Annotated in this window: 47 protein-coding genes and 1 tRNA gene (2 of these 48 running past the window's edge); 14 read left to right on the forward strand and 34 right to left on the reverse strand. The window is 39.5% G+C overall.

Features of this window, described 5'->3' with window-relative positions; translation table 11 throughout:
• The 8 genes from ZA06_RS04385 to ZA06_RS04420 all read right to left on the reverse strand — a co-directional run.
• On the reverse strand, nt 1-432 hold the 5' end (the start) of the coding sequence (locus ZA06_RS04385) for an alpha-amylase family glycosyl hydrolase (protein ID WP_053976171.1). It extends 1227 nt beyond the left edge of the window; the window shows 432 of its 1659 coding nt (coding positions 1-432); its start codon is at nt 430-432; its stop codon lies beyond the left edge, outside the window.
• Nucleotides 433-435: 3 nt separating this feature from the next.
• Nucleotides 436-2244, reverse strand: coding sequence for an alpha-amylase family protein (locus ZA06_RS04390; protein WP_240472200.1), 1809 nt, complete (start codon nt 2242-2244; stop codon nt 436-438).
• Nucleotides 2245-2336: 92 nt separating this feature from the next.
• Nucleotides 2337-4241, reverse strand: a complete 1905-nt coding sequence (locus tag ZA06_RS04395; protein WP_053976173.1) for a glycoside hydrolase family 13 protein — start codon at nt 4239-4241, stop codon at nt 2337-2339.
• A gap of 5 nt (nt 4242-4246) precedes the next feature.
• On the reverse strand, nt 4247-6361 hold the full coding sequence (locus ZA06_RS04400) for a glycoside hydrolase family 97 protein (RefSeq protein WP_053976174.1): 2115 nt from the start codon (nt 6359-6361) through the stop codon (nt 4247-4249).
• Nucleotides 6362-6409: 48 nt separating this feature from the next.
• Nucleotides 6410-8719, reverse strand: a complete 2310-nt coding sequence (locus tag ZA06_RS04405) for a glycoside hydrolase family 65 protein (protein ID WP_053976175.1) — start codon at nt 8717-8719, stop codon at nt 6410-6412.
• Nucleotides 8716-9372 (reverse strand): beta-phosphoglucomutase, encoded by a 657-nt coding sequence (gene pgmB, locus ZA06_RS04410; protein ID WP_053976176.1) that lies wholly within the window; start codon nt 9370-9372, stop codon nt 8716-8718. The genes ZA06_RS04405 and pgmB overlap by 4 nt, the downstream gene beginning before the upstream one ends.
• Complete coding sequence (locus tag ZA06_RS04415) at nt 9365-10714, reverse strand: MFS transporter (protein ID WP_053976177.1); 1350 nt, start codon at nt 10712-10714, stop codon at nt 9365-9367. The genes pgmB and ZA06_RS04415 overlap by 8 nt, the downstream gene beginning before the upstream one ends.
• A gap of 133 nt (nt 10715-10847) precedes the next feature.
• The gene (locus tag ZA06_RS04420) at nt 10848-11888 is read right to left on the reverse strand and encodes a LacI family DNA-binding transcriptional regulator (RefSeq protein ID WP_053977062.1); all 1041 of its coding nucleotides are present in this window, start codon (nt 11886-11888) and stop codon (nt 10848-10850) included.
• 229 nt (nt 11889-12117) lie between these two features.
• Here ZA06_RS04420 and ZA06_RS04425 point away from each other — a divergent pair, with 229 nt between their 5' ends.
• Genes ZA06_RS04425 through ZA06_RS04445 form a run of 5 tightly spaced genes read left to right on the forward strand, consistent with a single transcriptional unit; the run spans nt 12118 to nt 22494 of the window.
• Nucleotides 12118-15063, forward strand: a complete 2946-nt coding sequence (locus ZA06_RS04425) for a SusC/RagA family TonB-linked outer membrane protein (protein WP_053976178.1) — start codon at nt 12118-12120, stop codon at nt 15061-15063.
• An 11-nt stretch (nt 15064-15074) separates the two neighbouring features.
• Nucleotides 15075-16655 carry a RagB/SusD family nutrient uptake outer membrane protein gene (locus ZA06_RS04430; protein WP_053976179.1) on the forward strand — a complete coding sequence of 527 codons (1581 nt, stop codon included), beginning with the start codon at nt 15075-15077 and terminating at the stop codon, nt 16653-16655.
• A gap of 12 nt (nt 16656-16667) precedes the next feature.
• Nucleotides 16668-17723: a SusE domain-containing protein gene (locus ZA06_RS04435; RefSeq protein ID WP_053977063.1), complete on the forward strand. Its 1056-nt coding sequence runs from the start codon at nt 16668-16670 to the stop codon at nt 17721-17723.
• Between the two features lie 6 nt (nt 17724-17729).
• Nucleotides 17730-19541 (forward strand): SusE domain-containing protein, encoded by a 1812-nt coding sequence (locus ZA06_RS04440; RefSeq protein ID WP_053976180.1) that lies wholly within the window; start codon nt 17730-17732, stop codon nt 19539-19541.
• A 55-nt stretch (nt 19542-19596) separates the two neighbouring features.
• Nucleotides 19597-22494, forward strand: coding sequence for an alpha-amylase family glycosyl hydrolase (locus tag ZA06_RS04445; protein ID WP_053976181.1), 2898 nt, complete (start codon nt 19597-19599; stop codon nt 22492-22494).
• 61 nt (nt 22495-22555) lie between these two features.
• On the opposite strand, the gene ZA06_RS04450 is transcribed toward ZA06_RS04445, so the two are convergent.
• Genes ZA06_RS04450 through ZA06_RS04470 form a run of 5 tightly spaced genes read right to left on the reverse strand, consistent with a single transcriptional unit; the run spans nt 22556 to nt 29245 of the window.
• Entirely contained in the window at nt 22556-25147 is a 2592-nt protein-coding gene (locus ZA06_RS04450; protein WP_053976182.1) for a glycoside hydrolase 5 family protein, read from the reverse strand.
• Nucleotides 25148-25163: 16 nt separating this feature from the next.
• Nucleotides 25164-26192 (reverse strand): UDP-glucose--hexose-1-phosphate uridylyltransferase, encoded by a 1029-nt coding sequence (locus ZA06_RS04455; RefSeq protein ID WP_053976183.1) that lies wholly within the window; start codon nt 26190-26192, stop codon nt 25164-25166.
• A 12-nt stretch (nt 26193-26204) separates the two neighbouring features.
• Nucleotides 26205-27353 (reverse strand): galactokinase, encoded by a 1149-nt coding sequence (gene galK / locus ZA06_RS17065; RefSeq protein ID WP_053976184.1) that lies wholly within the window; start codon nt 27351-27353, stop codon nt 26205-26207.
• Nucleotides 27354-28235 (reverse strand): aldose 1-epimerase, encoded by an 882-nt coding sequence (locus ZA06_RS17070; RefSeq protein WP_053976185.1) that lies wholly within the window; start codon nt 28233-28235, stop codon nt 27354-27356.
• A gap of 11 nt (nt 28236-28246) precedes the next feature.
• A complete protein-coding gene (locus ZA06_RS04470) occupies nt 28247-29245 on the reverse strand; it encodes a GntR family transcriptional regulator (protein WP_053976186.1) in 999 nt (332 codons plus the stop codon).
• Between the two features lie 124 nt (nt 29246-29369).
• On the opposite strand from ZA06_RS04470, the gene ZA06_RS04475 reads away from it, so the two are divergent.
• Both ZA06_RS04475 and ZA06_RS04480 read left to right on the forward strand, forming a co-directional pair.
• A complete protein-coding gene (locus ZA06_RS04475; RefSeq protein ID WP_053976187.1) occupies nt 29370-30512 on the forward strand; it encodes a glycoside hydrolase family 53 protein in 1143 nt (380 codons plus the stop codon).
• Between the two features lie 12 nt (nt 30513-30524).
• Entirely contained in the window at nt 30525-32966 is a 2442-nt protein-coding gene (locus ZA06_RS04480) for a DUF4982 domain-containing protein (RefSeq protein WP_053976188.1), read from the forward strand.
• Here the strand turns inward: ZA06_RS04480 and ZA06_RS04485 are convergent.
• From ZA06_RS04485 to ZA06_RS04500, 4 genes are all read right to left on the reverse strand, one after another.
• Nucleotides 32963-33637 (reverse strand): ABC transporter ATP-binding protein, encoded by a 675-nt coding sequence (locus ZA06_RS04485; RefSeq protein ID WP_053976189.1) that lies wholly within the window; start codon nt 33635-33637, stop codon nt 32963-32965. The two genes, ZA06_RS04480 and ZA06_RS04485, sit on opposite strands and share 4 nt — an antisense overlap.
• Complete coding sequence (locus ZA06_RS04490; RefSeq protein WP_053976190.1) at nt 33637-34902, reverse strand: ABC transporter permease; 1266 nt, start codon at nt 34900-34902, stop codon at nt 33637-33639. The genes ZA06_RS04485 and ZA06_RS04490 overlap by 1 nt, the downstream gene beginning before the upstream one ends.
• On the reverse strand, nt 34892-35977 hold the full coding sequence (locus tag ZA06_RS04495) for an efflux RND transporter periplasmic adaptor subunit (RefSeq protein WP_053976191.1): 1086 nt from the start codon (nt 35975-35977) through the stop codon (nt 34892-34894). Before ZA06_RS04495 ends, ZA06_RS04490 begins: the two co-directional genes overlap by 11 nt.
• A 119-nt stretch (nt 35978-36096) precedes the next feature.
• Nucleotides 36097-36178, reverse strand: a tRNA-Leu gene (locus ZA06_RS04500).
• A gap of 114 nt (nt 36179-36292) precedes the next feature.
• On the opposite strand from ZA06_RS04500, the gene ZA06_RS04505 reads away from it, so the two are divergent.
• The gene (locus ZA06_RS04505; RefSeq protein WP_053976192.1) at nt 36293-37681 is read left to right on the forward strand and encodes a dipeptidase; all 1389 of its coding nucleotides are present in this window, start codon (nt 36293-36295) and stop codon (nt 37679-37681) included.
• Nucleotides 37682-37905: 224 nt separating this feature from the next.
• Nucleotides 37906-39009: a DUF4407 domain-containing protein gene (locus ZA06_RS04510; protein ID WP_053976193.1), complete on the forward strand. Its 1104-nt coding sequence runs from the start codon at nt 37906-37908 to the stop codon at nt 39007-39009.
• On the opposite strand, the gene ZA06_RS04515 is transcribed toward ZA06_RS04510, so the two are convergent.
• The 6 genes from ZA06_RS04515 to ZA06_RS04540 all read right to left on the reverse strand — a co-directional run bounded on the left by ZA06_RS04515 (nt 39010) and on the right by ZA06_RS04540 (nt 46007).
• Entirely contained in the window at nt 39010-39294 is a 285-nt protein-coding gene (locus ZA06_RS04515) for an STAS domain-containing protein (protein ID WP_053976194.1), read from the reverse strand. It lies immediately after the preceding gene.
• Between the two features lie 175 nt (nt 39295-39469).
• Nucleotides 39470-40717, reverse strand: coding sequence for an NAD(P)/FAD-dependent oxidoreductase (locus tag ZA06_RS04520; protein WP_053976195.1), 1248 nt, complete (start codon nt 40715-40717; stop codon nt 39470-39472).
• 10 nt (nt 40718-40727) lie between these two features.
• A complete protein-coding gene (locus tag ZA06_RS04525; protein ID WP_053976196.1) occupies nt 40728-41738 on the reverse strand; it encodes a 4-hydroxyproline epimerase in 1011 nt (336 codons plus the stop codon).
• Between the two features lie 13 nt (nt 41739-41751).
• Nucleotides 41752-43509, reverse strand: a complete 1758-nt coding sequence (locus ZA06_RS04530; RefSeq protein ID WP_053976197.1) for a DUF885 domain-containing protein — start codon at nt 43507-43509, stop codon at nt 41752-41754.
• A 1-nt stretch (nt 43510) separates the two neighbouring features.
• Nucleotides 43511-45094: an aldehyde dehydrogenase (NADP(+)) gene (locus tag ZA06_RS04535; RefSeq protein WP_053976198.1), complete on the reverse strand. Its 1584-nt coding sequence runs from the start codon at nt 45092-45094 to the stop codon at nt 43511-43513.
• A gap of 1 nt (nt 45095) precedes the next feature.
• A complete protein-coding gene (locus ZA06_RS04540; protein ID WP_053976199.1) occupies nt 45096-46007 on the reverse strand; it encodes a dihydrodipicolinate synthase family protein in 912 nt (303 codons plus the stop codon).
• 142 nt (nt 46008-46149) lie between these two features.
• Between ZA06_RS04540 and ZA06_RS04545 the strand changes: the two genes are divergently transcribed.
• Both ZA06_RS04545 and ZA06_RS16880 read left to right on the forward strand, forming a co-directional pair.
• On the forward strand, nt 46150-47001 hold the full coding sequence (locus ZA06_RS04545; protein ID WP_053976200.1) for an AraC family transcriptional regulator: 852 nt from the start codon (nt 46150-46152) through the stop codon (nt 46999-47001).
• Nucleotides 46998-47141 carry a hypothetical protein gene (locus tag ZA06_RS16880; protein ID WP_157503095.1) on the forward strand — a complete coding sequence of 48 codons (144 nt, stop codon included), beginning with the start codon at nt 46998-47000 and terminating at the stop codon, nt 47139-47141. The genes ZA06_RS04545 and ZA06_RS16880 overlap by 4 nt, the downstream gene beginning before the upstream one ends.
• On the opposite strand, the gene ZA06_RS04550 is transcribed toward ZA06_RS16880, so the two are convergent.
• The 9 genes from ZA06_RS04550 to ZA06_RS04590 form a co-directional block, all read right to left on the reverse strand.
• Nucleotides 47142-47720, reverse strand: coding sequence for a PhnA domain-containing protein (locus tag ZA06_RS04550; RefSeq protein WP_053976201.1), 579 nt, complete (start codon nt 47718-47720; stop codon nt 47142-47144).
• A gap of 92 nt (nt 47721-47812) precedes the next feature.
• Nucleotides 47813-48640 (reverse strand): hypothetical protein, encoded by an 828-nt coding sequence (locus tag ZA06_RS04555; protein WP_157503097.1) that lies wholly within the window; start codon nt 48638-48640, stop codon nt 47813-47815.
• Nucleotides 48641-48850: 210 nt separating this feature from the next.
• Nucleotides 48851-49210: an MmcQ/YjbR family DNA-binding protein gene (locus tag ZA06_RS04560; protein WP_053976203.1), complete on the reverse strand. Its 360-nt coding sequence runs from the start codon at nt 49208-49210 to the stop codon at nt 48851-48853.
• Nucleotides 49211-49212: 2 nt separating this feature from the next.
• On the reverse strand, nt 49213-49560 hold the full coding sequence (locus tag ZA06_RS04565; protein ID WP_053976204.1) for a DUF4260 domain-containing protein: 348 nt from the start codon (nt 49558-49560) through the stop codon (nt 49213-49215).
• Nucleotide 49561: 1 nt separating this feature from the next.
• A complete protein-coding gene (locus ZA06_RS04570; protein ID WP_053976205.1) occupies nt 49562-50308 on the reverse strand; it encodes a cyclase family protein in 747 nt (248 codons plus the stop codon).
• A gap of 108 nt (nt 50309-50416) precedes the next feature.
• Entirely contained in the window at nt 50417-51553 is a 1137-nt protein-coding gene (hemW, locus tag ZA06_RS04575) for a radical SAM family heme chaperone HemW (RefSeq protein ID WP_053976206.1), read from the reverse strand.
• A 41-nt stretch (nt 51554-51594) separates the two neighbouring features.
• Complete coding sequence (locus tag ZA06_RS04580) at nt 51595-51948, reverse strand: four helix bundle protein (protein ID WP_053976207.1); 354 nt, start codon at nt 51946-51948, stop codon at nt 51595-51597.
• A gap of 19 nt (nt 51949-51967) precedes the next feature.
• Nucleotides 51968-52525 carry a crossover junction endodeoxyribonuclease RuvC gene (gene ruvC, locus ZA06_RS04585; RefSeq protein ID WP_053976208.1) on the reverse strand — a complete coding sequence of 186 codons (558 nt, stop codon included), beginning with the start codon at nt 52523-52525 and terminating at the stop codon, nt 51968-51970.
• A 7-nt stretch (nt 52526-52532) separates the two neighbouring features.
• Complete coding sequence (locus ZA06_RS04590) at nt 52533-53171, reverse strand: outer membrane beta-barrel protein (protein ID WP_157503099.1); 639 nt, start codon at nt 53169-53171, stop codon at nt 52533-52535.
• A gap of 240 nt (nt 53172-53411) precedes the next feature.
• Between ZA06_RS04590 and ZA06_RS04595 the strand changes: the two genes are divergently transcribed.
• From ZA06_RS04595 to ZA06_RS04605, 3 genes are read left to right on the forward strand one after another with little or no spacing between them, the layout of a single operon-like run.
• On the forward strand, nt 53412-54170 hold the full coding sequence (locus tag ZA06_RS04595) for a hypothetical protein (protein ID WP_240472201.1): 759 nt from the start codon (nt 53412-53414) through the stop codon (nt 54168-54170).
• Entirely contained in the window at nt 54167-55291 is a 1125-nt protein-coding gene (locus tag ZA06_RS04600) for a glycosyltransferase family 2 protein (protein ID WP_053976211.1), read from the forward strand. The genes ZA06_RS04595 and ZA06_RS04600 overlap by 4 nt, the downstream gene beginning before the upstream one ends.
• A gap of 53 nt (nt 55292-55344) precedes the next feature.
• On the forward strand, nt 55345-56226 hold the full coding sequence (locus ZA06_RS04605; RefSeq protein WP_053976212.1) for a hypothetical protein: 882 nt from the start codon (nt 55345-55347) through the stop codon (nt 56224-56226).
• A gap of 7 nt (nt 56227-56233) precedes the next feature.
• Here ZA06_RS04605 and ZA06_RS04610 read toward each other — a convergent pair whose 3' ends face one another.
• On the reverse strand, nt 56234-56710 hold the full coding sequence (locus tag ZA06_RS04610; RefSeq protein ID WP_053976213.1) for a hypothetical protein: 477 nt from the start codon (nt 56708-56710) through the stop codon (nt 56234-56236).
• A gap of 142 nt (nt 56711-56852) precedes the next feature.
• Nucleotides 56853-57671, reverse strand: the 3' portion of a protein-coding gene (locus tag ZA06_RS04615; protein WP_053976214.1) for a tetratricopeptide repeat protein. 324 nt of this gene lie beyond the right edge of the window; 819 of the gene's 1143 nt are visible here — the last part of the coding sequence; the start codon falls outside the window, past its right edge — the gene reads right to left on this strand; the stop codon is at nt 56853-56855.

A 57671-nucleotide genomic window follows, 5' to 3' on the forward strand; every position in this document is an offset into this window, starting at 1 on the left:
TACCAATTCATGCAAATCTTCCTTGGTTCCAAAATTAGGATCCAAAGCCGACCAATCTTTGGTCCAATAACCATGAAAAGCATAGGTAGTTCCTGTGCCTTCATTATTACTTCCATGTATCTGCTCCACTATCGGAGTCATCCAAATGGCATTAATGCCCAAATCTGTAAAATAGCCTTCTTCTATTTTTTGGATGACACCTCTCAAATCACCTCCTTCGAAACCACGAAGAAAACCGGTAACATTGTTACGACCAAAATTGACATCGTTTGAAGGGTCACCATTATTGAAACGATCGGTCAATAGGAAATAGACATTGGCCGCTTCCCATACAAATGGAGCTTCGGGCTTTACAGTTAAAGTCTCAACTTTTTTCTCTTGACAATTCATCATTAAAATTGATAGACCTAAGATACATAGAAAGTGTTTCATAAACTACTGTAATTTAAGAATAAAAGACTGCAATGGTTTCAATGGAATTCTTGTCGTGGCACTGGAATCCGAGACATGCAATGTCGTTTCAAAATCATTATAAAGTTGATCTTTCAAATTGTAATCACCCGCTTGTAATTGCCATTTTTGCCTAACAGACTCTGGTAATTTCAAATCGAATTCCGTACCGAAATAAGGATCGAAATTAGAGACAATTATCAATTTTTCATTAGCATTCCAACGCGCAAAAGAAAATTGTTTCAAGCCATAGTGCTCGGTATGATGGGTATTGTATGTATGCAATTCTTCATACGCTCCCATTAAAGCGTCACTTGAAATTGTAAAATTCAGCAAACGCTTGTAAAAATCACGCAATTCCAGCTCTTCAGGTGTCGACTTGCCTCCATCAAATTGTTTGTCGTTTACCCAACGCCTCAGGGTAGGGACACTTCCATAATCAAAAATGGAAGTTCGGGAAGGATCCCCAAAACCTAAATCTTCAGCTCCCGGTTCTCCAAATTCCTGACCAAAATAAATCAAGGTTGGAGACGTACTGATGGTTGCGGATAGCACCATCGCCGGCTTTGCCTTTTGGGCATCTCCTGCAAATTCAGGGCTCGCAATACGCTGCTCGTCGTGGTTTTCCAAAAAGTGCAACATATGGTGTTCTATGTCGGACAAGTAGTCTTGAATTGGCGGAATATTATCGGTTTTGCCATGACCCTGCATGATATGCTTCAAAGTATCATACAACTGAACCTTGTCGTACAGATAGTCCATTTTCCCTTTATGGATATAGGCTCTATATAAATCTGGATTGTAAACCTCTGCCAATAAAAAGGCATCTGGATTTTTCATTTTTATGGCTGAATTCATATAGCTCCAGAATTCCACTGGAACCATTTCCGCCATATCATATCTAAAACCATCCACTCCCTTTTCCAACCAATACAAGGCAATATCCTTGAATTTCACCCAAGAATCCGGTAGTGTTTTATCTTTCCAAAATTGATAGTGCGCTTGGTAATCCTTATTTTCAAACCCTTCTGGCAACTCAGGAAAATCCTTATGTCCATCTGGACTTACCCCATAATTTATTTTTACAGTTTCGTACCAATCGTGAAAATTGGGCTGCGCCAAACGCGATCCATTTCCAGTCCACTTGGCCGGGTTTTCATCAAACTTACCATCTGACAAAGGATTCGGCTGCCCACCCAAAGGTTGGTAATTATTTTCGGGAACCGGCACTTTAAAAGCTTCTCCCGGGATGTAATAAAAATTGTTATTGACGCTATATGCTTTTGAGGTATCATCCTTAGCTCCGAAGCTTTCCACACCCTCAGGATTTGTGATGCTTTGATAGTTTCTTGCCACGTGATTAGGCACAATATCGATGATGAGTTTTAATCCATTTTTATGGGTACGCTCAATCAAGGCTTCAAATTCTTCCAAACGTTTGGAAACGTCTTCTGCCAAATCAGGATTCACATTATAATAATCCTTCACCGCATAAGGAGAGCCTGCCCGTCCTTTCACCACATCGGGATCGTCGTTGGATATTCCATAAGCGGTATAATCTGTGATGACATCATGGTGAGGCACGCCGGTATACCAAATATAGGTCACCCCTAAACCCTTAATTTCCTGAAGGGCTTTATCTGAAAAGTCATTAAATTTTCCAACACCATTTTCTTCAATGGTTCCCCAGGGCTTGTTGGTAGCGTTGGTATTCCCAAAGAGCCGTGTAAACACTTGATAAACGACTTCTTTTTTAGGGGCATCAACTGAAATTGGTTGTGTTTCATTTGTCATAGGAGTCTCTTTTTTTTCCTTGCATCCCAAAACGAGAAGAAGCGCTACTGCAAAATAACATAAACGACTGAAAATCATAACCACAAAGTATTTTAAAATGTATTTAATGTTGATAAAAGCAGCATTCCCTTTGCAGGTAATGTTACATTTCTTCCCCAAACTATTTTTTCTTTGGAAAGAATGTTTGTCATAGATTTCCCTTCAAGTCCTAGTTCTGCAAAACGGTCCAAGCCAATAGTTTGCACCGTGTCGTTTTTATTAATGATTAAAACCACCGTTTCATCCCCCAAGATTCTAGACAGTAAGTACACCCCATTTTCGGGAGCAAAATGCATAGTACTTCCCTCGTGAATGGCTTTACTTTGCTTGCGATAATTCATTAGGGATTTTACAAACTGCTGCATGTCTTTCTTCTCAGCAGACAAACTATTTCCTGTAAAGGCATTCACTGCATCAGTATCCCAACCCCCAGGAAAATCTGTTCTAATCAGTCCATGATCATGAGGTTTGGCTGTGTTCTGCATGAGTATTTCCGTACCGTAGTACATCTGCAGCGTGCGAGGCATCAAAGCCATATAACTTAGCGCCATTTTTGTATGGGGAATGTTTTCCTTTAACTGGGTAAACACACGATCCATATCATGATTATCTGGAAACACCATTATGGATTCTGGATTTGTGTAGACGAAATCGTTAGCCAATCCTTCATACATTTTCACCAAACCTGTTCCCCAAGTTTCTTCTTCATTCAAAGCTTTCACAATGGCTTCCTGCATAGGAAAATCCATCGTAGATTTTAAATGTGATTCGTAGCCTTGCTTATTAGGTGTTCCAGTTTGCCAATATCTTACCAAGAGAGGATTGACGCTCCATTCTTCCCCAACAATATTTAAATTAGGGTATTCGGTCATGATGGCTCCGGCCCATTTCCCCATAAATTCCTTATCGGGATACGGGTAGGTATCCTGTCTGATACCTCCCAACTGAAGGGTTTCTACCCACCAGATATTGTTTTGGATAATATAATTAGCCATGAAAGGGTTGCGCTGGTTCAAATCTGGCATTGCAGGTACAAACCAACCTTCGCTCATTTCCTTTTTATCAATTTTGGAGGCGTACAAATCCTGATTGGTCGTACGTCTGTGATTGGAGTTCTTCACCTTTCCAGTAGCCTCATAAGCTTCTTGTTGGTTTACCCAATCCTTAAAAGGTAAGTCCTTCATCCACCAATGGTAACTTCCGCAATGGTTTGCTACCATGTCCATGATGAGTTTCATCCCCTTTTGAGATACTTGTTGTGAAAGTGTTTTGTAATCCTCCAAAGTCCCAAACCTTGGGTCTACCTCATAAAAATCGGTAATGGCATAACCGTGATATGAAGATTCAGGCATATCGTTGGTCAACAAGGGCGTTGGCCAAATGGCGGTAAAGCCCACGCTTTCAATATAATCCAAATGCTGAATAATCCCTTCAATATCCCCTCCATGTCGACCATAATCATTTTTACGATCTATGATTTTTTCATTCATATTGGCACGTACATCATTAGATGTGTCGCCATTGGCAAAGCGATCAGGCGTAATCAAGTAAATGGCATCACTGCTGTTGAAACCTTCAAATTGCTCCGAAGACTTGTCACGTTGTTTCAGTTCATAAGTGATGCGTTCCTTTTCCTTTCTGCCATTTTTAAAGACGATATCAAAACTCCCTGCTTTCACAGAAGGCGCTATGTTCAAATCGATAAACAAATAATTGGGGCTATCGGCTTTATGGACTTTAACAATGGAAATTCCCGAAGCTTCTACACTCGGTGTAAGCTCACCAACATCTGGTCCCTTCACCAATAATTGCACGGATGGGTTTTTAAAACCTACCCACCAATTGGGTGGTTCCACCCTTTCAATTTGAGCATTTGTAAAAAGACTCAGCCCAAGAAAAGCACCACAAATAACTGTATGCTTTAGCCTTCCAAAAAATATCCCCAACACTTGTTTCATGATTCTTATTTAATCTCTGTTATACTAATGGCAAAACCTCCTCCTGGAGCAGAATACTGCGACAATTTAGATTTACTGGTCACTTTTTTAGTCTTTATTGTGTAAGCTTGTGGGTTGGCTTTGTAATGAGCATCTTTAGCATCGGCATAAATAGTGGCCAAATATTTTTTTCCATCTTCTAGAAAATCCAATTTGATGTCGGCTGTTCTGCCGTCCACACCGTTTACATTTCCAACAAACCAACTGCTATCCCCTTTTTCTTTTCTTGCAATGGTGATGTACTCTCCAGGCTCGGCCTCCAGATACACACTTTTCTCCCAATCTATGGCCACGTCCTTTATAAATTGAAAAGCATCCATAAACTGCTTGTAATGTTCTGGTAAATCGGCAGCCATTTGCAACGGACTGTACATGGTAACGTACAAGGCCAATTGGTTAGCAATAGTACTGTTGACATGTGATTGGTTGGCAGGATTAAGCTTACTGATGTCCATTTCGAAAATACCTGGGGTATAATCCATCGGTCCACCAATTAAACGTGTGAATGGCAAAATGGTCACGTGGTTAGGTTTTGAACCTCCAAAAGCTTGGTATTCGGTTCCTCTTGCCGATTCGTTCCCAATTAAATTAGGCCATGTTCTACACACTCCTGTAGGCCTCACAGCCTCATGAGCATTGATCATGATTTTGTGTTCTGCCGCCTGCTCCAAAGCATATTGATAATGGTTAACGATCCACTGGTTATAGTGGTTTTCACCTCTTGGCAAAATATCTCCCACATAGCCACTTTTAACGGCAGTATAGCCATGGTCATTCATAAATTGATATGCCTGTTCCATATGGCGCTCGTAGTTACGAACCGATCCTGAAGTTTCATGATGCATAATCATTTCAACACCTTTGGATTTGGCATATTGATGAATGCCTTCCACATCAAAATCTGGATATGGGGTTACAAAATCGAAGACATAATCCTTGGACTTTCCAAACCAATCTTCCCAACCTTCGTTCCAACCTTCCACCAAAACGGCATCAAAACCATGTTCGGCAGCAAAATCAATATAATCTTTAACATGCTTCGTGTTGGCGGCATGAGTTCCATTAGGCGTTGCTTTGGAAAAATCGGTTACGCCCAACTGTACTGCAGGGTAATCATTAGTGTAGGACCAAGAACTTTTACCTGTAATCATTTCCCACCAAACACCAATGTATTTCACGGGCTTAATCCATGAAGTATCCTCTATTTCACAAGGGTCGTTCAAATTCAAGGTAATTCTTGACGCCAAAATATCCCTAGCATCATCGCTTACCATCACCGTACGCCAAGGCGTATTACAAGGGGCCTGCATATAGCCCTTGTCCCCATTGGCATCAGGAGTTAGCCAAGATTCAAACACCAAGTTTTTATCATCCAAGTTCAAGTGCATACAGGAATAATTGATCAAGGCAGCCTCGTGAATATTGATATACAAACCGTCATCGGTTTTCATCATCAAAGCTGTTTGAACACCTGTTTTAGAAAATTGTTCCTGCGAAGCATTCCCTGTTACAGCTGCATCAAACTTTCCTCTAATTTCAGACAATCTCGATTTGGTATAATCGTATTCCTGGGTATCATAATCTCCAGGAATCCAAAGCGCGGTATGGTCTCCCGCCATTGCGAATTGGGTGCGTTCTTCCTTGATGACGAAATACACCAAATTTGGCTGCGACGGAAATTCATACCGAAAGCCCAAGCCCTCATCAAACAAACGAAAACGGATGCGCATGGTGCGATCCGTTTCGGTTTGTTTTAGGGTTACAGCCAATTCATTATAATGGTTTCTGATAGTTTGTTCTTCACCCCAAACAGGTGTCCAATTTTCATCAAAAGTTGCTGTTTCGGTATTTACAATTTCAAAGCCATTCAACAAGGAGGTTTTATCATCCTTGAGTTCCAAGCCCAAACTACTTGGTTTTACAACAGCCTTGTTTTTGTAGGACAATTGATAGGTTGGCGTGCCGTTCTGTTTCAACGAAAATTCCATTTCCAAGGCCCCATTTGGCGATTGGACCACCTGGGCCCAAATGCCCTGAAAGGCCAAAAACAACACTAAAAATAATATACTAACTCTCTTCATCTTTTTTCCTTTAATACCGATTCTTTACTTTTTATTCCAAACTTTGGCTTATCCCAAAGTTACTGTAGTTCCTTTTGTTACTGTAATTGCTTGATCATTCACCAAAATGTCCAAAGCTTCACCTGTTTCCAATTCAAAACTTGTTTGCTTTTGGGATACATTCACTTTCAAAATATGATGTCTGAAGTTGACTTTGAAAGAATAACTGGTCCATTCCTTAGGAATTTTTGGTTCGAAGAACAACTTGTCTTCCTTCACGCGCATCCCTCCGAAACCTTCTACAATACTCATCCAAGTCCCTGCCATGGACGTAATGTGAAGTCCTTCGTGAACTTCTTTATTATAATCGTCCAAATCCAGACGCGAGGTTCTCAAGTAAAAGGTATAAGCCATTTCCATTTGATCCAATTTTGCAGCCTGAATACTATGCACACATGGCGACAAGGAACTTTCGTGAACCGTAAAAGGCTCGTAGAAATTAAAATGACGTTCTAATTCTTCTGTAGAAAAATGGTCTTCAAAAAAGTAGAACCCTTGTAAGGTGTCCGCCTGTTTGATATAAGGTGAACGCAAGATGCGGTCCCAAGACCATTTTTGGTTGATTGGACGCTCGGATTTATCCAAATCGGCAACCGTTATCAATTCCTTATCCAAAAAGCCATCCTGTTGCAAATACACTTGGTGCTCTTCGGAATATGGGAAATACATATTGCCAGACACATCTTTCCAAGCTTTTAGTTCCTCAGCTCCCAATTGGACTTTGTCCATGATTCTGGAGTAATCTTCGGCATACTCGCTTTTTACCTTTTCAATGTTTTCCAAAGCATAATTGATACACCATTGGGCAATGTAATTGGTGTAGAAATTATTGTTGACATTGTTTTCGTATTCATTCGGACCTGTTACGCCCAAGATGACATATTTATTTTTTGCTGTTGAAAAGGTCGCACGTTGATGCCAAAAACGGGCAATTCCAATCAACACTTCCAATCCTTTTTCTGGAATGTAACTGTAATCGCCAGTATACCTGTAGTAGTTAAAAATGGCAAAGGCAATGGCCCCGTTACGGTGAATTTCCTCAAAAGTGATTTCCCACTCATTATGACATTCCTCTCCATTCATGGTTACCATAGGATATAAAGCCGCTCCATTTGAAAAGCCCAATTTTTCAGCATTTTCAATGGCTTTATCCAAATGATGGTAGCGGTATTCCAACAAGCTTCTCGCTACATTTTGATCTTTGGTAGCCATATAGAACGGGATACAATAAGCTTCGGTATCCCAATAGGTACTACCTCCATATTTTTCACCGGTAAATCCTTTAGGTCCAATATTCAATCGTGCATCCTTTCCTAAATAAGTATGGTTCAATTGCAAAATATTGAAACGGATTCCCTGCTGTGCTTTTACATCGCCTTCTATGGTGATGTCGGCCATGGCCCAAATATTGGCCCAAGCCTCTTTTTGTTTTGCCAACAAACCTTCAAAACCTAAATTATAGGCCTCTTGCAAAGCACTTTTGGCTGCGGCAACTAAATGGGTTTTATCGTGATTTCTATCTACCACATAACCTCCCATTTTGTTGATAGTAAAGGTGTCATTGGCCTTTACATCTGAAGCGTATTCAAAACTGATTCTGGTATCGTTTTGAGAAATGTTTGGGGTTAAAGCAAGTGCTTTACCATTTACCAAACATTGCGATTCCATAAACGTACAGGTATGGAATTGCGTTTTCATGGTGTGAGCCTCTATGAAGGCTTGTACGCCATTGTGGGTAATGTTGGTAATGTTCCAAAATTTGTCATCCCAGTTGGAATCTTCATTGGTGATTCCTGCATCCAAATAAGGTTCAAAAACTATAGTAACATCCTTATTGAGTGGTGTCACCGAATAATTGATGGCGCCCACTTCATCTAAATCAAGACTTAAAAACCTTTTGGAGGTCACCTGTACTTCCACTCCATTTGGAAGTGTTGCCGTAAAGGATCTAGACAACCAACCTTCTTTCATGTTCAGTTCCCTAACAAAATCCTTCACTTCTGTACAAAGGTGCAAATCCAAAGCCTCACCATCCACATACACATTAATCCCTATCCAATTGGGAGCATTCAATACTTTGGCAAAATACTCTGGATAGCCATTTTTCCACCAGCCCACACGGGTTTTATCAGGATAATAAACCCCAGCGATATAGCTTCCCTGGAATGTTGGACCGGAGTACTGCTCTTCAAAGTTGGCACGTTGGCCCATGGCTCCATTTCCAATACTAAATAAACTCTCTGAGGATTTAACGCGATCTGGCTCAAACCCTTCCTCAATAATGGACCAATTGTCTGGTTTTATATAATCTTGATTCATTTTTCAATTAGTTCTTTAATAAAATCTGTTGAGATTTCTGTAAAATCATTAAATACATAATCGGCATCTCCCAATACCGTTTTATCTCCTATGCCTATGGCAATCATTTGGGCTGCCTTGGCCGCCTCGATTCCTGCCGACGCATCTTCAAACACGATGCAGTGTTTAGGTTCTATTCCCAGAGCTTCCGCCCCTTTCAAAAACACTTCTGGATTTGGTTTTCCTTTTACCACATGGTTACCATCCACAATTTGATCGAACTTTGAAAGCAAATCGACCTTTTCCAAAATAACCGTAGCATTTTTACTGGCCGAGCCCAAGGCAATTCCCTGTTTGTTCTCTATAAGGTAATTGAGAACTTTAGGAACGTCCGGTAGAATTTCTGAAGCATTCATCTGCTCGATGTAGTTCAGGTAATCGGTATTTTTGGAATCCATAAGTTCCTTGAATTCTGCTTCGGAAACCGTTTTGTTGCCCCAAGCCAATATCTTTTCCAACGATTTTACACGACTCACACCCTTCAATTGTTCGTTTTGTGTTTCGGTAAAATCCACGCCAATACTATTGGCCAACTTTTTCCAAGCCAAAAAATGGTATTTTGCAGTGTCTACAATTACACCATCTAGGTCGAAAATAAATCCTTTCTTATTCATTTGCTGTTTCTATTATTTCATCCACATCCTTTACTCTTCTCACTAAAAGTGCCGCAATTAAAAAGCTCACTCCACTAGTTACCAAAGCCAACATGGCATTTTCGTTGTAAAAATATTTTACGATAGGTCCGCCTATAAAGGCATTAATAATTTGGGGGATTACGATAAAGAAGTTGAAAATCCCCATATAAACTCCCATTTTTCTAGCAGGGATAGACCCCGCCAAAATGGCGTAAGGCATTGCCAAGATACTGGCCCAAGCAACTCCTACGGCCACCATAGATAATATCAACCAATATTCATTTGGAGAGAAATACATGGATATTAAACCAATTCCTCCAATAATTAAAGAGATTACGTGAGTTCGCTTCCTACCAATTCTTGCCGCTATAACGGGTAAAAAGAAGGCAAAAATTGCAGAAACCAAATTGTACACTCCAAATAGCACCCCTACCCAGTCACCTGCATCTTGATACGCTGCACTATGCGTATCGCTAACCGGTAATCCGTAAATATGATGTGCTAAAGCTGGGGTAGAAAACACCCACATTCCAAAAAGACCGAACCAAGAGAAGAATTGCACCCAAGCCAATTGCCTCATGGTTTGAGGCATTTTAGCAAAATCTGTAAAAATATCCATCAAACTGGATTTTTCATTTTCAGGGATTTCTGCTTCATCTGACATTAGGGCTAATTCCTCAGGAGAGTATTCTTTGGTTCTAAACACCGTAATAAGGACACTTCCAACCAAAATTGCTGCCCCTATTCCAAAGGACAGTAATAAGTGAAGTGGCACACCACCATCATTTCTGGAATTGGAAACCCCAAAAAAGTTAGTAAGCGCATAAGGCAACCATGAACCAACCACAGCTCCTATACCTATTAAAACTGTTTGAATACTGAACCCTAAGGTTCTTTGATCTGTTCGAAGATTGTCTGCAACCAGAGCGCGAAACGGCTCCATGGCTACATTAAAAGAAGCATCCATGATCATCAACATTCCAGCACCTACCCAAATGGCAGGCATAAATGCGGTGAACATATCTGCATTAGGCATTAAAACCAACCCCAGTGCAGCCAACAAAGCCCCCACTAAAAAATAAGGTCGCCTTCGACCTAATCTAGTCCAGGTTTTGTCACTATAGTGCCCAATTATGGGTTGAACAATTAATCCGGTAAGAGGTGCTACAATCCAAAACCATGACAATTCGTGAACGTCTGCTCCGAAAATTTGTAAAATTCTACTGGCATTGGCATTTTGAAGGGCAAACCCCATTTGAATTCCGAGAAACCCAAAACTCATGTTCCAGATTTCCCAAAAGCCTAATACACGCTTTTTCATTTAAATAGTACATTTTAATTGATACTATTTTGATAAGCGTTAACTTATCAAAACTTATAGGTGAGAAGTGAAAATATAAGTTTTGATCGGGTGTAAAGATAATAAAAAGATCGTTACCTAGGTGTTAACTTTTTTATTTGGTGGATTCGCGCTCTATTAATTCAGTTTCCAAAACCACGGTTTGATAGCTCTCCTCCTCGGTTTCACCTTCCAATTTATCTATCAAAAGTTCAGCAGCCTTCTCTCCTATCTGCAAGGCATGTTGGCTTACCGTAGTCAAACCTGGTGTAGCGTGTTTGGACAGAACTCCATCGGTAAACCCTATCACCTGTAAGTCTTCTGGAATATTCTTATTCAAGCGTCTTGCCACTTTCATTGCTGTAAGTGCATAAAGCTCATTCACCGCAAAAATGCCATCCAATTCTGGATTATCCTTGAAGAGATATTCTATCTCCCTTTCCAATTCCTCCAAATGATCTTCGGCATCCAATTCTTCTACAATTTTCAATATCAAACCAGATTCCGGCTCAAACTTATGTTCTTCCAGTGCTTCCAAATACCCCTGTGTTCGTAAGCGCCCAACACTAACATAGTCTTTAGTGGTAATAATGGCTATATGCCTGCAACCATTAGCTATCAATTTTTTTACGGCATTTTTAGACCCTTGAAAATCATCCACAATCACCTTATCGCAATTCACTTCATTCACCACCCTATCAAACATGACAATAGGCATTCCTTGTGCAATGGTTTCCTTAAAATGGTGATAATCCTGCTGCAGCAAAGTTTCTTTGGAAATGGAAAGAATGAATCCATCAATACTCCCATTGGCCAACATTTCCATATTGATAACTTCCTTATCAAAGGACTCGTTAGACAACCCTACAATAACATTGTAACCTCGCTTGTTGGCCACCTTTTCAATCCCCATAATGACCTTGGAAAAAAAGTGGTGCACAATCTCCGGAATGATAATCCCAATGGTCTTGGTTTTCCTGTTTTTTAAACTTAGGGCAATATTGTTTGGCTTATAGTTATAGAGTTTCGCAAACGCCTGAATTTTTTCACGCGTATCTTCACTAATTTCCTTACTGTTTCTAAGGGCTTTAGATACGGTTCCAATCGAAACATCCAACTCTTTCGCAATCTGTTTTAGCGTAACCTTTCTCTTCATAAATTTTTCTTTTCCGGCAATAAATATACTTCTAAATTGATAATCTGTTAAATTCTTGGTCCGATATTCATTTATTTCATATTTTGAGCTAAAGTTTTCAACACGAAAACGTTTGCGCAACCCCTATAAAATGGATATCATAAAAAGTGACATAAAATTTACCTAGTTTTATCATTGAGAAGTGAAAATATAACTAAATAAAGTTAACAAACTAATTCAAAAGAATTGTATGAAAACAACGCTAAATTACTTATTATTCCTGTGTTGCATGCTGCCTTCATTCCTATTTGCGCAGACCCAACTATCGGGAGTAGTAACGGAAGAATCTTCATCCTTGCCACTACCTGGAGTTAATGTCCTAATTAAGGGCACTACATCGGGAACGGCAACCGATTTTGATGGAAATTATCAATTGAATGTCAACAATGGAGACGTCATTGTATTTTCCTATGTAGGGTACATCACTCAAGAAATCACCTACACCGGGCAAAGCACCTTAAATGTTAGTATGGTTGAGGATGCTGCCAAATTGGATGAAGTTGTTATTATTGGTTATGGTGCTGTGAAAAAGGACGACCTTACAGGAACAGCAGATATGGTAACTTCTGAGGATTTCAACAAAGGTCCTATTGTATCTGCCCAACAATTAATTACCGGTAAGGTAGCCGGGGTATCCATTACTTCTGGTAGTGGGGCTCCTGGAGAAGGGCAAGATATCCGTATTAGAGGTACGGGGTCTCTATCCTTAAGCAGTAATCCATTAATAGTAATAGACGGTATTCCAATCAACAACGATGCTGTTGGAGGGGCAAGAAACCCATTGAACCTTGTCAACCCGAACGACATTGAAAGCATGGTGGTTTTAAAAGATGCTTCGGCAACAGCCATCTATGGTTCTCGAGGAGGTAACGGGGTTATCTTGATTACTACTAAAAAAGGAAAGGACAACGATTTTAAATTCAACTTAAATTCTTCTACTACACACCACACCTCTAGTGCCACTGTAGACGTTCTTTCTGCAGATCAATTTAGAGAGGTTGTCACAAACCATCCTCGTGCCAATGAAGCTACAATAGCATTACTTGGAAATGCCAACACCGATTGGCAGGATGAAATTTACAACAACGCCTTTGGTCAAGACCACAACTTTAGTGCCTTGGGAAGTGCTTGGGGAGTGCCAATGAGAGCTTCTGTAGGTTATTCAGATCATGATGGTATCCTTCGAAGAGATAACTTCAAAAGAACTACTGGAGCTTTAAGTTTGACTCCAAAGTTATTGGATGATCATTTAAAAATTGAATTGAACGCCAAAGGACAATATACTGAAAATTTCTTCGGAAATAGAGGTGCTATTGGATCGGCAAACGTTTATGATCCAACTCAACCAGTATATGATGCCAATTCTCAATACGGAGGCTACTTTGATTGGACAGATGCCAACGGCACGCACATCAGTCTTTCTCCAATCAACCCTGTGGCACAGTTAAACTTGGTAGACGATACTTCTGAAGTTAGACGTTTCTTAGGAAATGCCAAAGTAGACTACAATTTCCATTTTTTAGAAGACCTTACTGCTACGGTTAACGTAGGTTTGGACAAATCCAACAGTAACGGAAGAACAGTTACCTCTGAAGACTATCCTTCTACAGACCCAGATTGGATTGGATCTAGAAATGAATATTCCCAAGAAAGAACAGACAAATTATTGGATGCTTATCTAACCTACAACACATCTTTTAACGAAGACACCCACAACTTAAATGCGGTTGCTGGTTACTCTTACCAGTCGTTTGAGTATGATGGTTATAGCTACAGCAGTATTGACGAGCAAAATGCTATCGAAAATCCAGATGCTGATATCCAATTTGAATATATAGACAGAAGTAAAAGTGTCTTATTATCTTACTTCGGAAGAGTGAACTATGACTATAAAGGACGTTATTTATTAACTGCAACCTTTAGAGCGGATGCCTCTTCAAAACTTAACTCCAATGACCGTTGGGGGTACTTCCCATCTGCAGCCTTAGCTTGGAACATCAAAAAAGAGGAGTTTATGGAAGACAGTGGGGTTACAGAATTAAAACTTAGAGTTGGTTACGGTACCGTAGGTAACGTAAACGGATTGGGAGATTACTTGTTCCTTACCCGGTATACAGGAAGTAACTCTTTTGCAACCTATCTTTTTGGAAGCACTTACTATCCAACCTACAGACCAGATGCCATTAATAAAGACCTTAAATGGGAGGTTAGTGAAACCTTCAACGTAGGTTTAGACTATGGTTTTGCTGAAAACAGAATTAAAGGGTCTGTAAACGCTTATATGAGAAAAAGTAATGATTTGATTGCAACTTCTACCGTAGACCCTTTTACCAACTTCTCTAACAGAATTGCCGCCAACATTGGTGATATGGAGAATAAAGGGGTAGAATTTGACGTAACCGTTATCCCAGTGAGAACTGAAGATTTTGAATGGTCAGTTAACTACAACGTTTCTTTCAACGACAATGAAGTAACTCGTATGCCAGACCAACAGTATGTAGGTGGTATCTCTGGAGGTGTTGGAAACAACATCCAAACACACGTAGAAGGTGAGGCACCTTACAGCTTCTTGGTATTCCAACAAATTTACGACGAAGACGGTAAGCCAATTGAAGGTGCTTTTGTAGACCGTAACGGAGATAATGTAATCAATGACGCCGATAAGTTTATCTACAAAGATCCTTATGCCGATGTTTTGATGGGATTGAACACCAATGTATACTACAAAAATTGGGATCTCTCTGTACAAACAAGAGCTAGCCTTGGTAACTATGCTTACAACAACGTAGCTTCAGGAAACGCTTACTTAAACAACGTGGTTCCTTCAAGTAACAATTATTTGAGCAATATTCACTCAGAATATCTGAGTTCAGGATTCAGCCAAATTACAGACAACACCTTGTTGAGCAACTACTTTATTCAGGACGCGTCATTCTTTAGAATAGACAATATCACTCTAGGACACACTTTAAACCATGCTATTAAAGACACTACTATCAGACTTTACGGTTCTGTTCAAAACGTAGCGGTGTTTACAAATTACGATGGTTTGGATCCTGAAATCAATGGTGGTATCGACAACAGTTTTTACCCTAGACCAAGATCCTTTGTGTTTGGTGTTAATATTGACTTTTAAAAATTGTAACTATGAAAAATATCTTTAATAAAATATCATACGCTTTTATAGCCTTGGCAATGGTAAGCTGTCATAGCGATTTGGACCAATCTCCAATCGACCCAGATAGTTTTACCGAAGAAGACGTATATGCCAATGCCGATGAAGCTAAAAGCGCCCTTGCAAAACTGTATGCCGGTTTTGCTGTTACTGGGCAGCAAGGTCCTGCTGGAAATCCAGATTTAGATCCTAACGACATCGACGAAGGGTTTTCGCAATTCACTAGAACATTGTTCTACCTAAACGAATTGACTACAGACCACGCCGTATTAGGTTGGGGTGATGCTGGTGTTGCAGACATGCACGGAATGTACTGGACAGGCAGTAATGACTTTACAAACGCTATGTACAACCGTTTGGGACAGGAAGTATCTTTCTGTAACTCATTTATTGAAAATGCAGGACAACTAACCGATGAGGAAGTACAAACCTTCATTGCTGAAGCGCGTTTCCTTAGAGCTTATGCATACTACAACTTAATGGATTTATACGGGAATGTACCAATTCAAGTTACCGTAGCAACCACCTTACCTTCACAAAACACTCGTGAAGAAGTCTTCAATTTTGTAGAAGCTGAACTTTTGGAAGTGAAAGACTTGTTACCTGCCAGTGGTGCCAATGAATACGGTCGAGTAGACCGCGTAGCTGCTTGGGCACTATTAAGTAGATTATACCTTAATGCAGAAGTATATGTAGGTCAGAACCGTTATAACGACTGTATCACTTATTGTAATGAAGTCATGAACTCTTCGTACTCTCTTAACATGAGTGACGGTAACGGCAACGGAACTGCTTATGATGAATTGTTCTTGGCAGATAACGATAGCAACGGAGCCCAAAACGAATTCATCTTCGCTTTGAATTTTGATGGCGTACAAACCCAAACTTATGGGGGAACTACTTTCTTGGTGCATGCACAAATTGGAGGTTCTATGGTGCCTGCCGATTATGGCGTAGACAGTGGTTGGGCCGGTTTAAGAACTACCAGTAGCTTGGTAAACCAGTTTGAAGATGGCGATATGAGAGCTATGTTCTATACCGATGGTCAATCTTTGGAAATTGAAGAAATTGCTCAGTTCAGTAATGGCTATGCCGTGACCAAATTCAAAAATATCGACACCAATGGTAACCCTGGAGTTGGTTCTGGTCAAGATTTAAGAACAGACAATGATTTGCCATTGATTCGTTTGGCAGAAATCTACCTTACCTATGCCGAAGCTACCTTAAGAGGTGGTAATGGTGATATGAGTACTGCGGTTCAAAAAATCAACGAAATAAGAAGCAGAGCCTTTGGTGGAAATACAGGAAACATTACTTCCAGCAACCTTACTTTGGACTTTGTTTTGAATGAAAGATCTAGAGAATTGTATTGGGAGTTGTTAAGACGTACCGATTTGATTCGTTACAACCAGTTTACTACAGGTAGTTATTTATGGCCTTGGAAAGGGGATCAACCTAACGGAATTTCTGTGGATTCTTACAGAAACCTATTCCCTATTCCTAACAATAACTTAGCTACTAATCCTAACCTTACTCAAAACCCAGGATACTAAAAACAGATGAAAATGAAACAGCTTATAAATTATTGTTTAATCGTGGCCACCATGTTTTTCGTTGCCTGTAGCAGTGATGACGGCCACGGTGATTTCCAAATTACCGAAGGATCGTTTGGAGACATTTTAACGCCCAACGACGGGCAATCCTATACCTTAAATCCTTTTGAAAATCAAACAAACACTGCCATTACGATTACTTGGGAAAGTGCCGATTACGGTGTACCAACCCAAATAAGCTATATCGTAGAAGCGGCTCAAAGTGGTACCGATTTTGAAGAACCCGTTGTCATAGGAACTACCAGTTCCAATGTATTGTCTTTGGACATTGCAACCTTCAACGGATATGCGGTGGGAGCAGGACTGCTTCCTTTTACCGAAGGGACTTTGGACATTAGAGTGAAATCAACCATTGGAAACCAAAGTGATATGCCACTTTATTCCAATGCCATTACGGTATCCGTGACGCCTTTTACTACGGCATTGCCTAAATTGGCTGTTCCTGGAAATCACCAAGGATGGGATCCCCCAACAGCACCGCTTTTGGCTTCGTCTGCGTTTGGAGAAACCGATTACGAAGGGTATGTTTGGTTAGATGGTGGTTACAAATTCTTGGCTCCTGATGCGGCTGGTGCCTTCCAATGGGGTAACACCGACTGGGGTGATGACGGTAGCTTTACAGGAATTCTAGTAGCAGATGACGAAACCGATTGTACAGCTACAGCTGGGTATTACTTTGTACAGGCCGATACTGGAGAGCTTACTTATGCAACCACCGCCGTAAGTTGGGGTATCATTGGTGAAGCCACACCTACAGGATGGGATTCAGATACTGATATGGTATATAATAGTTCTACCAGAACTTTGGAAATAGATATTGACCTTGAACCTGGTCCATTTAAGTTTAGAGCAAACAATGCATGGTCTATTGAATTAGGATCCTTTAACGATGATGGCTTCCTTCAAGCTGGAGGAGACCTAACCTTTGATGGTACTGCTGGAAACTACCACGTAGTTTTAGACCTGTCCAACCCAAGGGAATACACATATTCTCTAACTCAAAACTAATTTAAGATGAAACATTTATTAAAAATATTTTCTGCCTTTGCACTACTGCTTGTAGCTGTAAATTGCAACAATTCCGATGACTTTACATTCATCGATCCAGCCGAAAGTTTCAAGATTGTTTCTCCAAATGAAAATGCAGCCTTGTTATTGGATGGTGCCAACACCCAAAATGTGGCACTTACCCTAGTATGGCAGGACAACATTTCAGGAGCCGACAATTACACTGTTGAAATGGCTGCCGATGAAGAATTTACAGCACCTATTGTCTTAGGAACTTCTACCTCCACCTCATTCTCAATGACAGTGGGAGAACTTAACGCTGTGTTATTGAACAACAACATTCAAGCTTTTGAAGAGTCTGATGTGTTTTTCAGAATCTTAGGAGGAAGTGACATTTCAGAAGTGCTTAAAATAAAGGTAAGTTCTTACCCTGAAAACAATCCTGTAATTACGAGTCCTGACAGTTCTTTTGAAATCGTACTTACAGACATTTCCGAAGATGAGCTTGCAACGACCATTGAATGGAATGATCCTGATTTTTCAGAGAATCCTACGGCTACCATCAACTACTATGTTGAAGGCGCCATTTCAGGAACTGATTTTGCAACTGTTGAAAACTTAGGGACTACAGAGGACACTATGTTGGAAATGACCCATGGAGAATTGAACGACGTAGCCCTTAACTTGGGAATTGAACCTGAAACAACAGGATCAATCGATATTAGAATCCGTTCGGTAATTGAGACTGCTGCTGGCGATTTAGAACGTAATTCAAATGTTATTACTATTACCGTTACAACTTATGAAACTGCACTTCTACCTGTAATCTACGGTGTTGGTGCTGGGATTACAACCGCTGGTTGGGGATGGGATTCTCCTGCAGAATTTCTTCTTCAAGGAAGTGTATACTCTGGAAACGTCATGTTATCTCCTGATAATGGCGGTAATTTTAGATTCTTTGGACAACAAGATTGGGGCCCAATTAGCTTCAACTATCCTTGGTATGAGTCAAGAGGGTTTACCATTGACGAAAACTTGGTAAATGCCAATGACGGTGATAGCAATTTCCAATTTGTAGGAACTGAAGGAGAGTATTTCCTTGAGATTGACATGGAAAACAAGACCATTACTTTAGGCCCTCCAGTAGTTGGTCCTAACTGTGAGTTCGACCAATTGTGGTTGGTAGGTGCTGGTGTTCCAGACGCAGGTTGGGGATGGGATACACCAGTTGCATTACCATGTACTGGAAACGGCGTGTATTCTGGAAATGTAAACTTCAGCAATGATGCCTTTAGATTCTTTACTGTAGAAGGAGATTGGGGATCTGGATTGAACTATCCATATTACGAAGGTGCAGGTTACACCATCGACAGCAACTTTACGAATGCTAATGATGGCGACAGCAACTTCAGTTTTACAGGAACTCCTGGAGAGTATTACTTAAGTGTAGATACCATTAATAAAACCATTACTTTGGGTGATGCGCAAATTGAATGCGAATATGAAACCCTTTGGATTGTTGGTGCAGGAGTGCCTGACGCAGGTTGGGGATGGGATACACCGGTAGCCTTCCCTTGTACGGGAGCCGGAGTATATTCTGCCGAAGTAACGTTTACAAACGATGCCTTCAGATTCTTCACGGTAAATGCCGATTGGGGGTCTGGATTGAATTATCCATATTATGAAGGAGAAGGTTACACCATCGATGCCAACTTTGCAAATGCCAATGATGGCGATAGTAATTTCAGTTTTGTAGGAACCCCTGGGACGTATACGCTCACCATGGACACCGTCAACAAAACCATAACCCTTCAATAAGAAGTTTTACAAATGGGCTATGAGAAATCATAGCCCATTTTAATATAAAATAGCTATGAAACACACATTACTCTCATTACTGTTTTTTTCATTGTATGTCTTCTCATATGGGCAAACACAAAGCGACGTAAGCTTTGACATTAGTCCATCGCCATTTGAGGAAACCGATGAAATTACGATAACTGTCTCCAATTTGGATGCCGACATATGGGGCAGTACCGATGGAGCAGACTTATACCTTTGGACCTGGTATTTCGACACCAATGGCAATCAAGCAGGAGATTCCCCTACCAATGGCGATTGGGGCAACTCCAACGAAGCTCAAAAATTCACCAACAATGGTAATGGCACCTACTCCTTCACTATGACACCAACCGAACTGTATCAAGATACCGGCATTGGTCAAATAGGAATGTTGGTTAAAAGCGACGATGGTAGCCAACAATCTCAAGATGAATTATACTATGTAGGCGCTGTAACGGTAGTTTTTAACAGTCCAAATTACGATCCTGTGATTGTGGAATCTGGAGGCAACCTATCCATTAGTGCCTATATGCAATCAGCTGGAACTACCCAAGTAGGCGCATTTGAAGTCCTTTATAACAATGTCTCTGTAGCTACAGGGCAAGGATTTCCAACCTATAGCACGACTTTGACCAATGTAACAGAATCTGGAACGGTAACAGTTATTGGAACACCTTCAGGCTCCACAGAATCCGGAGAATCCTCCTTTGAAATCATTATCGCCAGCTCGGTAGTGGAAGCGCTTCCAGAAGGCATGGAAAACGGCATCAATTACGATTCCGAAGATGCCACCAAAGCAACTTTAGTTTTAGATGCTCCAAACAAAGATTTTGTATATGTTGCAGGAAGCTTTAACGATTGGAATCCCTATTCAAGCACCTATTTAATGAAGAAGGACGCATCCTCTTCCAAATTTTGGATAGAACTGAACGGTCTAACTTCTGGTGAGACTTATACCTATCAATACTGGACCTACACCAATTCGCCGGCAACCAATTCGCCAAGTGAAGTAAAAACAGCCGATCCATTTTCAACCTTGGTATTATCACCTTGGGATGATCCGTATATTCCAGAAGACACCTACCCTAACCTTCCTGACTACCCTGCTGGGCAAAGTTATGAAGTAACGGTATTGCAAACGGCCCAACCAGTATACGATTGGCAGGTGACCAACTTCACAAAACCTAAAAAAGAAGACTTGGTAATTTATGAAGTCTTGATTCGTGATTTTGACAGCGACAGGAACTTTCAAGACATTATTGACAAGATTGACTATTTCAAGGATTTAAATGTAAATGCTATCCAGCTGATGCCTGTGATGGAATTTGAAGGCAACGAAAGCTGGGGCTATAATACATCTTTCCATATGGCCTTGGATAAGTTTTATGGAACCGAAGCTAAATTGAAAGAACTTATCGATATCTGCCACCAAAATGGCATTGCTGTAATCTTGGACATCGCATTAAACCATGCCTTTGGAAGAAACCCAATGGTGCGTATGTGGTCAGACAATTCAGGAAATATCAACGCCGACAACCCTTATTTCAACCAAACACCTGCACATTCGTATAATGTGGGATCCGATTTTAACCATCAAGAGGAACGCACTCAGTATTACTCAGAACGTGTTGTAGAACATTGGATTGAAGAATTTAAAATTGACGGTATTAGATGGGACCTTACCAAAGGATTCACTCAAAATTGCGCCAACAACGAAGGCTGTACTAATGATTATAATGCCGATCGTGTTGCCATACTTAAAGAGTATGCCGACTTCAGTTGGGATTTGGACGCCAATCACTTTGTCATCTTTGAACATTTGGGAACCGATTGGGATGCCAACAATGATGGTCAGACCTCATTGGATGAAGAAATAGAATGGGCCAACTACCGCATCGGTGAAGGAAAGGGGATCATGTTGTGGGGGAACTTGAATCACCAATACAACGAATTGACCATGGGCTACACTGCCAACATTACCTCTATGGGACATACTTCCAGAGGCTTTGACCAACCTAGATTGGTAGGCTATGCCGAAAGCCACGATGAAGAGCGTTTGATGTTTAAAAACATTCAATATGGAAACTCCAATGGCAGTTATGATGTTACTGAACTTAACACAGCCCTAGAGCGTATGTCCGCACTTGGCGCCGTAAGTTTAACCATTCCTGGACCTAAAATGATTTGGCATTTTGGAGAATTGGGCATGGAAAACTCAATCTATACATGTAATGATGGTACTGTAAATTTACCGGATAATGACAGTGATGGCACCGGGGATTGCAAACTGGACACCAAACCTCAGCCACAATGGACCAACAATTGGCTTGGCGATGCTAACCGAAGCCAAATTTATGAGGACTGGGCACGTATCAATGCTTTGAAAATTCAAGAAGATGTTTTTGAAGGCAACTACACCATTGAGTCCGGAAACTTGACTCCTAAAATTTACATTTGGGATGATACACTTCCATCAACTGAACTGAAGAACGTGGTCATCTTAGCCAATTTTGATGTGGTGGCACAAAACATGGTGCCTAACTTCCCATATACAGGAACTTGGTATGATTTAATGGATAATACAGGTAGCACAACCATGGAAGTAAGCACTACAACAGCCACGATTAATATGGCGCCTGGAACCTTTAAAATCTATGGAAACTTGGCCGCAACCTTGAGTATTGAAGATCATGTTTTATCTCAAGGAATTAAGGTATACCCTAACCCAACCAACAACAGTTTCCAAATTAATAAAGCCACAACCCAAGTTGCGATTTATGATATCACAGGAAAATTGGTAAAATCATTTTCGGGCGACTTCCAAGAAGGCCATGGATTTGATATTTCAAACCTGATGCCAAGTATTTATATGGTAAAACTAAAAAATGAAGAAGGGCAAACAGCTACTTCTAAGTTGATAAAACTATAATTTTATTTGAGTTTTTTGTTTTTAAGTTTGAGTGAAAGCTTCTCCTTGCGGGAAGCTTTTTCTATTCTAAACGCACACTTACCATTCCAATACCATGGGGCTCCTGCAATTGGTTTTCTAGGATTCCAGGACCAATAGAAAACTGAAGGCTCTCTACGTTGTTGATATCGAATTCAGTAGTGATTTTATGCTCCAAATAGTACGGCAAAAAGCTAGGATACGACCTTGGAAGCGTAACCGTTTTTACTGGTTTTAACTCTGAAAGCGACAAAGTATAGTCTCCCATTTCGGGCTCCAAAGTCAACATACCTCCATAACTAGAGCCATCTTCCATTACAAAGGCAATTTGCAAAGGCAACGGTTTATCTGTCAACGATCGCCCTTTAAAAACCAAAGTGGCTTTATCCTTCAAACCGGATTGTCTCCCATCAATTTTATCGCTGATAAAGTGTTTAAAACTGTAATCGTAAATAGGTGTTGCATTCCTGTTTTCAGAATCTTCAACAAACAATTGCTCCAAGTTCATTTGGCATTCCGATTGCCCATATTCTTCTGCTGGCACCAATTTAAAACCCTCGCGCCAAGGGCGAACCAAATCATTGGTATCCTCTTCCGCATCAAACAAATAAATAGGATTGCTTTCAGGCACTACTTTAACCACATAATCTTCGGTATCATAAAAATCCCAATCCGAAAATTTGCCTTCCATGTCGGCGGGATAGGACCTAAAAGTATCATCACTTTTCACCACAATATTGTAATGGACAAAACCTGTCTGCAGATATTCTGAAGGTAAGGTGGCTGAATAAATATACCCTTGAGTGTTTTTAAAATCTACCTGAAAACGCCCTTTTGAAGAATATCCTTGCAGTTGAATGCTTTCTGGCTTGTTTGGTGCTACATACTGCACTTGCAATGGCAATGGGGTATTTTCAGTCACTTCTCCTAATGATTCATGTATCAACCAAGGTTTATCAACCGTGGTTTTTGGGGCGTAAAAATCGTTGAGTTTATTGGTTTTAAAAGCATCATTAGCTGACCAAGTTTTTTTGCCTCCTTTTTTACTGAGGATATAAGTTCCCGGTTGAATTGAAAATACTTTACCGCTTACCTGAGACTGAAAACCATTCCCTTCATTAATAGCTTCAATCGAAAATCCTTCTCCTAAATCCTTTAAATCAATAGACATTGTATGGGTTTCCCATTTGATAATTGCCACAGTCTTCTTCGGACTGTTTTTCCCAAAAGGATTATCGACCCAAATAGCATCCGATTGTACTTCCAAACGCCAAACACCTTTGGAAATCTTATCCAAAAAATAAGCCCCCTGCCCATCATAAGCCACTACAGGTGAACTGCCATAACCGGCAATCTCCTCTAGCTTTTTTAAATTCTTAGGGTTTGATGATGTTGTATTCGTGTAAAAAAACTTCCCTTCGGAATTATACTCGGCCAAATCTGTTTTGTAATCTAACTTGAAATTGCCAAACGAGGTATTTTCTGGGTACTTTCCAAATTCGGCGTACAAAGGAATTTCATGAAACACTTCCGAGCAAATCTTTAAGGCCAAAGCCTTGGAAGGTGTATAATTCAAATTCATATAATGCGTATTATATTCGGTATTGGCATAAGCCAAATACGTCGGGTCGTACGCAAAATGGGTCCCTATTTGCATTCCGGCACTTCTAAAACTTCGTGCCATAGCAGGATATACATAGGACTTCCCAACATCCGCCGCATCGAATTCATAGACCAATTTAGCGCCGTGATGTTTTTTAATTACCTCATCAAATGGCATGTCATAATCATTCACATTAGGCAGTACATTCCCAGAAAGTTCCTTACCATAACCAAGCCCCGTAGGATACCACTGAAAGGTACCCCCCTGTGCTCCTCCTTCAAAATAGGCATCCATAAAATGTACGGCATGGCTCATATTATAGAAAATAGGTTTTTGCGTTCCTGTTTTCCGCATCGCTTCTACCATGCCCTTCACAAAGGCTGTCACCTCTGCAGCCGTACCTTGATGGTGCGGTTCATTACTCACTTCAAAAGCAATGATATTAGGCTCATCCTTATAAGCTACTCCCGTATAAGGATTCACATGATTTAAAAACTGAAAGAGGTAATTTTGCTGTGCTTTTATGGCTTCTGGATTGGTCAAGCAATCTGCTTTTCCGTATCTATGCGAAAACCCAGGAGTATCTCCATCAGGTTCTGGCCAACCATCTCCCCAAAACGCTATAGGCGTAATGACATAGTTAATGTTGTGAGACTTTAGTTGGTTCAACAAATAATCAAAAGTCTCTAAATATTCATTCTCCAAAAGATTCCCTTCAACATCGCTTATTTGTGTGTCCCAAACATGAATTCGGTACAAATCGAAACCTAAGCGGGTAAAATGGTAAATGTCACTATCGATGGCCTTTTTGGGATCAATTCCCATACGTTTGGCCGAACGATAAGCATGAGCAAAAGGCACTGTATAATTAACACCAAAACCAAACACTTCTTCCTTGGTGGATTCCCATCGCATCACCCCATTGCCATCAATAACCACATTGCTTTTTTGGGAGGTTTCCTGTGCCAAAGACCACTGAAACATACCCAAACACAATGCCATTACCAATGGAATAATTCCATTTACTTTCATATTACCAGTTTTAAAATTAGAGTCCTTCTGACAGGCCTCTCAATGTTTTAGCAGCACTTTCAGCTGTAATATCACGCTGTGGACTTGCAAACATTTCATAACCCACCATGAATTTCTTCACGGTTGCACTGCGCAACAACGGCGGATAAAAACTCATGTGCCAATGCCAATGCTCATTAGCTTCGCCATTGGTAGGCGCTTGGTGGATACCACTAGAATATGGGAAAGAGCAGTTGAACAACTTATCATAAACTTTGGTCAATACCGAAATGGCTTCGGCAAACAACAAGGTTTCTTCCTGAGCCATGTCACCAATACTCTTTTGAGGTGTTTTAGGCACAATCATTGCTTCATAAGGCCACACTGCCCAAAACGGAATCAATACAACGAAAGCTTTGTTTTCAAAAATGATACGCTCTTTAATTTCCAATTCTTGCTTTAAGTAATCTGAAAGCAAGGTCCTGTTATGCGCTTTGAAATATTCCAATTGGCGAACGTCCTTTTTCACCACTTCATTTGGCAAAGAAGACTGGCTCCAAATCTGTCCATGTGGATGTGGATTGCTACAACCCATAATGGCTCCTTTGTTCTCAAAAATCTGCACGTAGTTGATATTCGGTTCACTTCCTAAAGAGGCATATTCTGCTTGCCAAGTATGCACTACCTTTTCAATTCCTTCAACACTCATTTGCGCCAAACTTTTGGAGTGATCTGGACTGAAACAAATCACCTTACAAATACCCTGCTCACTTTGCGCCTGTAACAAACCTTCATTCACAGTGAATTCCTTAGAATCACTTTGCAAAGCAGAAAAATCGTTAGTAAAGACAAAAACGTCATTGTAAGACGGATTCACTTCACCATTGGCTCTTACATTTCCGGCACACAAATAGCAACTTTCGTCATAGCTTGGACGCACATCTGGAGTCGTTTCTTCCTGTTGCCCCTGCCAAGGTCTTTTAGCACGATGCGGAGATACCAAAACCCATTCCCCTGTTAGGATATTTAATCGTTTATGTGAATAATCATGTATATCTGAGTTCATCTTATTTTGATTTTAGTTTATTAAATGTGTTCCTTGAGACAGTTTTACAAAGTGTACACTGCAGTCAATCCCAAAGGTATTTTTATAGTTTTCGGTAACCGTTTTGGCGTAGTCTTCCAAAGCATCCTTTTTTACAATATTGATGGTACAGCCTCCAAAACCGCCTCCCATCATTCTAGCACCGGCCACACTTGGATGCGCTTTTGCCTGTTCTACCAAAAAGTCCAATTCGTCACAACTAATTTTGAATTGGTGCTGCATACCTTGGTGGGCTTCCAAAAGAAAGGCTCCCAACTGCTCCACATCGTTTTCTTCGATGGCTTTGGCAAATTTCATCACCCTGTCATTCTCTTGAACCACATACAATGCCTTTTGATAATCGGCTTCGGAAAGTTGCGATTTCACTTTCAACAAATCTTCTTCGGTAGCATCACGTAAAAAAGGAACTTCAAGTAGTTGCGCTACATGTTCGCACACTTGGCGTCTATCGTTATACTCATTTTCCACCAAATTGTGGCTCACGTTGGAATTGATAAGCATCAATTCATAATCCTTAAAATCTATAGGATAGGATGTTGCGGTTTGTGTTCTACAATCCAACAACAAGGCTTGATTTTCTTCTCCAAACATACTGGCAAACTGATCCATAATTCCACAGCGTACGCCTACATAGTTATGCTCTGCCTTTTGGGATACCAAAATCATTTCGTGCTTTGTAAGCCCCAGACCAAACAATTCATTCAATCCAAAAGCGATGCTGTTTTCCAAGGCTGCGGAAGAGGACAAACCTGCCCCATTAGGAACATCTCCCCCAAAAACAACATTGAAAGGAGGTACTTCGATGCCTTTCTTTTGCAACTCGCCAACAACACCCAAAATGTAATTTCTCCAGTTCCCTTTTGGAATAGCCTCAACCTCATCCAATGTAAACTCAAACTGCTCCTTTAAATCATAAGCTACTGCCGAGCAAGTTTCCGAATCACTTTTTCCAATGGCCGTGATAATGCCCTTATCAATGGCTGCCGGAAAAACAAATCCTTCATTATAGTCGGTGTGTTCTCCAATTAAATTTATCCTTCCCGGAGAACTTACCATTAAATAATTGTCTCCAAACTTTTCTTTAAAAGTATCCTGTATTGCCGTAATCAATTCTGTATTCATCTATCCAATCTTTTGTATAGTCCAACTTAAATTATATCGTTTTTGAGGTTGCAAAGTCTGTAAGCCCATCCCACTGTTAAAGCTATTGGCAGGCCCTGTTTGCGGTTCTATGGCCATGGCTTTTCTTCCGGGAGGCGTATATACCTGCAAATAATTTTCTTTTGAAGTGGTTGCAATTGCAATATGATAATCCGGTGTTTTAAAGCCAACGGTGGTATCTCCTAAAAGAAAGCAATCGTCAAACTGCTGCTCACCTATTTGTAATTCTGAAGGGAATTGTAATGCTTCCTTTTCCACAGGAATCATCAACGCATCCACTTTTAGCTTTCCCTTGCAATCCATTAAAAGGTGACTTTCCCCAAGATTACTGGATTCAAAGTAAGGATGCCATCCTAGAGTGAACGGAAAGGCCTGAGCCCCTATATTTTCAACATCAACAATCAATGTCAATTCGGAATTGCTTACTGCATATGTAAGCTCCACAGCATACAAAAACGGAAATCCTTCTTGTGGTTCAGTTTGCTCATACCTTAAAGTTGCCATAGCTTTTTCACTAGTAACTTCCTGATTTACTATATCAAATTCTTTATCATAAATCAAGCCATGGATGGCATTATTAGGATCTACCGCTCCCTTTTTCAATTGGTACGTTTCTCCTTCAAAAGTGTATTGCCCTTTGGCAATTCTATTAGCGAAAGGAAACAAAACGGACGATGCAAACGGCAAAGCGCCTTCGTTGGAAATAATCTTTGCGCCTTCCAATTCCAGCACATCCAAAGTTCCTCCCGTCCTTAAATTTATCAATGCCAACAAGGCTTTATCAGTATTTCTGATTTCCAAAACGCTAGCCCCATTCTCCTTTATATGGTTTATTACAAACATCTTACTACCCTTTATAATGAATTTCTTATGATTAACCTTCTGGTGTTTTCTATGTTCTCTTTTTCGTTTTTAACAATCATTTCCGCCAAACGTTTACCCATTTCCTTAAAATCGGTAGAAATGGTGGTGATACCGCCTTCCACAATTTCCTTAAGCAAGGTTTCATTATAGGAAATCACTCCAACATCTTTACCCACTTTCATTTGGAGTTCCTTGAGACTTTTAATAAGTACAATTAAATGTTGATCATCCAACACCAAATACACTTCTCCCCGTTCTATGATTTTCTTCTCAAAAGTTTGAATGACTTCACAGTCTATTTCAGCAATTTCGGCAAACTTCTGAAAGCCTTTCAACATGCCTTTCGGCTGTTTGGTTTCAGAATAAAGCAACGCCAACTTGTGATACTTTTGAAGCTGCTCTTTGATTTCCATCAAACTATCAAAAATGTCCTTTTCAAAATTCTGATGAATAGAAGGATAGCCATGTAATTCCTTCGGCAATTGATCCAAAATATAAACTTTGTCCTTTGGCAAAATATCAATTACATCCTCCGTTCCTTTCAAATTTGCAGGCATGATGACATAATAATGATAGCTGCCCAAACTATCTTGAATCAATTTTGAAAAGACCTCATAACTGAAATGGTGAAAGAAAATTTCCACCTGAATGCCTTCGTCAAGATTGTTCACAAAGGCATTGTACAAATCTTCCTTAAAAGCATTAAGCTCGTCAAACAGCAAAAACACTTTTTGGGACACGTTGATATTCTCACTCTTGATGTAATAGCCCTTCCCAGACACCGACTCTACAATACCTCTTCGCTTCAATTCATTGAAAGCCATCATCACCGTATCTCGAGAAAGATCAAACTTGTTTCGCACACTATTTATAGAGGGCAAACGGTCGCCTTTCTTCAAAAGACCAGCTGCCAAAGCATCTTCTACCGAAGACACAATTTGCTTGTACTTAGGAATTCCTATATGATCTTTAACCGATATCAAACTCATAGACCACAAAGATACAAAAACTGGTAGGTACTGGTATGGTGTTTTAAGACAAATTTTGTAATTTAGCAGAAATTCAATCACTCAATTACCAATACTACAATCACTTATCTTTAAAATTACGACAATGATAAAAAATGCCCTACACATACTCTTGACATTATCTATTGTTTTGGCAAGCTGTTCCTCAAGTGATTCCAACGATGACAATACAGACGACGGCATTATCACACCTCCAGAAAACGAGACTTTTTACTACGGTGCCGATTTATCCTATGTGAATGAAATGGAAGATTGCGGTGCGGTTTATAAAAATAGTGACGGTCAAACCCAAGACCCTTTCACGATTTTCAAAAATGCAGGAACCAATTTGGTTAGGGTTCGACTTTGGCATAATCCAACTTGGACCAATTATTCCAATTTAGAGGATGTTACAACCACTATACAACGCGCAAAATCACAGGGCATGGACGTTCTATTGGATTTCCATTATTCAGACACTTGGGCAGATCCCGAGAAACAGGAAATCCCAGCCGCTTGGTTGGACGAAATAGACAACACCACTGCTCTTGGAGAATTAGCTTATATCTACACCTACAATACACTTGAAACCTTATCCAATTTAAATTTACTCCCAGAAATTGTACAGATAGGCAATGAAATCAACCCTATGATTCTACAACATGGTGATTTGGTTTGGCCCATAGATTGGAATAGAAATTCCTATTTATTAAACAAAGGGATTGCAGCGGTAAGGGCAATTTCCGAAGCCAAGGAAAAAGAGATTGGCGTGATGCTCCACATAGCCCAACCAGAAAACGCCTTGTGGTGGTTTGAACAGGCTACACAAAATGGCGTTACCGATTTCGACTGGATTGGATTGTCATATTACCCTATTTGGTCTGAGTACACACTTAACAATGTATCAACTCCATTGAACACCCTCATCAACACTTATAACAAACGCTTGATGATTGTTGAAACCGCTTATCCATTTACTTTAACCAACGCCGATAGCGCCAACAATATTTTAGGAGAAGATGCCTTAATTTCAGGATATCCTGCCACGCCACAAGGACAATTGGATTATCTCAATCAATTAACAAGCATCATAGAAAATGCTGGTGGTGAAGGTCTCATTTATTGGGAACCAGCTTGGGTATCCACTAACTGTTCTACATTATGGGGACAAGGCTCTCATTGGGACAACGCCACACTTTTTGACCATGACAACAAAGCCACATTGGGCATGCAGTTTTACAATCATTAACACACTTTCAAAATGAAATCCAGCATCAAATATATATCGCTCATCCTGATAGCAATTATGTTTCAAACCACTCTTAACGCACAAACGAGAGAGGTTATCACCTTAAGAGATGGATGGAAATTCAGTAAAGGACATCACCCTGAAGCCGTTTCTCCTAAATACAATGACAATTCTTGGGAAGAAGTAAGCGTGCCGCATGATTGGGCCATCTACGGTCCTTTTGATAAGGAAATCGACAAACAAGTAGTCGCTATTGAACAAAATGGCGAAACCGTAGCTACTGAAAAAACAGGGCGTACAGGCTCCCTCCCCTATATTGGAGAAGCTTGGTATCGAACCTCATTTACCCTTCCAAATGCTGACCAAAACAAAAAAGTATTGATTGCCTTTGAAGGAGCCATGAGCGAACCGGAAGTCTTTATCAACGGAACCAAAGTAGGCGAATGGAAATACGGTTACGCGTATTTTTATTTTGACATTACCGAACATATTTCCAATTCAAAAACTAACACACTAGCAGTTAAATTGAGTAACAGAGGTCTATCTTCTAGATGGTATCCAGGTGCCGGCTTATACCGAAAAGTTCAAATCATTGTAAAAGAAAAGGAAAGTATTAACCATTGGGGTACATACATTACAACTCCAATGATTACAGACCAAATGGCCAAAGTAAACATCAAAACAAAAGTTTCCGGAGAACAACTGCACTTGGTTACCGATATTTTAGACGCCAACGGAACCACCGTTGCCTCAAACACTTCCGAAACTTTATATGGCAATGAATTTGACCAAAATATTGCTTTGGAACACCCCAACTTATGGAGCCCCGAAACCCCTTATTTATATACTGCCGTATCCAAATTATACGCGGGAGATATTCTTAAAGATGAAATCACCACCCGATTTGGAGTGAGAAGAATCCAATACGATCGCAATACTGGATTTAGCCTAAATGGTGAAATCACCAAATTTAAAGGCGTTTGTTTACACCATGATTTAGGGCCATTGGGAGCCGCTGTGAACACTTCTGCCTTAAGACGACAATTGCGAATTTTAAAAGATATGGGATGCAACGCCATTAGGAGTTCCCACAACATGCCATCTATGGAACAATTGGAACTTTGTGACGAAATGGGCTTTATGTTTTTAGCGGAAAGTTTTGACGAATGGAAAAAACCAAAAGTTGAAACCGGGTACAATCTCTATTTTGATGATTACGCCGAAAAAGATGTGGTGAATTTAGTAAGAGCCACCAGGAACCATCCCTCAATCATCATGTGGAGTTCTGGAAACGAAGTGCCGGACCAATGGGGTTCGGAGGGTGTAAAACGCGCCAAGTGGTTACAGGATATTTTTCATAGAGAAGACCCAACACGCCCTGTCACGGTTGGGATGGACCAAGTAAAAGCTGTTATGGAAAATGGCTTTGGAGCCATCATGGACATTCCTGGATTAAACTATCGTGTACACCTTTATGAAGAAGCTTACGAAACCTTTCCTCAAGGGTTTATTTTAGGATCTGAAACCGCTTCCACAGTGAGTTCACGTGGTATTTACAAATTCCCAGTAGAAATTGCCAGCATGAAAACCTACTCAGATTTTCAATCTTCTTCGTACGATTTGGAATATTGCAGCTGGTCCAATTTGCCTGACGACGATTTTGTACTTCAGGATGACAAGCCTTGGGTGATTGGAGAATTTGTATGGACCGGTTTTGACTATTTAGGAGAACCCACGCCCTACGATGAAGCTTGGCCTTCCCGAAGTTCCTATTTCGGTATTAATGATTTAGCCGGTTTACCCAAAGACCGTTTCTATCTTTACCGAAGCAGATGGAACACCGAAGACGAAACGCTGCACATACTCCCTCACTGGAATTGGGAAGGGCGCGAAGGAGAAATTACACCGGTATTTGTGTATACGAGTTATGACAGTGCCGAATTATTCCTTAACGGGAAAAGCCTTGGTATTCAAAAAAAGGATTCTACAACACATCAAAACCGGTACCGTTTAATGTGGAAAGATGTCAAATACCAACCAGGAACCCTAAAAGTTGTAGCTTTTGATGAACACGGAAACGCTGCCGCCGAAAAAGAAATCAAAACGGCCGGCAAGCCTCATCAATTAATTTTAGAGCCTGATGTAAAAAACATCAAAGCCAATGGTGAGGACATCGCTTTTGTAACCGTATCTGTTGTAGACAAAAATGGCATTCCATGCCCTACTGCTACCAATCAATTAGATTTTAAAGTAAAAGGCAAAGGCACCTACCGTGCTGCCTGTAATGGCGATGCCACTTCCCTTGAGCTATTTCATTTACCAACTATGAAATTATTTAGTGGAAAATTGGTTGTCTTGGTACAATCCACAACCCAAGCTGGAGACATAGAACTAACCGTAAGCGGAAAAGGCCTAAAAACAGGAAAACTAACCTTGAAAAGCGAAACGCCTTAAGAGATAATCACCCCATCACTCATAGTGATAATTCGGTCTGTCTTTTTTGCAAAATCCTCATCATGGGTAACAATCAAAAGAGAAAGACCTTGTTCATCGCAAAGCTGCTTGAACACATTGAATACATTTTCGGAATTGTGACTATCCAAATTACCTGTCGGCTCATCTCCCAAAATAATAGACGGATTATTGATTAAAGCCCTAGCTATGGCCACACGCTGCTTTTCACCCCCTGAAATTCTAGAGGCTCTTTTATCAGCCAAATGCCCTATATTGAGGATTTCCAACTTGTTTCTAGCATCGTGTTCAATTTCCTCCAAAGACTTCTCACCAAGTTTTTTGGCCGGCAACATAACATTCTCCAAAACCGAAAACTCAGACAACAAATAATGAAACTGAAACACAAAGCCAATGTGCTTATTTCTTAAGTAGGACAACTTGTTATGATGTTGTCCAGTCACCAATTCATTGTTCAAATAAAGCTCTCCTTCATATTCCGTATCCATAGTTGACAAAATATACAGCAAGGTTGACTTTCCACAGCCAGATTTCCCGATAATAGAAGTGAATTCACCCTTCTTTATAGACATATTGATATCCTTCAGCACGTGAAATAACACGGGCTTCCTAAAGTACTTATTGATATTTTTTGTCTCAAGAACTGTACTCATTACTGACCTCTAATTATTTTAACCGGATCTATCTTTTTAGCCTTTCGGGATGGCAAATAACCCGCAAAAAAGGTAGAGACTAACGCGAAAGTGATTCCGATGACATAAAACCAAGGATCGAAATTCACGGGAAAGGTCTTAATGGTTGGGAGCGCTTCAGTTTCAAACGGCAGGGTATCGATCAAACTTGTAAGCGCAAATCCAACAAGCAACCCCAACAAACCACCAACCAAACCAATAATAAGCGCCTGACACATAAAAATATATTGCACATCCTTCCCTGAAAATCCAGTTGCCTTTAAAATGGCGATGTCATTCATCTTTTCATAAATAAACATATTTAGGATATTATAAATCCCAAAACCAGCCACAATCAATAGCGCAATGGAAACCGCATAGGTAATTAAATTCCGAATGGAGGTACCCGTCTCAAACTGGGCATTAGCCGTTTTGATATCCACCGCTTTTAAACCAAATTGATTTTCCATTTCTTGAGCCATACTATAAGCCTCCTCAATATTGTAAAGCTTCACATTGATATCGGTGATATAATTTTCGGCTTCGCCTAAAATACGCTGCACCGTTTTAATGGTCGCAAAACTTTGAATGTCGTCCACCTCAGCCAAACCACTTTGATAAATCCCAACAATTTTCAAAGGGAATACATCCCCTTTGATCGTACTGACCTGAATTTTGTCTCCCAGTTTTAGAGACATCTTTTTGGCAATTCCAGATCCCAATAAAATACCATTATCTACCTTGTGCAAATCTTCGTGACTTCCCTTAACCACATAATTTTGAAAGTCGAATAAACGTGCTTCTTCCAAAGGTTCTACCCCTCTCAAATTTCCACCGAGCTCAATAGAACCTGAAATATAAAATATATTGGATTTTATTTGTGGAATAGCACCTTTCACCCGCTTGTCCTTGTTGATATAGGCCATAATCGGCAACGCGTTATGAATCTTTTTTTGGCTTTGCTTCGGTTTTATGGAATGGACTACCTTAAAACTATTCTCCAAAGTTTCATAGCCTGCGATGGGCTGTTCTTTTGAGGGTTCAATTTCACTATAGATATGGATATGTGGGGTTTGATTCAAAATCAAGCCATCCAACATTTTATTCAAACCTGTCATAAAACAAACCAGAGTAATATAGGCACCAATGCCAAAAGTCACCCCAAGTGCTGCCACGGAAGTCTGTTTGATCTTGCTCAGCAGATGCGTTTTCGCAATGGCCAATATGACCTTCCAGTTAATTGCCATCTGGTTTGTATATCGCCGTATCGGCATCTATGCCTTCCAAAATTTCAACAGATTCAAGATTTTCCAGACCGGTTTTTACAGCAACAAGACCCTTATCCGTTTTAACTTCTCCCTTATCTGTCAAATAAGATTTTGGAATGGTAAGTACCGCTTCCTTTTCCCTAATGATAATATTAGCTTCACCAGACAATCCGGAGTACAACTTCTTAGGCAGACGATCAAATTCCGCTTCAACTGTGAATGTTTGGTTCCGCAAATCCTTTTTTGGCAAAATTTTGGACACGCTAGCCTCAAAAACCTCACCTTTATAGGCATCCAGACTCACAATGACCTTTTGCCCCAATTCTATTTTTACAATATCCACCTCATCCACCAACATTTCAATCACAAAATCATTGGCACTTCCAATAGAAGCCATGGGCTCCATAGTAGTTACAATCTCCCCCTTGTTTTTATAAAGTGCGTACACCATGCCGTTTATTTCACTTTTAATGGTGAAATCCGTGGTATTGATTAGGGAAGTTTTATAATTATTTTCGGCCTGCTTTTGCGCTGTTTGCAATTCATTTTTGGTACGATCATACCTACTTTGTAACAATTGCAAGTTATTTTTTGAAAGTTGGTAATTGAGCTCCTTGGTATCATACTCCAACTTTGAACCAATATTCTGTTCCCAAAGATTTTTTTGCCTGAAAAAATTAATGGAATCATTCTTATATTTCAATTGCGCAGCCGCAATTTCCTCTTTAATCCCCAGCAATACGGCAGCACTTCCATTATAGTTATCCCTTGCCAAATCGAGGGCCAATTTCGCATTTCGAGAATTTAACTCAGGTGCATTATTGGTTATTTGAATGATTTTATCCCCCTTAGAAACTTTCTGCCCTTCTTCCACCAAATTGTCTTCCAAAATACCAGAAACAATAGCATATGCCTCATACAGGCTGTCCGGTTGAATGACCACAGAAGAGTACACTGCCTCGGTAAGATCTTGCTTTTTGGGAAGCGTTTTTTCACCATCACTCCCGCAAGACACAAGAAAACAAACACTTAAAAAGAAACATATTGCTTTCATAGCTCATAATTTCCAATTCTAAAATATACTAATTATTGGTGGGATAAAATGATTTAAATCATTAGGGAAGCGTGCAAATAAAAAAAGCTTCTCATTTCTGAGAAGCTTTTCGCTTATTGTGCGGGCGGGGAGACTCGAACTCCCACACCTCGCGGCACTAGATCCTAAGTCTAGCGTGTCTACCAATTCCACCACGCCCGCAATAAGTCTTAGTTTCGGGATGCAAATATATAAATAACTTTGAATATACAAACCTTTCTTTCAAGAAAAAATCGATCCGCTTTTTGTATTTTTGAATCAAATTCAAATTTAATTATGGAAAACATTCAATCTTACGTGAATCAGCATAAAGACCGTTTTCTAAGTGAGCTCATAGAACTCCTTAAAATTCCGTCAATTAGCGCCGATTCAGCATACAAAAAAGACGTACTGAGCACTGCCGAGGCCGTTAAAACACAATTGGAAGCAGCCGGTTGCGATTTAGTAGAAATTTGTGAGACCAATGGCTATCCTATTGTTTACGGAGAAAAAATAATTGATAAAAACTTGCCAACCGTACTTGTTTACGGTCACTACGATGTGCAACCACCGGATCCATTAGAGTTATGGACCTCCCCTCCTTTTGAACCGGTTATCAAACCTACCGAGCTTCATCCAGAAGGGGCCATTTTTGCAAGAGGTGCCTGCGACGACAAAGGCCAAATGTACATGCATGTTAAGGCTATGGAATTCATGACCAATACCAATCAGTTGCCTTGTAATGTAAAATTCATGATTGAAGGTGAAGAGGAAGTTGGAAGTGAAAACCTAGGGGATTTTGTAAAGGCTAATCACGAAAAATTGAAAAACGACGTGATTTTAATTTCCGACACAGGAATGATTGCCAAAGATGTGCCGTCCATCACAACGGGACTTCGTGGTTTAAGCTATGTTGAAGTTGAAGTTACCGGTCCAAACAGAGATTTACACTCAGGTTTATATGGTGGTGCCGTGGCCAACCCCATCAACGTACTTACCAAAATGATTGCCTCACTTCATGACGACAACAACCATATTACCATTCCTGGGTTTTATGACAAGGTTGAAGAACTAAGCAAAGAGGAACGTGCCCAAATGGCTAAAGCACCGTTTTCTTTGGAAAACTATAAAAAAGCATTGGACATCGATGCTGTTTATGGAGAAGAAGGCTACACCACCAATGAACGTAATTCCATCAGACCTACCCTAGACGTGAACGGTATTTGGGGAGGTTATATTGGTGAAGGTGCTAAAACGGTTATTGCCAGCAAGGCCTACGCTAAAATCTCCATGCGATTGGTACCAAACCAAGACTGGAAAGAAATCACAGACCTATTCAAAAGTCATTTTGAAAGCATTGCTCCTGCTGGCGTAAAAGTAAAAGTGACGCCACATCACGGTGGTCAAGGTTATGTAACGCCTATTGACAGCATTGGCTATCAAGCCGCCAGTAAAGCCTATAGCGATACCTTTGGAAAAACACCAATTCCACAACGCAGCGGCGGAAGTATTCCTATTGTTGCTTTGTTTGAACAGGAGCTGAAAAGCAAGACCATTTTGATGGGCTTTGGTTTAGACAGTGATGCCATCCACTCTCCTAACGAACATTTTGGAGTTTGGAATTACCTAAAAGGCATTGAAACCATTCCGTTGTTCTACAAATATTTTACAGAACTTTCTAAATAACACTAAAAAAGGTCTAAACTTTAAATTCAGTTTAGACCTTTTTTTTATGCAATATTATATTTTAAAAATTGGGATTAAAAAACAACTTACATTTAGCTTCATAGCTGCGCCATCTGACCAATCAACTCAAAAACAGATATTCCCGCTAAAATTCAACCTTCACTTTTGTAACATTTCTTCACTTTTCACGTTCTAATAGTCTATCAATCAAAATCAAACACGTTATGTTAAAAAAGTTTTTCATCATCTGTTCAGGCGCCGATGGCGATATTTTGGAAACCTGCTCTTCGGGGGAACAAAACAAATATGCCGGTATTGGTGCTACGGTATTTTTCACGGCAATTATGGCTTTTATTGCTTCGGCTTATGCCCTCTTCACTGTATTCGACAATCTCTTTGCCTCCATTTTCTTTGGCCTCATCTGGGGTTTGCTCATTTTTAATCTGGACCGTTTTATTGTGTCGACCATCAAAAAAAGAAACAGTGCAGTTGACGAGTTCCTTCAGGCCACCCCAAGAATAATCTTGGCCATCATTATTGCGGTAGTAATTTCAAAACCACTGGAACTAAAAATCTTTGAAAAGGAAATCAATCAAGTATTATTGGAGCAGAAGAATACCTTGACTCTCAACAACCAAAACCAAATTGCAGAACAGTACACTCCAAAAATTACGGAGCTGGAAAGTTATATCAAGAACCTGCAAGACCAAATTACCACTAAAGAAACTGAGGTGAATGCTCTTTACGACACCTACATCTCCGAAGCGGAAGGAACGGCTGGCACCAAGCTTTTGGGCAAAGGTCCTGTGTATAAAGAAAAACGTAAAAAGCACGATGCCGCTTTGGCCGAATTACAAGAACTAAAAACCGAAAATGCGCTTAAAATTTCAAATTTAGAATCGGAAATTACACAACTAAAAATCAATTACAACAGCCAAGTCAGCACTTCACAACCCATCATCGATGGCTTTGATGGCCTTATGGCAAGAGTGAATGCCTTGGGAGAACTTCCATGGCTGCCTTCCTTTTTTATCTTCTTACTGTTTTTGGCCATAGAAACGGCTCCTATTTTTGCCAAACTAATTTCCCCTAAAGGCGAATATGATTTCAAACTGGAAGATGCCGAAACTGCCATTAAATCCTGGGTAACGAAAAAGGTGAACGAGCGCTCCATGTTATTGCAAACGGACAAAGCCATTAACAATAAAGTATACAGCGACATTGCCGAAGAAGAAGAACTCTACACCTACAAGCGTAAAAAAGCTAGGGAATTGATGCAATTACAGGCCGACGCCTTTTTCAAGCATCAAAAGAAAACCCTAAGCTAACTAGGCTACCGCAGATTGTTCTGATTTAAAGTGATTGTACAAACCCTCACAGCCCATTCCTATAATGGAAAGGTTTTTCCCTTTGTCCAATGCTTCATTATGCAATTTCACCAAGGCTTGAATGCCATATTTATCAATTTCCTCAACACCCTCGATACTCAAGGTCATGGTATTGATTCTTTCAAAAATATTGTGAAATTCTGAATGGAATAAGTGAACGGTTCTTTTGGTAAGTGCTCCTTTAACTTTAAAGAAGTTGTTGCAACTAGTAATTCTTAGACTCATAACAATTAGGTTTTAAAAGGTTAAAAAATAAACTGGGGCTATTAATCAGTTGACTCACAGGTAAATATCAAAAATTAAAACCTAACCATCTATTATTTTCGACCAAATGCAACAACTTTAGACAACAGGAAAATGGCAAACCAAGGCCATTATTTTTACATTAACATATTGTAAATCAATATTTTCTATCAGGAGAAAAAGAAGTCACGGACATCGATAATTGTTTGTCAGAAATAAGCTCAGAAATCAATTTACCAGTGGCTGTCCCCATGGTCCAGCCCATCATGGCATGGCCAGTAGCTATGGTTAAATTGTGGCATTTTGAAGATTTGCCAATATAAGGTAAACCATCAGGAGTTACCGGCCTTAAACCCGAGGCGGCCTCCTGTATTTCAGTCTTGGTTAGACTAATATTAGGATAGTATTGACGAACAGCCTTAGCAATTGCATTGGCCCGAACCTCATTTACATGATTATTGATTCCCGCAATCTCCATCGTACCGGCAAAACGCGTAAACCCATTCATAGGTGTAACGGCCACTTTGGATTCTGCCAATATGCTTGGAATACCAATTCCTGTCTCCCTAGAGGTATTGATACGATAGCCTTTCCCTGCCTGAAGCAACATGTTCAGTCCTATTTTTTTAGTTAACAAGGGGCTCCATGAACCTGCAGCCAAAACAAACTCATCGCCTTTTAGACTTTGGTTTGAAGTATGAATTTGAGTAATTTTTAATCCAGACATCGTGACGTCCTCAACCTTTTCATTCAAGAAAAAGGTAACACCAACTTTACTCAAATAAGTCTTCATCTCAGTCATAAATTCATGAGGCGTACTATGCGAATCGCATTTATAGTAAGTCCCTCCAATGACATTCAACTCAACATTAGGCTCTAAAGATTTCAATTCCTCCAAACTAATTTCGGAAGCATCCAATCCTTCCTTTTTTGCCATCTGTGCCATGTGGATTTCTTCTTCCAACATCTTTTCAGTTTGGCATAACATCAACAAGCCTTTATGCTCCAATTGAAATGTAAATCCTTCGGAAGCTTTAAGCTCTTTATAAAGCTCCTGACTCAACAAAGAAATTTTCTTGATAACGGGAATTGCTTTTTGAACATGTGCTGAATTACAGCTTTTATTGAAAGCATAGGCCCACTTGAGAAAATCGAAATCCAATCGCGGTTTGATATAAAGCGGACTTGCAGGATCCAACATCCATTTTAAGCCTTGCTTCATAACACCTGGGGCAGACAACGGCACAATATGACTTGGAGACAGATAGCCCGCATTGACATATGAAGCACCTCCGTCCATATTGGATTGATCAACCACCGTGACTTGATGCCCTTCTTTATGGAGATAGTATGCAGAACACAGCCCTATAATACCACCTCCGATAACAATCACCTTTTTGCTCATTGCCTACTATTTAAATCACTTGAAACCCCAGAGCATATGGATCATCCTCTGGATCTATTACAATGGTATTATACCCAAAAACTTTTGCCCATCCCTTAATACTTGGAACTATCCCTAATTTTCCATGAAACGGAACCTCCTCTTCAATACGCCCAATAAATGTACTTCCTATAAAGCTCTCGTGAATATAATCTTCACCTACCTTCAATTTACCTTTAGCAAACAATTGGGCCATTCTAGCCGAAGTTCCAGTTCCGCAAGGGCTTCTATCAATAGCCTTATCACCATAAAACACAGCACTTCTTCCCGATGAACCAGAATCTATAGGGTTCCCAGTCCATAATACATGGCTAACATCTCTAATCGTGGTATCTTCTGGATGTACAAAATCATCAGGGTACAACTCATTAATGCGTTGTCTAACCACCTTAGAAAATTGGATAAGTTCTGCTCCTGAATAATCCTGAACTCCAGAAAAATTCTTTTGCGGATCAATAATTGCGTAGAAATTTCCGCCATAAGCCACATCAAAAATCAAGGCTCCCAATGATGGGCAATCCACTTCCAAACCTTCAGCAGCCAAATAACTCGTAACATTGGTCAACTTTACCCAATCTACTTTTTCGCCATTTTTCCCATATTCAATATGAATTACTCCTGCCGGGGCTTCCATGCTAATAACCCCTTCTGTTTTAGGCATAACCAAACCTTCCTGAACAGCTACCGTTATGGTGCCAATGGTTCCGTGGCCGCACATGGGCAAGCACCCTGAAGTTTCAATAAAAATAATTCCAAAGTCGTTAGCGGGATCATGTGGGGGATACAACAAACTACCGCTCATCATATCATGCCCGCGAGGCTCAAACATTAGGCCTTTGCGAATCCAATCAAATTCCTTCAAAAAATGTTGTCGCATTTCGCTCATGGAATTCCCTTTCAGGAGCGGCCCTCCTTCCTTAATCACCCTAACCGGATTGCCACAGGTATGGGCATCAATACACGCAAAAATATGTTTACTCATATCTCCTCAGGCGTTACTTGGAGTTTTGTTTCCCTGTTTTGGTCTTTTCTATATAATGGTTCACCCGACTTTCCAAAATAGCCAAAGTAACGGTTCCCTGCTCCAATATGACTTCATGAAAATCACGAATGTTGAACTTAGTTTCCAATCCGGCTTCAGCCTTATGTCGTAATTCTCTAATTTTAAGTTCACCAATTTTATAGGACAAGGCTTGGCCTGGCCAAGAAATGTAACGATCGGTTTCGGTGTTGATTTCATGCAACGACAATGCTGTATTAGTTGCCATAAATTCCACCACTTGTTCCCTCGTCCAACCTTTGGCATGGACCCCTGTATCGACCACCAGTCTGCAGGCACGCCACATTTCATAAGTCAATTTTCCAAATTCTTCGTAGGGTGTGGTGTAAATGCCCATTTCGTCGGCCAAGTATTCCGAATACAATCCCCAACCTTCGCCATAAGCAGACAAGTACAAATTCCTTCTGAACTTTGGAATACTATCTCCCAATTCATTGTTCAAACTGCCTTGCAAATGATGTCCAGGAACCGCTTCATGAGCCGTAAGAGCCGGAAGTGTATACAAAGTCCTACTAGGTAAATCATAAGTATTTACCCAATAATATCCAGGATCTGTGCTTTCTTTTGAGGTGCCAATATAACGTCCCGTGGTGTATTTTGGAGCAATAGCATCGGGAACTGCTGCAACCCCATATGGTTTTCTTGGTAAGGTTTTAAAATACCTCGGCAACTGCGCATCGATACGCTTGGCCATATCACGGGCAATCATCAGCAACTCTCGTGGTGTTTTGGCATAAAATTGCGAGTCGGTTCTTAAAAATTTCAAAAAGTCGGCAAAGCTTCCTTTATAATTCAAGTCTGAAATAATTTGCTCCATTTCTGCCTTAATTCTCGCCACTTCACTCAGTCCTATTTCATGAATATCCTCTGCCGTATATTCAGTGCTTGTAGTGTAATAATTGATTCTATTTTGATAAAAAGCTTGGCCGTTAGGAGTTTCGGACACTCCTAATGTGGTTCTCGTAGCAGGAAAATATTCGGTTTCAAAAAAGGTCTTGATACGTTTGAATTCGGGAATTACATTAGTTTCAATAGCCGTTTGAGCTGCCTTCAACACTGAATCCTTTTGCTGTGCTGTTAAACCATGTGGTAAATTTTTAAAAGGCGAATAATAATAACTATCCTCAAAATTCTCAACAATATTATCATCATAGGTAGACTCATATCCTTTAAAAATCACCAAAGGTTGTGATACCCCCTTTTTCAATCCTTCCCGAAGATTTTCAAAATGTTGATCTACAAATTCGGGAATCGCATTCAGCCTATTTAAGTAATCCCTTACCTGTTCGTAATTAGTCAATGGTCTTACTTCGTAGGTTAAATTGGAGTGAAATCCCGTATCGGAAAGTAAGGGATTGAGGTACTGCTCAAATTCATAATAATCTATAATATCCTGAAGTTCGAAACTCAGCAATTCTGCCGAAATGCGATCTGTTTCACTCAAACCTGAAACATCCAATGCTTTTAACTCCTCAAGTTGTGATTTGGCAAATTCAGCCTCGGCTTGATAGTACGTTTTAGTATAGAGCCCCAAGGGATAAGTTTTTTCGTCATAGCCCTTATGATCTTCGTAGTGTTTAATAATGGTATCCAGTTCTTGTTTAGCTTTTGGAACTTGAGTCACTGTACTTGATTCTTTTTGGCACCCCAAAAGAGCAAGTATTAAAATGAGGCAGATATATTTACAATTCATACTATAATTTGCTTTTGGTTTGGATATTATTGACAAATCTAGAAATATTCAAAGGGTTATCATTCTTCAATTCATCGGGCAACAATTGATCTGGCCAGTTCTGAAAGCAAAACGGACGCACCCAACGCTTGATGGAATTCACGCCCACCGCTGTAAATCGGCTATCGGTAGAGGCTGGAAAAGGTCCGCCATGCACCATAGACGGACAAACCTCAACTCCGGTTGGCACACCATTATAAATCAAACGCCCTACCCTGTTTTGTAAAGCTGAAATGATCTTTGGATATTCAGCCGCCTCTTCATCCTCTGCAATCAAAGTTGCCGTTAGCTGCCCTTCCAATTTTAGAATCAATTTTTCCAATTGCTCGATATGTTCACATTGCACAACCATTGTAAATGGGCCAAACACCTCTTGATGTAAGGTAGGGTTTTCTAAAAAAACCTTACCATTAACAGTCGTCACTGTTTGTTGCGCATAATTAACCTGGACCTCATCAGCATAATTTGCAGCCACCTTCAAACCATCTTGCCGTATTGCCGATTCTTTATTCCTGTCATAAGCTCCTTTAATATTAGGATGCAGCATACACGAAGGTTCAATTTTTAAAATTTCCTCAGAAAGGGTCTCGATGAAATGGTTCAATCCGGAACTTTTAATTCCTAAAATCAAACCTGGGTTGGTGCAAAACTGTCCTGTTCCCAAAGTCACCGAATTGGCATAGGTTTTGGCCAAACTTTCAGCTCTTTCCTCCAATGCCTGAGGCAGCAACACGACCGGATTAATACTGCCCATTTCAGCAAACACTGGGATTGGTTCGGGACGTTTGGACGCCAAATCAAACAAGGCTCGACCTCCTTTGATACTGCCTGTAAACCCGACAGCTTTTACCTTTGAATGCTCCACCAATTGCACACCAACTTCAATTCCGCTACTGTTTAAATTTGAAAATACACCATTGGGCATCCCTGTTTTTTTGGCTGCCTTAATTACTGCCGAAGCCACCAATTCCCCTGTCCCGGAATGCATAGGGTGGGATTTTACAATCACCGGACATCCTGCCGCCAAAGCTGCAGCTGTATCGCCTCCCGCTGTGGAATAGGCCAAAGGAAAATTACTGGCCCCAAATACCACCACAGGCCCTATAGGTACCAACATTTTTCGCAAATCAGGTTTCGGGTTGGGTGCTCTATCCAGGATGGCAGTATCTATGGAAGCTTCTACCCAACTGGCTTCTTTCAATAATTCGGCAAAAGAACGCAATTGCCAAATGGTTCGTGAGCGTTCTCCCTCAGCTCTACCTTTTGGCAACCCCGATTCGGAGCAATATATTTCAATGAGTTCCTCACCCAAATCCAGAATTTCATCTGCAATAGCATCTAAAAACTCAGCTTTTCTAAGACCGGAAATGTTTCTATAAGCTTTAAAAGCTTCGGAAGCCAATATTACTGCTTGGTCAATTTCTTGAGTTGTTGCTTCGGTAAATTCAACGGGATTTTCAATATTGAGCTGCGGATTGAAAGTTTTGTAATTTGTTTCACCTTCCGCCGAAAGTTGATTTCCTATATAGTTTTTTCCTGTAATCATTCTATTTGTATTCTGGTACTAGTGGCCTATGCCTTAAACTGTCTTCTATGATTTGAATCACATTTGCACGTTCTGTTCCAAACAATGGCAATCTAGGCTTTCTAACATATTCCGTTCCCAAACCTGTATAGACTTCAGCCAATTTGATATTCTGTACTAATTTAGGGTTTATATCCAATTCTAACAATGGCAAAAACCATCGATAAATATCCAAGGCTTCTTGAATGCGACCAGCCTTTTGAAGTTCGTAAATGGCCACTGTTTCCTTTGGAAACGCACACACCAAACCTGCAACCCAACCATCGGCTCCCAATAGCAAACTTTCCAAAGCCAAGGTATCCACCCCTGTCAATATTTTCAATCGGTCTCCGAAGCGGTTCTTAATTCGAGTGATATTTGTAACATCGCGTGTAGACTCCTTTACCGCCTCAATATTGGGACAGGTTTGCAATAGCTCTTCGAACATATCCAAGGTCACCTCTATTTTGTAGTCAATTGGATTATTGTAAATCATGATGGGCAGCGCAGTATTGCTGGCCACTTCCTTAAAATATTCCACCGTTTCTGTATCGCATGATTTATAACGCATGGGCGGTAACATCATTAAAGCATCGGCTCCATCTGTTTCCGCTTGTTTCGCTGCTGCTATGGCGGCTTTCGTACTTTGTTCCGAGATATTCACCAATACTGGAATTTTTCCATTAATCACCTTTATTGTATGTTGAGTCAAGGTTTGTTTTTCCTTTTCAGTTAAGGTACTTGCTTCCCCCAAAGTCCCTCCCAATACAATACCATGGATACCAGCATCCAATTGAGCTTTGAGATTATGCTCAAACATCTGCAAATCCAATTCATCATCTTGAGTAAATTTTGTTGTGATAGCAGGCATGACGCCTTTCCAATCCATTGCCATAGTAGTGTTTTTAGTTTAATGTAAAACTAGTTAAACCAAACGCTTGCAAATGATGCAACCCTATCCAAAATCGATACAATATTATCCAAATAGACCAGTCTTAATTCCAAATGGAATAATATTTATGTAATTTTAAATCCGCATGAAAGTTTTGCCATTCAAAATACCAAAGCCAGAATTTCACTCACTTGTATATCAAGTTGACATTGCTCCCGTGTTTTATGACCAGCTACATCAGCATGAAGAATTTCAACTAAGCTTTATTGTTGAGGGAAATGGCACGTTGATAGTTGGGGATAGTGTGAATCATTATTCTAAAGGAGATTTTTTGGTCATTGGCAGCAACCTTCCACATGTCTTTAGAAGTCATGTCCAAGCTGAAAAAGATTCGCATATGCTGAGCTTATTTTTCACAAAAGCATCCTTTGGAAAACACTTTTTTGAATTGGATGAACTCAAAGAACTCCATCCATTTTTCAAACGTGCAGAACATGGATTCAAGGTGACATCCAATCAAAATCAAACTAAAAATTTGTTCTTGCAATTGGAACAATGTTCCAAACTTAATCGATTCCTGATTTTATTAGAACTACTACAATTAGCATCATCTTCGGAATTTAAAAGTCTTTCCTCCTTTGTTTACGAAAAGACATATACTGATACAGAAGGAACCCGCATGCGCGATATCATGGAATTCACAGTGAACAATTACCAGAACGATATTAGTTTGGAAGAAATTTCAGAAATTGCCAAAATGACCAAAAATGCCTTTTGCAAGTATTTTAAAAAACGAACCAACAAAAGCTATTTTACGTTTCTTAATGAACTGCGAATTGAGAATGCCTGCAGATTACTACAATCCAATAAACATCACACCATTGCTGAAATAAGTTATTTGTGTGGGTACAATAACATTTCGAATTTTAACAGACAGTTCAAAAATGTGAAAACAGTATCCCCAAAACAATTTAGAAACACCTCAGAACACCTATGAAAACCAAACACCTTTATATCCTTTTGGGTATTGCCTTACTCATTACCCTCTATGGTGTGATTAGTGGAAAGTTCTTCTTTCTATTTTTAATTCTTCCTTTCGGTTTTGGATTTTTCAACCGAAAGAAAGATGACGAATGATTATATCTTTTTCACGTATTTGGTTATGATTACAATTTGCTGTCCATCTACCTTTCCTTCAATGTACTCGGCATTTTCATGATCTAATAAAATACGTCTTACAGCTGTCCCTTGTTTGGCCACCATACTAGAGCCTTTTACCTTTAAATCCTTAATTAAAACCACAGAATCCCCAGCTTGTAGAATAGTGCCATTAGCATCGCGGTGTACAATCTTGCTGCTCTCATCTTCATGCTCTCCAGTAGCCCTTGCCAATGCCAATGCTTCATCGTCCAGATACATCATATCTAACAAATCTTGCGGCCAACCTTGACTACGTAAACGCTGTAACATTCTCCAAGCCATAATTTGTACTGCAACATTTTCATTCCACATGCTATCGTTTAAACATCTCCAATGGTTGGCATCCATCTCTTCATTGCCTTCAATTTGATCTAAACAGGTCTTACAAACCAATACATCATTAGCAACATTTTCATTTAACGAAGGTGGAATGGTATACTGGCTTAAATGCTCTGTTGCCCCACACAATTCGCATGTATTATTGCTTCTTTCCTGTAATGTCTGTAATACGCTCATGGTTTCAAGTTTAGATTTCCACAAAAGTAGTGTTTAAATAAAAAAAGGAGCTTTTAAAAAAGCTCCTTTTTACAATAAAAGTTTAATCATGGTCACTTTCGTAAACCAGCAACTGCAGTATAAATAGCATCGCTATGCACAGGAGTAAAATACTTCCCTTCCAAATCTGCCATCTTCTTTCTAGCGGCTTCATCCTTCCAATAGGCATTGAAGAGTTCTTCATTTCTATCATACATCTTCTCCAAATCTGCCATAGAATCTAAATAAAAGGCCTCTACAAACACCGTTCTATCCGCCCCATATGCATGAGACTGTGGATAATATCCTTTGATGTATTCATTTTTATGGAACACATTCAACGTATAATCATCGAAAGCCTTTTTAAATTCATCCCCATTTCCATCTTTTGGATAAGCAAAATGTCCCGTTCTTACATACAAGATCTTGTCCTCAGTCATATTATCATCGTTGAATAATTTTGCATTGGGCATCGTGGCATAAATTTCATCGGAGTGGTACGGCGAATAATACTTGTTCCGCTTTTCGAAAAACGCTTTTCTAGCACTTTCAGAAGACCATGCCTCCTTAATCAACTCGTCATTGCGATTGGCTGCCAAATCAATATCGTTCCATGTTGGAAATGCTTGGACGTACAATAACTCTGTATTGTCAGGGGTCATTCTATGCAAATAAAATCCGGCGGCTACCACATGTTCATTTTTACTGGTGACTTTGTCCAAAAACTCCTTTTCAACAGCTTTCCATTCTTCCATTTTAAAGTCCTTTAAATCCATGTTCCAATGCATAGTGGTAACAGTTACGTATTGGGGCCTTTTTGAAGTTTCTTGGGCAAAAGCCATACCCATTCCTACAAATAAAAACAATGCGACAAGGAGCATCATCCGATTGGTCGTTTTCATAATTAATTAAGTTTTAAGATTACTATATTGACAACAAAAAATTCTTAAAAAACTCAATTTGGGACAACCAAACTTTTGGGGGAAGTTGTTATAAAAAGCTTAATTTCAGTATTCTTTGGGAAGAGATTTGCCTTACTAATATACAATATTTTCCTAACATTTAACATGTTAGCACCTTGGAATGATTTCATATTGTTATAAACTGTAATTTTATAACTGCTCTCTAAGTTTTTTGGGCAGGGCCTTTACAACCATGTCATAAGAGTGATCGATAAGCTCTAAAACCAAGGAAACCGGAATTTCTCCATTAAGGTAAACTGTATTCCAATGCTTGTTGTTTAAATGGAAACCAGGAACAATAATACCATCGTATTGCTCCCGAAGTTCAATGGCATATTCTGGGTTGCATTTTAAGCTTATGGCCTTCTGCCCAGCTTCCCATTTTTCAAGGGAAATCAAAGCAAACATTTTTCCTAGTACCTTAAACACCAATGTGTCCGCATCAAAAGGAAAATCCTCCGTGGCCTTGTGTTTGCCCAAGCAGTAGTTATGCAACTGTTCAATATCCATACTTACTTCAATTTTCCCAAATGGGTATTTTTAAAGTCATCAAAATATTTCAGGCCAAAGCCAAACATACGATCAAAAGATGTATGCGAAAACATAATAATGCCCACCAACTTTAGTATTTCAAGTTCGAAATATACTCCCAATAAAAATAATGCCACCGCAATAGCTTTGTGGTGGCATAAATTATAGGTTATGGCCCCAATTTTTGGATTGGCCAAATAGCCCAACATCCCAATATCCGGAAGCATCAACAACACCAAAAACCACCACCAACTATAGGATAAAGTGTGAAATGCATATATCCCCAAAAGAAACATTAGCAATTCTTCCGTTTTTAGTGACCGTTTCATACTATTCTATCTTATATAAAATAGGTTTACTTGGTGAGGCATCATTTTCAAAAGGCGCAATTTGAAGGTTTAAGAAATAGGAACCATCTTCTACGTGGTTTGGCACAAAAATAAATTCGGTGATGGTGGCATCCATTCTTAACTTTCCACTTGTGTTCCAAAATGCATTATGGGCCAAAAGCTCGCCATCGTCTTTTTCCTTATCCACACTTGGCAGATCTACCAACAAATGTTTAATGCCCTTCTTCTTTAAATAAATGGCTGTTTCCTCCAATAAATAGGTAGGGTTGGTATGCGAATATTGTTTGGACAGTTTTTCCTTTGTATTTGGAATCGTCCTAATGATAACCGCATCCCTTTTTTTATTGCCCAAAGCCGTTTGGATCTGTTTTGAAGAAATCACAAAATCATCCCCCATTTTTTCTGGAGCTACAGTAATCACCTCCGCCATGAAGAAAAACTGTTTCAGATTTTGGTTAATGGAATGTACCTTTTTGGTAATATGCCCCACACATTCCGTATGCGTACCATGGGAATGCGGGTTAAAGGAAATATTGTTGAAATTTATCACAGCGCCTTCCTCTACGCTGGCCACCCAATCATCCTCTACAACCGGCTCAATTTTTGGTGGCCCCAAATACCAAGCATTTACATTAGTTACAGACGAAATCATTGGTATTGAAATATCTATGGGCTGAGTTAAATCTATTTTATATTTTTTGGAATTATAATGTATTGTTGCAATCATTAATTATCAATTTTACTAGGTAGTCTCTTTAGTTTTTTGCTTTAGTTTCAAATATAAGCCTTTTAATTGAGGATTGTTTTTATTTCCTCAAGGCTGAAAGCATAAATTTTAGGATACGAAGAACAGATCGGAAGCAATGCCGTCTGCCAAAAATTTTCCTTTTGAAGTGGTGTGCAAGTTATTGCCTTCATCCGATGAAAATGCCAATACTCCCTGCTCCAAATGAGGTTGGGCAGCTTTTAGGATGTATTCTTTGAAGTTTGTACCAAAATCTCTTTCAATTTTATCCAATGAAACGCCCCAAATGGTTCGTAGTCCAGTCATGACATATTCATTATATTGATCTTCCACACTTAGTTCCTCAACTGTAGATGGTAACTCATTTTTTTCAATAGATTTAATATAAGCTGAATTATTGGCCACATTCCAACTTCGCTTTGTCTCGTTAAAAGAATGCGCCGAAGGACCAATCCCCAAATACGGTTTTCCCTGCCAATAGCTAGTATTGTGTTTGGAATAAAACCTAGGTTTTCCAAAATTGGAAATTTCATAATGTACAAAGCCTTCTGCTTTTGTTCGCTCCATTAAATGGTTGAAATGCCGAAGAGCCAAAGCTTCATCTACAGGTGGGTAAGTTCCTTTTTTCACAAAAAAATCCAAAGCAGTTTTGGGCTCCACAGTTAAAGCATAACTGGAAATGTGTTGTACCCCAAAATCAAAAGCCATTTGCAGGTTTTGATCCCACTTTTGAATATCCATATCTGGAATTCCGTAAATCAAATCGATAGTGATATTATCAAACAATTTAGTCGCCAATTCCAAAGCTTGTTTGGCCTCGGCAGCATTGTGGGCCCGGTTCATCCCCTTTAAATCTTCATCAAAAAAAGACTGGATTCCAATACTCAGTCGGTTGATAGGAGAAGCTGCCAGAGCTTCTATTTTTTCAGGAGTTAAATCGTCTGGATTGGCCTCCAAAGTAATTTCAGGAGTTTCCGCTACCTTGAAATTTTTATAAACGGTATTTAAAAGTAATTGGAGTTCTTCCGAAGTCAATAACGAAGGCGTCCCCCCACCAAAATAAATGGTTTCTATGGTTTCATTTTGAAATTCCTCATGACGCATTTGTAACTCCTTGACCAAGCACTGCAACAATTCATCCTTCTTCTTCAAAGAGGTTGAAAAATGAAAATCGCAATAGTAACATGCTTGCTTACAAAAAGGGATATGGAAATAAATACCTGACAATTACAATAAACAATTAACAGTAAACAATTAACCTTTATCGATTATTTGTTTAAACGGGTTTTCTTTAATATTGAAAATAAAATTTTGGATGTTTCATCTGTTTTCGAAAATAAATCATCAAAAACTTTAATGGAAATATAATCTGAGTCTTTTAAAAGCTGTAGCCAATATTTGGTCTCTAAACTTTCCTTATAAGCTATCGATATTTTTGCAGAGAAGTCAGCAGTTGAGATAGCCCCGTTAGCTTCTGCAACATTGGCTCCTATACTTGTACCACATCTCAACAACTGCTTGGAAAGCACAAACTCTTTATGGTTAGCTAAAATGTCTTTATAAACACAAACAATGGCTAAAGCCAATTGATATGATTTATCTGCCAAAGGATTTTCAACCATAACTTTTTCTGCTAATTGGTTATTGCTTATTGATCTTTGAAGAATTCTGCCTTACAAAACTGGCCCAACCAGAATAGCTTTTACCTACTTCTACGCGTCCTTGATTGTAAAAATGGCATACCGCGGCAGCCAGTCCATCGGTTGCATCCAAATTTTTAGGCAAAGTTTTTAAACCCAATAAACTTTGAAGCATTTTGGCCACCTGCTCTTTACTGGCATTTCCGTTTCCGGTAATGGCCATTTTTATTTTTTTGGGAGAATATTCGGTAATTGGCACTTCCCTACTCAAACCTGCTGCCATAGCAACCCCCTGGGCACGGCCCAACTTAAGCATACTCTGCACGTTCTTTCCAAAAAAGGGAGCCTCAATCGCTATTTCATCTGGGTGATGGGTTTCAATCAACTCTATGGTACGCTCAAAAATGAGCTTCAATTTTAAGTAATGATCCTCGTACTTCTTCAAATCGAGCTCGTTGAGCTGTAAAAAAGACATTTTATTTCCTACCACCTTAATGAGGCCAAACCCCATAATGGTAGTTCCGGGATCGATTCCCAAAATAATTTTTTCCTGCTTCATAAATTCATTAACAATAAGAACAGCCACTCAACGAGATAGAGATTCCTATGGTGACATACATCATATCTCTATGGAATGAATAACCGTCTATAACGGGGTCGTATTTATCTTCTCCCGAAAAAGAGAACACATATCCAAAATCCCCATAAACAGACAAGGTTCTAGACAAACCATAATGCACTTCCAGACCTGCCAAGGCGTTTACAAAGGTATATGTGTTATCTGCATAATTACCCAATGGCTTGGTAAAACTTACCCCAGGACCTGCATGAGCCACAATGGCAATAGGTTCTGGCCAAAACCAAATCAATCTGTTAAAGTCGTAAACGGCCTGAAGATTGATTCGTGTATAGTTCAGCTTAAACTCTTCTGAATTTTCAGCATTGGAGGCTCTGTTGAAACCACCATCCAATTTAGCTCCCCAAGTCTCCGAAAACATATGTTGTAACCCAATGTTTACCGTTGGAATATTAACATACTCCGTAAAAAAAATAGGATCTGATTCATTATCTATGGGGTTATTAAACCCCACAGCCAATTGTAATTTCCATTCACTAGTGGCATTTTGGGCATCCATAAAGGAAGATACAAACACCATACACATTAACATGAACAGGAATTTTTTGTATTTAAAATTTGAAGTCATCTGATAATATTTGGTTTTATTTGTACTATGCCAACCATAGCTTTTCCCTACAAAACTAAGCAATTCTTCATTGCGCTTCTGAAATTGGGCGTGGTTCTTGGCGTTTTTTATTTTATCTACCAGAAACTGGCAAACAGCAATTCAATTGAATTTACTGAATTTATCCTCTTTTTATCCCAGAAAAGCTTTTTTTCGTTCAACAACCTACTATTTCTGGTTGTTCTAAGCTGCTTTAACTGGTTGTTTGAAATCTACAAATGGCAAGGTTTGGCCAGTTCTATTCAACCTATATCAGCCAAAGCTTCAGCAGAACAAACCTTAGGTTCTTTGGCAGCCTCATTGCTTACTCCTAATCGCATTGGCGAATATGGTGCCAAAGCCATTTATTTCAACCCTCCATTACGTAAACGCATAATGGCCTTAAATCTTATAGGAAACTTAAGTCAAATGTGTATCACGACCATTTTTGGTGCCATTGGATTGTACTTATTTGCAATCTTATATGATTTACCTTTAGTTTCGAACAATTTAAAATGGCCACTACTTCTTATAATACTTGTTGGTTGCGTTTTAGGCTTGTTGATCGGTTTAAAAAAATTGATAACAACCAAGCAAAGCAAAACAGTACAGTTTTTAAGAGAACTTCCAAAATTAGTATTCTTAAAAACCTTAGGGCTTTCATTTCTAAGATATGCCAGCTTTTCTATTCAATGGTATGTATTACTCTCTCTTTTTGGTATTTCATTGTCATTTGAAAATGCTATGATAGTAGTATCGAGCATGTATCTACTAGCCTCCATCATTCCAAGTTTTGCCATTTTTGATGTAATAATTAAAGGTGGTGTTGCAGTTTATCTATTTGGATTATTGAGAGTGCCCGAACTACCTATTCTCATCATCACGACCTTAATGTGGATCCTTAACTTGGCAATCCCAGCAATTATCGGCAGTTATTTTGTGCTGATTTTCAAACAACCCAAAACCGAATATTCGCTATGACCTTTGTCGCTCTCTTTATTGGCGTGGTATATTTAATCATCATTGCAAAACTTATAGTAGGTTTTGACAAGGTTACCGATTTTCACCTTCAGGACAACGGTCCTAAAACACAATTTTCTATGGTCATTCCCTTCAGGAATGAAGCCCAAAACTTGCCCAAGCTTTTAAAATCACTAGGCAATCTTAATTACCCTGAATCTCTTTTTGAAATCATCTTTGTAAACGATGAATCCACAGATGATTCTGTTAGCATTATTGAAACCTATTTTTCAGGAAAACAGGTTAATTTTAAAGTGATCCCGAACCATCGTAGCTCCAATTCACCAAAAAAAGATGCTATTTCTACTGCCATTGATTCAGCAAAAAACGAATGGATTGTTACCACTGATGCGGATTGTATAGTACCAAAATATTGGTTGGATTGTTTTGACAGTTTTATCCAAACCAACAATACAAATTTTATTGTCGGACCTGTTTCCTATCATCATGTAACCTCCTTTTTGGACAGATTTCAACTTTTGGACATTTTGAGCCTTCAGGGGGCTACCATTGGTGGTTTTGGCATTGGCAAACCCTTTCTTTGTAACGGCGCCAATTTGGTCTACAAAAAAGCCCTCTTCCACACTCTTAATGGCTTTGAAGGCAACAACGGTATTGCCAGCGGCGATGATATTTTTATGCTTGAGAAAGCTACCAAAACAGGCCTGGATCATGTGCATTACTTGAAAAGCACCCGTGCTATGGTAACCACAACAGCCGAAAAAAGTTTAAAATTCTTAATATCGCAACGCATCAGGTGGGCTGCAAAAACATCGAAATATTCAAGCTACTTTTCAAAAATTACAGCATTGTCGGTTTTTGCCATGAATGCCATTTTGGTTTGTCTATTACTGTTTTGGATTATGGATATTGCCTCCTTAAGAACGCTTGGATATCTGTTCACTTTAAAATTCTGTATTGATTTCCTACTCATTTTTAAAGTCTCCCGCTTTTTTGAACAAGAACAATATTTAAGCAGCTATATCCCTTCCAGTTTTTTATATCCATTTTTCAGTGTGTATGTAGCTGTAAGTTCTATTTTTAAAGGATACAAATGGAAAGGTCGCTCCTACAAAAAATAGGGCGACTATAGTTTATTTTTACTAGCTTTACTCCAATATTAAGTATCAACCCAATGAAACAAGCACTTCTTATTATTTGTCTGTTGGTTAGCAGTCTCATTTATTCCCAAAACTCGTACACCGTTAATGGAGAAACCTTGGAACTCAAAACAGAAATTGAAGGCACACTTGATTTACTTTGGACCATAGACAATGGCACGTACCGCTATTTTATAAGAACTACGGACAACACTATTGTTGAGCTGAAAAACACCAAAAATCCAGATACCCGAAAATATCAAAACGAATACAAAACCACTCTACAGGAAGCAACGGAAGGTTCTGGTATGTCCACAAAAAATGTGAACCTCACCCTACCTAGCCTGAAAAAATTTGTAGACAGTTATAATAGCTCGTCTGATGCGTCTTACCAAACACAGGATATCAAAGCCCAACCAGAAATGCGCCTTGGTGTGTTTGGAGGTATTACCAACAGCCCTTTTATCTACAACCCAGAGAATTACACCTCTTCGGTTTTGGGTGCCGAATTGGAAGTGATTACCAATGCTGAAAAGCAGAGACATTCTGGACTTTTGCAATTCCGACATACTTTTGAAAACAAAGATTTTGAATATCGCACAACCGAAATTTCTTTGGGATATCGCTTTAGAGCGCTTAAATTTAGAAGACTTGACATCTATGCCGATGTGAAATTTGCGACTTTGAATCTTTCGGACAGGGTTTATACTTATACTGACGACAATGATAATGTTGTGAGCGCAAATGAAAAAGAAACTATTTTCGACGCTCCTTTCATTTTTGGGATTGGAGCTGATTACCGCATTTCCAACAGGAGTTACATTATGTTTGGATTCAATAATCTTGCTGCCATTAGATTGGAAAACGGCAAACATTTTTCTACCGATTTCACCCTAGGGTACAAACTTAAACTTTAGGTTATTTTTATTGAATATTCACCACAATTGGCAAGCTAAACTGCGTGGCCACCTGTTGGCTTCGCTTGATAGCGGGATATATTTTTGGCAGGGAATCAAAACTATGCCTCAATAAACTATCTAACTTTGGAATTTGTTGTCCTGTCAAAGGTTTATAACTGATGTCATCAATGGTGAATTGCCCCTTATTATCTATGGTGATTTTCAGTAGAATGGTATCCGACACATCTTGCGAAACTATAATGTGCTGTTTAGACAATTGCGTAGCTACAATGTTTTGAAGCGTTTGTTCAAAACACTGCTTTTTCACATATTTCCCCGATGAGGAATCACAGGAAGCAAATGTAGGGTACTCGTCTACATCCTTCCAATTAAACGTTTGCAACTCTTCTTCCAAAAGCTCATCCGAAGAGATCTTTTTTTGTTCAAAGTAGTTACAGGACGTTAACAAAACAACACAAAATACTAGTAATAAGTGCTTCATTTATATATTACTGAACTCGAAAAGTACAATTTTTCAGCGATTTAAAATACAATTATACTACTTCAATCGTTTCAATAATATACAAATAAAATCAGGAATATCAGCTGCTCTTAAAAACATAAGGAACACAATACTTAACCCTTTAATTATCAGACAAAAACTTTTCTTCCTTTAGTTCCTGAAGCCGCCTATCGGCAATTTTCGTAAAGGGACTATTGGGATATTTCACCTTAAAATCATTGTAAACCTTCACTTTTGCATCGTAATCCGCATAATATTTATCTTTAGAGATCACCAAGAAGAATGCTGCCGAAATATCCTCGGGATTTTCCTTTACGGCTTTTTGAAATGCTTCAATAGCCTCTTTATATTTTTCCTGTCTGTTATAGATGGTCCCTAACTTGGTATATTCCCCAACCAAAGCCACATCTTTCAAGGCTAAGAATTGAACAATATATTTTTCTGCATTGGGATAATCTTGAAGTTCTTCATAATAAGTGCCAAGTACATACATGGTTGTAGCATCATACGGGTCATACTTCAAAACTAGTTTACGATGTTCGATGGCCTTTTCATATTTATATTCTTGGGCATAGCACAAGCTTAACTTTTCATGAACAAAAGCAGAGGATTCCCCCATCTCAATTAATTTTTCAAACCAAACTATAGCCAATTCATAGTCTTGCTGATGGTAATAATTTTGCGCTTTTAAATTAACCAAACTCACATTGTTGGCATACCCCTCCAGCCCTTTATCAATTAAAATATTCGCAGCTTCAAATTTGCGCTCACTCATATGTTCTTTGGCCAATTTATAAATGGCTTTTTGATGAGCAGGGTCCAAATCATAAGTTCTCTGAAAACTATGTACAGCCATAGAATCCCTTTGTTCTTCCAACACCAAACCCAATTCATAATGATAATTGGGATTGCTCTCATCTATCGCAATCAAACCCCTGAA

This window comes from Mangrovimonas xylaniphaga (assembly GCF_001280435.1).
GTDB classification, from domain to species: Bacteria; Bacteroidota; Bacteroidia; order Flavobacteriales; family Flavobacteriaceae; genus Mangrovimonas_A; species Mangrovimonas_A xylaniphaga.

Coding starts and splice junctions, on each gene's coding strand:
- ZA06_RS04550 (WP_053976201.1), bottom strand. CDS start 47,720: ATGAGCGTATTACAGACATTACAGGAAAGAAGCAATAATACATGCGAA.
- galK (WP_053976184.1), bottom strand. CDS start 27,353: ATGAATACAGAATTGATTACGGCAATACAGGATACTTTTAAAGAAAAG.
- ZA06_RS04540 (WP_053976199.1), bottom strand. CDS start 46,007: ATGGCAATGGATTGGAAAGGCGTCATGCCTGCTATCACAACAAAATTT.
- ruvC (WP_053976208.1), bottom strand. CDS start 52,525: ATGAAGCAGGAAAAAATTATTTTGGGAATCGATCCCGGAACTACCATT.
- ZA06_RS04395 (WP_053976173.1), bottom strand. CDS start 4,241: ATGAAACAAGTGTTGGGGATATTTTTTGGAAGGCTAAAGCATACAGTT.
- ZA06_RS17070 (WP_053976185.1), bottom strand. CDS start 28,235: ATGTTTGTAATAAACCATATAAAGGAGAATGGGGCTAGCGTTTTGGAA.
- ZA06_RS04600 (WP_053976211.1), top strand. CDS start 54,167: ATGACCTTTGTCGCTCTCTTTATTGGCGTGGTATATTTAATCATCATT.
- ZA06_RS04530 (WP_053976197.1), bottom strand. CDS start 43,509: ATGAATTGTAAATATATCTGCCTCATTTTAATACTTGCTCTTTTGGGG.
- ZA06_RS04535 (WP_053976198.1), bottom strand. CDS start 45,094: ATGATTACAGGAAAAAACTATATAGGAAATCAACTTTCGGCGGAAGGT.
- ZA06_RS04445 (WP_053976181.1), top strand. CDS start 19,597: ATGAAACACACATTACTCTCATTACTGTTTTTTTCATTGTATGTCTTC.
- ZA06_RS04430 (WP_053976179.1), top strand. CDS start 15,075: ATGAAAAATATCTTTAATAAAATATCATACGCTTTTATAGCCTTGGCA.
- ZA06_RS04605 (WP_053976212.1), top strand. CDS start 55,345: ATGAAACAAGCACTTCTTATTATTTGTCTGTTGGTTAGCAGTCTCATT.
- ZA06_RS04490 (WP_053976190.1), bottom strand. CDS start 34,902: ATGGCAATTAACTGGAAGGTCATATTGGCCATTGCGAAAACGCATCTG.
- ZA06_RS04565 (WP_053976204.1), bottom strand. CDS start 49,560: ATGAAACGGTCACTAAAAACGGAAGAATTGCTAATGTTTCTTTTGGGG.
- ZA06_RS04470 (WP_053976186.1), bottom strand. CDS start 29,245: ATGAGTTTGATATCGGTTAAAGATCATATAGGAATTCCTAAGTACAAG.
- pgmB (WP_053976176.1), bottom strand. CDS start 9,372: ATGAATAAGAAAGGATTTATTTTCGACCTAGATGGTGTAATTGTAGAC.
- ZA06_RS04610 (WP_053976213.1), bottom strand. CDS start 56,710: ATGAAGCACTTATTACTAGTATTTTGTGTTGTTTTGTTAACGTCCTGT.
- ZA06_RS04510 (WP_053976193.1), top strand. CDS start 37,906: ATGTTAAAAAAGTTTTTCATCATCTGTTCAGGCGCCGATGGCGATATT.
- ZA06_RS04440 (WP_053976180.1), top strand. CDS start 17,730: ATGAAACATTTATTAAAAATATTTTCTGCCTTTGCACTACTGCTTGTA.
- ZA06_RS04420 (WP_053977062.1), bottom strand. CDS start 11,888: ATGAAGAGAAAGGTTACGCTAAAACAGATTGCGAAAGAGTTGGATGTT.
- ZA06_RS04480 (WP_053976188.1), top strand. CDS start 30,525: ATGAAATCCAGCATCAAATATATATCGCTCATCCTGATAGCAATTATG.
- ZA06_RS04425 (WP_053976178.1), top strand. CDS start 12,118: ATGAAAACAACGCTAAATTACTTATTATTCCTGTGTTGCATGCTGCCT.
- ZA06_RS04525 (WP_053976196.1), bottom strand. CDS start 41,738: ATGAGTAAACATATTTTTGCGTGTATTGATGCCCATACCTGTGGCAAT.
- ZA06_RS04455 (WP_053976183.1), bottom strand. CDS start 26,192: ATGAACTCAGATATACATGATTATTCACATAAACGATTAAATATCCTA.
- ZA06_RS04400 (WP_053976174.1), bottom strand. CDS start 6,361: ATGAAGAGAGTTAGTATATTATTTTTAGTGTTGTTTTTGGCCTTTCAG.
- ZA06_RS04570 (WP_053976205.1), bottom strand. CDS start 50,308: ATGATTGCAACAATACATTATAATTCCAAAAAATATAAAATAGATTTA.
- ZA06_RS04560 (WP_053976203.1), bottom strand. CDS start 49,210: ATGGATATTGAACAGTTGCATAACTACTGCTTGGGCAAACACAAGGCC.
- ZA06_RS04450 (WP_053976182.1), bottom strand. CDS start 25,147: ATGAAAGTAAATGGAATTATTCCATTGGTAATGGCATTGTGTTTGGGT.
- ZA06_RS04555 (WP_157503097.1), bottom strand. CDS start 48,640: ATGAAAACGACCAATCGGATGATGCTCCTTGTCGCATTGTTTTTATTT.
- ZA06_RS04590 (WP_157503099.1), bottom strand. CDS start 53,171: ATGACTTCAAATTTTAAATACAAAAAATTCCTGTTCATGTTAATGTGT.
- ZA06_RS04390 (WP_240472200.1), bottom strand. CDS start 2,244: ATGACAAATGAAACACAACCAATTTCAGTTGATGCCCCTAAAAAAGAA.
- ZA06_RS04580 (WP_053976207.1), bottom strand. CDS start 51,948: ATGGTTGAAAATCCTTTGGCAGATAAATCATATCAATTGGCTTTAGCC.
- ZA06_RS04415 (WP_053976177.1), bottom strand. CDS start 10,714: ATGAAAAAGCGTGTATTAGGCTTTTGGGAAATCTGGAACATGAGTTTT.
- ZA06_RS04435 (WP_053977063.1), top strand. CDS start 16,668: ATGAAACAGCTTATAAATTATTGTTTAATCGTGGCCACCATGTTTTTC.
- ZA06_RS04520 (WP_053976195.1), bottom strand. CDS start 40,717: ATGAGCAAAAAGGTGATTGTTATCGGAGGTGGTATTATAGGGCTGTGT.
- ZA06_RS04495 (WP_053976191.1), bottom strand. CDS start 35,977: ATGAAAGCAATATGTTTCTTTTTAAGTGTTTGTTTTCTTGTGTCTTGC.
- ZA06_RS04545 (WP_053976200.1), top strand. CDS start 46,150: ATGAAAGTTTTGCCATTCAAAATACCAAAGCCAGAATTTCACTCACTT.
- ZA06_RS04505 (WP_053976192.1), top strand. CDS start 36,293: ATGGAAAACATTCAATCTTACGTGAATCAGCATAAAGACCGTTTTCTA.
- ZA06_RS04515 (WP_053976194.1), bottom strand. CDS start 39,294: ATGAGTCTAAGAATTACTAGTTGCAACAACTTCTTTAAAGTTAAAGGA.
- ZA06_RS04405 (WP_053976175.1), bottom strand. CDS start 8,719: ATGAATCAAGATTATATAAAACCAGACAATTGGTCCATTATTGAGGAA.
- ZA06_RS04485 (WP_053976189.1), bottom strand. CDS start 33,637: ATGAGTACAGTTCTTGAGACAAAAAATATCAATAAGTACTTTAGGAAG.
- ZA06_RS16880 (WP_157503095.1), top strand. CDS start 46,998: ATGAAAACCAAACACCTTTATATCCTTTTGGGTATTGCCTTACTCATT.
- ZA06_RS04475 (WP_053976187.1), top strand. CDS start 29,370: ATGATAAAAAATGCCCTACACATACTCTTGACATTATCTATTGTTTTG.